Here is a 57,671-nt window from a genome sequence, read left to right on the forward strand (position 1 = left end):
CCCATATGACTTCGTTGAAGATTGACATTGTCGTTGAAAATAAATACAATATAAATAACTTCGCATGAAGATAAGTAAACTATGTTTTATCCCCAGAGATGTACTGGTTGGTGAAAAGTACAAAGAATATAGTTGAAAGCTACTTTGTGTCAGTAAGCATAGTAACTAATTAAGTGATAAGTGTATGTTAGTAAATTTGTTAAGACTGTTGAATTGCATAATTTTAACAATGAGGTCTATAAAGATTTACTGATGCTTATAACTAGGGTGGTACCGCGAAACGTTCGTCCCTTTTATGAGGATGGGCGTTTTTTATTTTCATTTTTTATGAATTACTGTTATAACTTGAGTTGAGATGGAGGAAATTTAAGGTATGAAAAACTTAAAAGCAAGTGAAATTAGACAAAATTTTATCGATTATTTTGTAGAACAAGGTCATATGGTTGAACCATCAGCACCATTAGTTCCAATTGATGATGATTCTTTACTATGGATTAATTCTGGCGTAGCAACGTTAAAAAAATATTTTGATGGTAGGGAAACGCCAAGAAAACCACGTATTGTAAATTCACAAAAAGCAATTAGAACAAATGACATTGAAAATGTAGGGTTTACTGCACGTCATCATACATTTTTTGAAATGTTAGGTAATTTCTCAATTGGTAATTATTTTAAAAAAGAAGCAATTGAATTTGCATGGGAATTTTTAACTAGTGAGAAATGGATGGCAATGGACCCTAAAATGTTATATGTGACTGTACATCCTGAAGATATTGAAGCGTATCGTATATGGAATGAGGACATTGGTTTAGAGGAAAGTAGAATTATTAGAATTGAAGGAAATTTCTGGGATATTGGTGAAGGTCCTTCAGGTCCTAATACAGAAATTTTCTATGATCGTGGAAATAGTTATGGTAAAGATGATCCAGCTGAAGAAATGTATCCAGGTGGAGAGAATGAGCGTTTCCTTGAAGTGTGGAATTTAGTGTTTAGTGAATTTAACCATAATAAAGACCACACATATACACCACTCCCGAATAAAAACATTGATACGGGTATGGGATTAGAAAGAATGGCATCATTAGCTCAAAATGTACGTACAAATTATGAAACAGATTTATTCATGCCAATAATCCGTGAAGTAGAAACACTATCAGGGAAAAAATATCTAGAAAAAGATGCATATGACGTTGCATTTAAAGTTATATCAGATCATATTCGCACGATTGCATTTGCAATTGCTGACGGTGCATTACCAGCTAACGAGGGTCGTGGTTATGTATTACGTCGCTTGTTACGTCGTGCGGTGAGATTTAGCCAATCTTTAGATATCAATGAACCATTTATGTATCAATTAGTTGATATAGTTGCTGATATTATGGAACCGTATTATCCAAATGTAAAAGAAAAGTCTGATTTTATTAAACGTGTAATTAAATCTGAAGAAGAACGTTTCCACGAAACATTAGAAGAAGGGCTTGCTATTTTAAATAATCTTGTTGCTCAAGCTAAAGAACAATCTAATGAAATTAGTGGTAAAGATGCTTTTAAACTGTATGATACTTACGGGTTCCCTGTAGAACTAACTGAAGAGATTGCAACACAAGAAAATTTAACAGTAGATATGGCCACATTTGAATCTGAAATGCAGCAACAAAGAGATAGAGCTAGACAAGCAAGACAAAATTCACAATCAATGCAAGTGCAAAGTGAAGTATTGAAGAAAATTACGACTGAAAGTAAGTTTGTTGGTTATGATGTAATGGACAGAGCTACTACAATAACTGATATCATTCATAATGGCGAATTAGTTGATACTGCAGAAGCTGGTGAGATTGTTTATTTCATCCTTAAAGAGACGCCATTTTATGCAGTAAGTGGTGGTCAAGTTGCCGATCAAGGTAAAGTAAGTAATGAAAACTTTGAAATTACAGTAACTGAAGTTACGAAAGCACCTAATGGTCAAAACTTACACAAAGGTGAAATTCAATTTGGTACAGTAAAAACAAATGCAGAAGTGTCTGCAAGTGTTAACCATAAAGACCGTAGTGCAATTAAGAAAAACCACAGTGCAACACATTTATTACATGCAGCATTAAAAGAAGTGTTGGGCGAACACGTTAATCAAGCTGGTTCATTGGTTGAAGCAGAGCGTTTAAGATTTGATTTTTCACATTTCGGCCCTATGACTCAAGAAGAAATTGATCAAGTGGAACGCAGAGTTAATGAAGAAATATGGAACAGCATTGAAGTTAACATCCAAGAAATGCCTATAGAAGAAGCTAAACAAATAGGTGCTATGGCTTTATTTGGTGAGAAATACGGTGATGTGGTCAGAGTAGTAAATATGGCACCATTCTCAATTGAGTTGTGTGGCGGTATTCATGTTAATAACACTTCTGAAATCGGTCTATTTAAAATCGTAAGTGAATCTGGTACTGGTGCTGGAGTTAGACGAATAGAAGCTTTAACTGGTAAATCAGCTTTTCTATATTTAGAAACGATACAATCACAATTTAATGCTGTTAAAACTCAAGTAAAAGTTAAAACAGATGACCAAGTTTTAGATAAAGTAATACAAATGCAAACAGAAGAAAAAGAATTAGTGAAACAACTAGAACAAAAAAATAAAGAAGTTACTTCACTGAAAATGGGAGACCTTACAAACCAAGTTGAAGAAATTAACGGTTTGAAATTCCTTGCTACCGAAGTTGAAGTGCCTAACGCTAAAGCTATACGTGAAACGATGGACGACTTCAAATCAAAATTACAAGATACAGTGATAGTACTCATTAGTAATGTAGATGGCAAAGTATCATTAATAGCAACTGTACCAAAAGCGTTTACTGATAAAGTAAAAGCTGGCGATATTATTAAAAATATGGCACCAATTGTAGGTGGTAAAGGTGGAGGTCGCCCAGACATGGCTCAAGGTGGCGGAACTCAACCGGAAAACATAACAGAAGCATTACGATTTATTAAAGATTACATTAAATCGCTATAACTTCAAGGCGTTCTCATGTAGAATGAGAATAAGAGCTTTTTTATCTCGATACAAAAGGAGTGGTGTACATGGAAAATTTTGATAAAACAATGAAATTTAATTATGATGAAATTCCAAAAGAAGATGTCAAAACAGTGTTACAAAATGTCTATAATACGTTGAAAGAAAAAGGGTATAATCCAGTAAATCAAATCGTTGGTTATTTACTCTCAGGTGATCCTGCCTATATTCCACGTCATAATGAAGCTAGAAATCAAATACGTCGCATTGATCGTGATGATATTATGGAAGAATTAGTTTCTAGTTATTTACAAGAGAAAACTAACTAATTTATGTTAAAACATAAAATTATTGGTTTAGATGTAGGTAGTAAAACTGTTGGCATTGCGATAAGTGATCTTATGGGTTGGACAGCCCAAGGATTAGATACACTCCGTATAGACGAAGAAAAAAATGAATTAGGTATAAATCAACTTGTAGATATTATACAAAAAGAGAAAGTTGGTACCGTAATTATCGGATTACCAAAAAACATGAACAATTCTATTGGATTTCGAGGCGAGGCTTCGTTACAATACAAGGAGCAACTTCAAGAAGCACTGCCATCATTAGAGATAATTATGTGGGATGAACGCTTAAGCACTATGGCTGCAGAACGTTCACTGCTTGAAGCAGATGTTTCTAGACAGAAACGAAAAAAAGTAATCGACAAAATGGCTGCGGTCTTTATATTGCAAGGCTATTTAGACTCATTACAATAAAAAGGAGCGTTTAATTATGACTGAACACAATCACGATTCTCAATTAGAAATTAACAACGAAGAGGAATTACTTACTCTATACGATGAGGAAGGTAATGAAGTCTTATATCGTAAAGTATTAGAATTCTTCCACCCAGAATTTAAAAAAGAATATGTGATTCTTGCTGAAGAAGGCGCAGAATCTGATGATGATGATTTAATAGAATTGGTACCAATGATTAATGAACCAGATGAAAATGGTGAAGGTGGTAAATTCTTACCTGTAGAAACAGATGAAGAGTGGGACATGATTGAAGAAGTAGTTAATACTGAAATGGACGATCATGACCACGATCACGAGTAATAGATAATAATTAATTAATATGCGAAAAAGCATAAGAATTTGGAATTGAAATATCAATTCATAAAATAAGAGGGCTAATCCATTAGGGATTAGCTCTCTTTTATATTTATAACTTTAAAAATTTGATCAAGTATTGGTTCCTTTGGATATGATTTTGAGCTTATGATCGATACTATAAATATTCCTCAATTAATTCTCTCAGTTATTAGTAAATCAGTAGAGTATGTAATATTTATTCAAAGAAATATGTTGGTCTATGATGTGAAATAATTATAGTTTAACTTTAAAACGAGGCGTTTTTTGTAATTGTGTTATGACATGATTCTAATTTTATTACCAATGGAAAATACAATATTAAATACTATGAATAATCGATAAAACAATGACCGGTATGATAATTCAATTTTTTAATTTAGTATTCACTATGACTTTACACTTATATTCTCTATTTGTTTGTGATAAAATATATAAAGTTAAATTTGTGCGTACATACATAAAAGAAAAAGTTTTATACTGAATCATAATTAAAATAATTACGCACATTGAATTTAGGATTTAATATTTTGTTTAAATTATTTAATCAGTCACTAAATGACTGATTTATTTTATTGCTTGAATCCAAAGTATGATTTTACAACAAAGGAAGTTATGAAGAAATGGATAATAATCAATCCTATTTATTAAATTTACACAAGCAAACCGATGAAAATATAGAAACTCTAAGAACGTTTGCAGAGGAAAATAATGTCCCAATTGTAGATAGGCTGACACTTGAGATGATAAAACAAGTAATCAGATTACATAAACCAACAAACATATTAGAAATTGGTACTGCTATAGGCTACAGCGCAATGCAATTTGCTTCGATATCTAAAGAAATTCAAGTGACGACAATAGAACGTGATGAAGAAATGATAAAGAAAGCAAAAGAGAATATAGAATTATTTGGTTTTAATAATCAAGTAAAACTAATTGAAGGCAATGCGTTAGAACAGTTCAATAAGGTGAACGATCGAACGTATGATATGATATTTATTGATGCTGCTAAAGCACAATCAAAGAAATTTTTTGAACTTTATACGCCAATCTTAAAAGATGGTGGTGTTGTTATTACGGATAATGTACTATACCACGGTTTTGTTTCGGATATATCAGTGGTACGCACACGTAATGTACGTCAAATGGTTAAAAAAGTAATAGAGTATAACGAATGGTTAATTAATCATGAAGGCTACACAACTAATTTTTTAAACATAGATGATGGTTTAGCAATTTCAATTAAAGGAGAATCACAATGACAGAATTATTAGTTACACCCAAATCTGTTAAACATATTGAAGTGTTAATTGAAAAAGGCGCTGATGCATTTGTGATAGGTGAGCAGAAATTTGGATTGAGGCTTGCTGGTGAATTTAATAGAGAGGCTATGCGAGAAGCTGTGAATTTGGCACACAGTAATGATAAAAAGGTTTATGCAGCTGTGAATGGACTTTTTCACAACTACCATTTAAATGCCGTTGAATCCTATATAGAATTTTTGCACGAAATTAAAGTTGACCGCATTATTTTTGGTGACCCAGCTGTAATTATGTTTGTGAAAAATCAAGATAACCCAATTCCACTTAATTGGGATGCTGAAACGTTAGTGACAAATTATTTTCAGTGCAATTATTGGGGGAAAAAGGGCGCCAAACGTGCTCAGTTAGCAAGGGAATTGAACTTAGAAGAAATACTAAATATAAAAGCTAATGCAAATGTGGAAGTTGAAGTACAAGTCCATGGTATGACATGTATGTTTCAATCTAAGCGTATGTTGTTAGGCAACTATTACACCTTCCAAGAGCGACAATTAAAGATTGAGCGTAATCTAGTAGCTGATGAATTACTATTATATGACGAAGAACGTGATAACAAATATCCAGTCTACGAAGATTATAATGGCACTCATATTATGTCTCCGCATGATATATGTTTAATAGAAGAATTAGAACCTTTATTAGAGGCTGGTATAGATGCATTGAAAATAGATGGTGTGTTACAGTCAGAAGAATATATAAGCGTGTGTACTGAACAATATAGAGAAGCCATTGATTTATATAATGAAGACCCGGAAGCTTATGAAGATGAAAAATTTATGCTTGTTGACCCAATTGAAGCAATACAACCAGAACATCGCCCATTTGATGAAGGTTTCTTATATAAACAAACAGTATATTAATGGAGGTTGAACAGTGGAAATTTTAGAAGAAATTAATATTCAACATAAACCTAAAATGAAAAAGCCTGAACTTCTTGCACCAGCTGGAAATTTAGAAAAACTGAAAATAGCCGTACATTATGGTGCAGATGCTGTTTTCTTGGGCGGACAAGCATATGGTTTAAGATCAAATGCCGATAATTTTACATTAGCAGAAATAAAAGAAGGCGTTGAATTTGCCAAACGTTATCATGCTAAAATTTATGTTACTACGAATATAATCGCTCATGATGAAAACATGGAAGGTCTAGATGACTATTTACGTGACTTAGCATTGGCCGGTGTTACAGGAATCATTGTTGCAGACCCGTTAATTATTGAGACTTGTAAAAGTGTTGCGCCAGAACTAGAAATTCATCTATCTACACAACAATCACTTTCAAATTATAAAGCGGTTGAATTTTGGAAAGAAGAAGGTCTAGACAGAGTTGTTTTAGCGCGTGAAACTGGTGCAATGGAAATGAAAGAAATGAAAGAGCAAGTAGACATCGAGATTGAATCATTTATACATGGAGCTATGTGTATTGCTTATTCAGGTAGATGTACTTTAAGTAATCATATGACCGCAAGAGATTCAAACAGAGGTGGTTGTTGTCAAAGTTGCCGTTGGGATTATGACTTACTGCAAGTGGAATCTGACGGAGAATTAGACTTATATTATAGAGATGAGGAAGTCACACCATTTGCAATGAGTCCGAAAGATCTAAAATTAATAGAATCTATTCCAAATATGATGGATATTGGTGTTGATTCATTGAAAATAGAAGGGCGTATGAAATCAATTCACTATATTGCTACAGTTGTTTCTGTTTATAGAAAAGTGATTGATGCTTATGCCAATGACCCTCAAAATTTCAAAATCAAACCAGAATGGTTAATAGAATTAGATAAATGTGCCAACAGAGATACTGCTTCAGCTTTTATAGAAGGTACACCTGGTTATGAAGAGCAGATGTTTGGACATCAGAATAAGAAAAATTCAGCTTATGATTTCTGTGGATTAGTATTAGATTATGATGAGAAAACTAAGATTGCAACGATTCAACAACGAAATAAATTTGAGCCTGGACAAGAAATAGAATTTTTCGGCCCAGAAATTGAGACTTTTCGACAAGTTGTAGAAACAATTTATGACGAAGAGGGTAATGAACTTGATGCTGCCCGTCACCCATTACAAATTGTGCAAATTAAAGTTAATCATCCAATTTATGCAAATAACATGATGAGAAAGGAAATTGGATAATGAAAAGTACAACAATAATTGGTATAGCTGGTGGGTCTGGATCAGGTAAAACATCAGTCACAAATGAAATTATGAAAAATTTAGAAGGTCATAGTGTTGCACTATTGGCTCAAGACTATTATTATAAAGACCAATCGCATTTAACTTTTGATGAACGTTTGGAAACCAATTATGACCATCCTTTCGCTTTTGATAATGACTTGTTAATTGAAAATTTAACCGACTTAAGAAATGGTAAACAGGTTGAAGTGCCAACATACGATTATACAAATCATACAAGAAGTGAGGAAACGATTGCATTTGAGCCAAAAGATGTTATTATCGTAGAAGGTATATTTGCGCTTGAAAACAAAACATTAAGAGATTTAATGGATGTAAAAATTTATGTCGATACAGATGCTGATTTACGCATATTAAGACGTCTTCTTAGAGACACTGAAGAAAGAGGCCGTACAATGGATTCTGTAATCAATCAATATCTAAATGTAGTTCGACCAATGCACAATCAATTTATAGAACCTACAAAAAGGTACGCAGATATTATTATTCCAGAGGGTGGAAGTAATAAAGTAGCGATCGATATAATGACAACTAAGATTCAAACTTTAGTAAGTAAACAATAGTATTTATATGTAAAGGAAGATGACATAATGGAAAATCAAAAACAATATCCAATGACTCAAGAAGGATTTGAAAAGTTAGAAAATGAACTTGAAGAATTAAAAACAGTTAAGCGACCTGAAGTCGTTGAAAAAATTAAAGTTGCACGTTCTTTTGGAGATTTATCAGAGAACTCAGAGTACGATGCAGCTAAAGATGAGCAAGGTTTTATTGAACAAGATATCCAACGTGTAGAACATATGTTACGTAATGCACTTATTATTGAAGATAATGGTGATAATAATCAAGTGCAGTTAGGTAAAACTGTAACTTTTGTAGAATTACCTGGCGATGAAGAAGAAGAATATCAAATTGTCGGTTCTGCAGAATCTGATGCATTTAAAGGAAAAATCTCTAACGAATCACCAATGGCAAAAAGTTTGATTGGGAAAAAATTAGATGATGAAGTACGTGTACCATTACCAAATGGTGGAGAAATCAACGTGAAAATTGTTAATATTAGATAATATAATTAAGTACCCCCTAGCAGCGTCTTTACTGTTGGGGGGTACTTAAAATATATTGTAGTGTCTCTATACTAATAGATTGCATTTTATAGATTAACATTAAAAATATTTAATAGTATATTAATAAAAAATGACTCTACTTAATAATTAAACATTAAGATTTTATGTATTTGCATTTATTATTATTGTTGATAATTATTTACTATTAAACAGGAAAATAAAATGAATGATATAATGATAATGTTAATCTCGTAATTAAGTTTTTATTTAAAATTAATTGCAGAAAGCATAAAGGGGGATACGTTTCTGGAGTATAAATTAATAAACGAACAAACTATTATGATTTATTTTGAAGCTCAAATAAATCAAGATATTTTTAATAAAGTTCAACAAGTCAAACAGTATATTATAAATCAAAAACATCCTGCAATTATAGATATTGTACCGAGCTATAGAGCAATTATGCTTAATATTGATATCGCACAATGCGATGTTAAACAAGTAGTTGAAGAACTTAAATTGGATCAATCAGACAATGAATTGGAAGCGTATACAAATAGGGAAGCTAAGCAAATCAATATCCCTGTACTTTACGGTGGAGCGTATGGTCAAGATCTAAGTGAAGTTGCTTCATATAATAATTTATCAGAAGAAGAAGTTGTGCAATTACATACAGATAATACATACTTAATATATATGCTTGGCTTTATGCCTGGTTTTCCATTTTTAGGAGGTTTGAATCCACAATTACATACTCCAAGAAGGCAGGAACCAAGAACAAGTATACCTGCTGGTTCAGTTGGTATTGCTAATAATCAAACTGGTTTATATCCAAAGGAATCACCGGGGGGATGGCAGATAATTGGTCGTACACCAATTCGAGTATTCGATATTAATCGCACGCCAATGAGCTTATATAATTCAGGAGATACAATTAAGTTTTATTCAATTGATGAAGAAACATTTGAGCATATACAACAGTCACAACTACAAGATGATTTTGAAATTGCAAAGTGGGTGAATATATAGTATGGGTATTAAAATATTAAACCCTGGCTTATTTAGTACAGTTCAAGATTTAGGTAGAGTTGGTTATCAAGACCAAGGTTTTTCAACAGCTGGTGCACTAGATACTTATGCTTTAAGAATAGGGTATACATTAATAGGTAATGAAGGACCGGCCATTGAATTCACGATAATTGGGCCGACAATACAATTTCTAAACGATAATACATTTGTGTTAACAGGTGGACGTTTTGAAGCGACATTAAACGATCAAACTATCTCTCATCAAACAGTTATTTTTGTTGAGAAGGGTGATGAATTAAAAATAGGTTCAGTTGTTGATGGGGCAAGAGGATATATATTGTTCGGGAAACCAATCGAAATACCAAAAGTAGCCAATAGTTATTCAACACATACCAGAAGTAAGATAGGTGGCTATCATGGCAGAGCATTAAAGTCTTCTGATGTAATCACATGTCAACTAAATCATATGTACACAGAGCGGATAGGTTTGAGTTGTCCAGTTGAGACGTTAAATCAAGAATTAATTCATGTAATAGAAGGTCCTCAAATAGAGCATTTTAGTGATGAAGCTAAACAAAAGTTAGTAAACGAAGTCTTTGAAATTTCAGAAAAATCAGACCGAATGGGTTTTCGTTTACAAGGTGAAAATATCGCACCAATGGAATCTGCAGATATCATTTCTGAACCTGTAGCTTTGGGTAGTATTCAAGTTCCAAATGATGGTAATCCTATTATTTTATTAAATGATAAACAAACGGTTGGTGGCTATACTAAAATTGCAACAGTGTGTGCTGCCGATTTACCGATACTTGCGCAGAAAAAACCTAATGAAACGATTAAATTTGAATGGGTAACGGTAGCAACAGCTACAGAAAAGTTAAAGGAAAAAGAGCAAGCCTTTAATGAAAAGCAAAATCAAATATTAAAAGCACCTATTTTCGATATATCTCAACTGAGAAAGACTTCTAATCGAATTAATAAATTACTTAAAGGAGAATAATAATGAATTTAGAAAAAGTAGAACAATTAATTAAATTGGTTAAATCAAATGAAGTTAAGAAATTCAGCTATAAAGATTTTGAACATGAAATATCAATAGATTTCACAGAAGGCGTAGCTAATAATGTTGTTTCAAACCAACCATCTAATCAGTCGAGTGCAGCATATTCAAACGATACGTCTAATGATGAAACAAACGAATCAAATTATCAATCAGTTAAATCACCTATGGTCGGAACATTTTTCTTGCAAGATGAGAAAGAATTAACCAACCCAATCGTAAATGTTGGTGACGAAATTAAAAAAGGAGATACGATTGGTTACATAGAAGCGATGAAAGTTTTAAATGAAGTAGTAAGTGACATTTCTGGCGTGGTAGATGAAATTCTTGTCGAGCACGGGTCTAATGTTGAATATAATCAACAGATTATAAAAGTGAAATAAGTCTGAAAAAAGGGGTGTTTGTATGTATCGTTGTTTAATCGCAAACAGAGGTGAAATTGCAGTAAGAATTATTCGAGCTTGTAGAGAACTTGATATTGAAACGGTTGCAATATACGCTCTAGGTGACGAGAAAAGTTTACATGTCAGTTTAGCAGATCAAGCAGTTTGTATTGGTGATGCTAACCCATTAGAGAGTTATTTAAATCAGGACAGAATTATAAGTGCAGCTAAAATTACAGGCGCGAATGCTATTCACCCAGGTTATGGATTTCTATCAGAAAGTTCATCTTTTGCAAAAAAAGTAGAAGAAAATGATATCTACTTTATAGGTCCTACGCAAAATACGATGGAAATGATGGGAGATAAAATTACAGCAAGGCAAACTGTAGATAATGCAGGCGTACCAATTATTCCAGGATCGACAAAAGCTGTAGAATCAATTGAAGAGGTGCAAAACATTGCACAAGAAATTGGCTATCCGCTTGTGTTGAAAGCTGCTAGTGGTGGCGGTGGTAAAGGGATTAGAATTGTTAAAACTGAAGATATGCTTGCTAAATCTTTTACAGAAGCAAAAAGCGAAGGAAAAAAATATTTTGATGATGATCGTATATATGTAGAAGCCTTTATACCAGTTGCAAAACATGTTGAAGTTCAAGTAATAGGTGATGGGAACGAAAATTACATACATTTAGGCGAAAGAGATTGTTCAGTACAAAGAAAAAATCAGAAGTTGATCGAAGAATCACCGTGTGCAGCTATAACTGATGAAATGAGAGAATCTATGTGTTTAGATGCAGTTAAGGTTGCGAAAGCTTCAAATTATAGGAGCGCAGGCACAATAGAATATTTAGTTACTAAAGATGCATACTATTTCATTGAGATGAATGCGCGTATTCAAGTAGAGCATACTGTAACTGAAATGAGAGCTAATCGAGATTTATTACAGGCGCAACTTTATTTGATGCAGCATGGTACCTTACCATTTGAGCAAGAAGATATTATTTTTAATGGTCACGTAATAGAAGCAAGAATTAATGCTGAAAATCCAGAAAGACAATTTCAACCTTCACCAGGGACAGTCCAATCTTTACATTTACCACAAGGTTTTAATATTCGTGTGGATAGTTTGTTATATCATGGGTACACAGTTTCCCCTAATTATGATTCGTTGGTTGCTAAGGTTATTGTTAAATCATCGACTCGCCAATTAGCAATTAAGAAATTGAAAGTAGTACTTGATGAAATGGTGATAGATGGATTTACAACCACCGCAGATTTCCTATATGCTGTATTATCATATCCTTTGTATGCAGAAGGAAATGCTGAAGAAGTGGATATTAAGTTTTTAGATAGGCATCAAATCATTAAGGAGGAAACAAAATGAAAGTGGATTTAAATTGCGATTTAGGAGAAGCATTTGGTAATTATTCTTTTGGTGGCGACAAAGATATTATTCCACTCGTTACATCAGCAAATATAGCTTGTGGTTTTCATGCTGGTGATCAACATGTTATGAATCAAACGATTGCACTCGCAAAACAACATAATATTGGAATTGGTGCACATCCAGGTTTACCAGACTTGCAAGGGTTTGGTCGTAGAAATATGGATATTACACCGAATGAGATTTACGATATTGTAGTTTATCAACTAGGTGCACTTTATGGATTTTGTAAAATCCATGATGTTTCAATGAATCATGTGAAACCTCATGGAGCGCTATATCAAATGGGGGCAAGAGATAAAGCAATTGCACAGGCAATTGCACAAGCAGTTTATGACTTTGATGAATCACTGATATTTGTTGGACTATCAAATACATTGCTTATATCAGAAGCTAAATCAGTAGGATTAGCAACTGCTTCAGAAGTGTTTGCTGATAGACGCTATGAAGATGATGGACAGCTTGTAAGTAGAAAAGATGCCAATGCACTTATTACAGATACAAATGAAGCTATCGAACAAGTTATAAATATGGTAAAATCACAAAAAGTTATTACCAAAAATAACAATACAATAGATATAGAAGCTGATACTATTTGCGTACACGGAGATGGTGCGCATGCGCTTGAATTTGTATCGCAAATAAGAGAAAGATTGTCGAAAGAAGGTATTTCTATTTCAAGGCTGGAGGGCTAAATTATGGGGGAAAGATTAAAGTCAGATGAGCAAGAATTTAAGTTTACTAAGAATCACAAAAGACTACTATTAGGGTCAGTATTTTTAATGGCGACTTCCGCAATAGGACCAGCATTTTTAACACAAACTGCTGTCTTTACTGCGCAATTTGCTTCAAGTTTTGCATTTGCCATTTTGCTATCAATAATTATTGATATAGGTGCACAAATTAATATTTGGCGTGTGCTAGTTGTAACCGGAAAACGAGGACAAGAAATAGCTAATGAAATAGTCAATGGACTAGGAACATTTATTTCTATTCTTATTGCAATAGGTGGTCTCGCATTTAACATCGGTAATATTGCTGGTGCTGGACTAGGACTAAATGCCATATTTGGCTTAGATGTTAAAATTGGCGCAGCCATTACCGCCGTCTTATCAATTGGTATATTTATTAGTAAAAGCGGACAGAAAATAATGGATGTAGTTACAATGTTCTTAGGTGTATTGATGATTATTGTAGTAGCATTTGTTATGTTCAAAGCGAATCCACCTTATGCTGAAGCGGCTAAACATTTAGTTATGCCTGAACAACCACTTGCACTCGTCTTGCCTATTATTACTTTAGTCGGTGGTACGGTTGGTGGCTATATTACTTTTGCAGGAGCACATAGAATATTAGACTCAGGCATTCAAGGGAAGGCATACTTACCATTTGTAAATAAAGCAGCCATCTCAGGTATTTTAACAACAGGTGTTTTAAGAACATTGCTATTCTTAGCAGTACTAGGTGTAGTAGTTACCGGTGTAACATTAAACTCAGAAAATCCACCAGCTTCTGTGTTTGAACATGTTCTAGGACCGATAGGACGTAATATCTTTGGTGTTGTATTATTTGCTGCAGCCATGTCATCAGTCATTGGTTCTGCATATACGAGTGCTACATTCTTAAAAACACTTCATAAATCAGTCTATAATAAAACAAATATCATTGTAATTAGTTTTATTGTGTTTTCAACTTTAGTGTTCTTATCACTAGGTAAGCCTGTAACACTTTTAATAGTTGCAGGGGCATTAAATGGTTTGATTTTACCAATTACGTTAGGTACAATATTGATTGCTAGTAAACGTAAATCTATAGTTGGAGATTATAAACATCCCACTTGGATGCTCGTGTTCGGAATAGTTGCGGTGATTGTAACCATTGTAACGGGCGTGTTCTCATTACAAGGACTCACTGAATTATTTGGTAGTTAATAAATAATTTTATAAACCCTGTAAGTATTGTCATTGACGCATACTTACAGGGTTTTAACTATGGAACGTGTCATAATTAAATAGGATAGAAATGGTTTTGATTAAGAATCGAAATAGATAAAGAATTGAATATTTGGAAATTGAATAAAAACATAGAACTAATATCGAGCTATTCTTTTAAATATGGTAGAATAACTAAGGCTAGGATTTTAAGATGAGGTGAATGAATGTGATTGGTATTATAGGTGCTATGGAAGAAGAAGTAGCAATCTTAAAAGATAAAATAAAAAATTTAGAAGAAATTAAAATCGCGCATGTAATCTTTTATAAAGGGAATTTAGAAGGTAAAGACATAATTCTTACACAAAGTGGTATTGGTAAAGTGAATGTAGCGATTTCAACTACATTATTAATTAATCAATTTGAGCCTGACTTAATTATTAATACAGGTTCTGCCGGTGCACTAGACAAATCATTAAATGTAGGAGACGTTGTCGTAAGTGATATGGTTGCCTATCATGATGCAGACGCAAGAGCTTTTGGCTATCAACTAGGACAAATCCCACAAATGCCGGCGCAATTTGTTGCAGATAAAACATTAATAAACAAAGCAATTGAAGCTATTGAGCAACAACAAATCAATGCCAAGACAGGCTTGATCGTTAGTGGCGATAGTTTTATTGGTACAAGTGAACAACGCATGGCAATTAAAACAAACTTTCCTCAAGCTATGGCAGTGGAAATGGAAGCCACTGCGATTGCACAAACTTGTCATCAATTCAATATGCCATTTATAATTACTCGTGCAATTTCAGATTTAGCAGATGGCGATGCGGGTATTACATTTGAAGCATTTTTAGAAAAAGCAGCAATATCTTCAAGTGAGATCGTAGTACACTTAATTAAAACTATATAAAAAGGTGAAAATAAAATGGGTATGATAAAGCATTATTTTATGCCAAATGAATATGTTCAGTCTATTTTTCAAATAGATATTGAAAAACTTGCAGCATCTGGTGTTAAAGGTATAATTACAGATTTAGATAATACGCTTGTAGGATGGGATGTAGCAAATCCAACAGAAGCTGTTAAACAATGGTTTAAACAAGCAAAAGAATCAGGTATTACAATAACAATTGTTTCTAATAATAATAAACAACGTGTTGGAAGTTTTTCAGAATCATTAAAAGTTGATTATATATTTAGGGCGAAAAAACCAAGAGGTAGAGCTTTTAACCAAGCATCAAAATTAATGAATTTGAAACCTTCTGAGATTGTAGTAATAGGAGATCAAATGCTAACAGACGTATTTGGTGGTAATAGAAGAGGCATATTTACAATTATGGTTGTTCCTGTAAAACAAACAGATGGTTTTATAACAAAATTTAACCGTTTAATCGAGCGAAGATTGTTACAACATTTTAGAAAAAAAGGTTATATTACATGGGAGGAAAACTGATTGGCTGAAACTGAAATATTGAAATGTATTGGTTGTGGTGCGCCATTACAAGCTGAAGATCCAAATGCGCCCGGTTATGTACCAGAACATAATTTATATCGCGAGGATGTCATTTGTAAGAGATGTTTTAGATTGAAGAATTACAACGAAGTACAAGATGTAGGGTTAGATAGTGAAGACTTCTTAAAATTACTCAATGGCTTAGCCGATAGAAGCGGAATTGTTGTGAATGTAGTTGATGTATTTGATTTTGAAGGTTCATTTATTAATGCAATTAAACGTATTGTAGGTAACAAAAAGATTATTTTAGTAGCCAATAAAGTAGACTTATTACCTAAACAAATTAATAAGCGTCGTGTGAAAGAGTGGCTGAAAAAGACAGCTAGAAAATATGGCCTAGAAGCTGATGATGTTGTACTTATTTCTGCTGAAAAAAATGAAGGTATTGAAGATTTATTAAATTCAATCAATACATTAAGAAACAGTGAAGACGTATATATTGTAGGTACGACAAATGTAGGGAAATCAACGCTTATTAATAAATTAATTGAACGAAGTGTTGGCGAAAAAGACGTAGTTACAACATCAAGATTTCCTGGTACGACTTTAGATATGATTGATATTCCTTTAGACGATACTTCTTTCATGTACGATACACCTGGTGTAATTCAAGAACATCAGATGACACATTATGTCACTGAAAATGAACTTAAGACAATCATGCCGAAAAAGGAAGTTAAACAACGTATATACCAATTGAATGAAGGTCAAACCCTATTCTTTGGTGGACTAGCAAGAATCGATTACGTAAGTGGTGGGAAACGGCCACTAGTCTGTTATTTTTCTAATGAATTAAATATACACCGTACCAAAACTGAAAACGCCAATGAATTATGGCGTAATCAGTTAGGCGCTGTGCTTGCACCACCTAATGACCCAGAGCATTTTGACTTACAAAATGTTAAAGCGGTAAGGTTAGAAACTGGAAAAGAAAAACGCGACGTGATGATTTCTGGTTTAGGATTTATTACAATTGATGAAGGTGCTAAAGTTATCATTCGCGTACCTAAAAATGTTGATGTAGTATTAAGAAATTCAATAATGTAAGGTGGCATAAACATGAAATATGCGGTAATAGGTAACCCAATAGTACATTCATTATCCCCAATCATGCATAATGCGAATTTTAAAGCGTTAAACAATCCATCATCTTATGAAGCAATTAATATACCAGAAGATCAATTTCACCTAATCAAAGAAATTATTGATGAAAAAGCACTTTCTGGATTTAATGTGACGATTCCTCATAAAGAAAATATATTGCCATATCTAGATGAAATAGATGATCAATCCAAGACAGTTGGCGCTGTAAATACAGTGAAAATTGAAGATGGTAAATGGATTGGCTACAATACAGATGGTATTGGGTATGTTACGGGATTAAAACAGGTATATCCAGATTTGGAAAATGCTTATATATTAATTTTAGGTGCTGGCGGCGCAAGTAAAGGTATTGCAAATGAATTAGTTAAGCATGTACACTCTAAATTAACCATTGCTAATAGAACTTTGAAACGTTTTGAAAATTGGGATTTAGATGTGAACCAAATTACTTTGGAAGAAGCAGAACAAGCGCTAGATGAATTTGATATTGTGATTAATACAACACCGGCCGGTATGCATGAAAACAAGGAGGTAGTTATTAATCTAGATCACTTAGATTCGCGAACTTTAGTTAGTGATATTGTGTATGTACCTTTTAAAACGCCAATTTTAGAAATAGCAGAAGCGAAAGGAAACCCAATTCACAATGGCCTTGATATGTTTGTATATCAAGGAGCAGAGAGTTTTAAAATATGGACAAATGAACTACCTCAAATCCAAATTATGAAAGAGGCAGTTTTAAAGCATTTATAAAGGAGTTAATTATGTTAACAGGTAAGCAAAAAAGATTTTTACGCAGTAAAGCCCATAATGTCGACCCAACTTTTCAAATAGGTAAAGCGGGTATAAATGATAATATGGTAGATCAACTACAAGATATTTTAGAAAATAGAGAACTCATTAAAATACATGTGTTACAAAATAATTCTGAAGATAAAAATGATTTAGCACAGACTTTAAGCGATGCAACGCGTAGTGACATTGTGCAAGTAATCGGGTCTATGATTGTGTTGTATAAAGAATCTCAAGACAATAAGCAAATTCAATTACCATAATGACAAAGTCAATCGTAATATATGGTGGGCAGTTTAACCCGATTCATGTTGCTCACATGGTAGTAGCTAGTGAAGTTAATGATGTCATTAAACCGGATGTATTTTATTTTTTACCAAGTTATATGTCACCTTTAAAGGTTCATGAAGATTTCTTAGACGCAAATCATAGGGTTACAATGATACACAATGTTATTAAGGAACTTGGATTCGGCGAAGTTTATTTAGACGAAATAGAGCGAAAGGGACAGAGCTATACATTTGATACCGTTCATTCGATGTTAGAAGAAAATCCTGAAGCTAAAATATATTTGGTGATTGGCACTGATCAGTATGATCAGCTAGATAAGTGGTATAAAATAGATGAATTAAAAGAGCTCATCACATTTGTAATTGTTAATAGAGACAAGGCACAACAAAGTGTTGATGCAGATATGATAGCAATTACAATCCCGCGCATTGATATTAGTTCAACGTTAATTAGAGATAGAATAAAATCTAATAGGAATATTCAGGTTTTGGTTCCTCCAAGTGTTGAACAATATATCCGAGAGGAAGGATTATATGAAAATTGATCAAGCAGTTGAAATTGTTAAGGAGAAATTACCTGAAAAAAGGTTTAACCATTCATTAAGAGTAGCAGAAACAGCCGTGAAATTAGCAGAAATTTATGATGGTGACAAAGATAAAGCTGAACTTGCAGGTATTTTACATGATTATTCAAAGTATGATGACCTAGGTTCAATGTATCAAATTGTTACACAACAAGATTTAGATCGCAATTTACTAAGTTATGGCTCTGAAATATTACACGGGCCAGTTTGTGCAGTAATTATGAAAGAACACTATGGTATTAAAGATGAAGAAGTATTACTCGCAATTAAAAATCATACTACTGGCCGTGCTCAAATGACGAAAACCGAAAAACTTGTATTTATTGCAGATTATATAGAACCAGGCCGTCAGACCCCAGGCGTTGAAGAAATTAGAGATTTAGCATACAATCAAGGTAGCTTAGATAAAACTATATACGAAATATCTAAGCGAACAGTGTTATATTTAATTAATAAAGATATTAATGTTTATGACGCAACGATTGCATGTTTAAATTATTATAATTACAGTGACGAAAGAGTAAAGGATGATTAGATGAAATCAGATCAACTATTAAAGCTAGCTGTCGAAGCAACAGAGAATAAAAAAGCAGAAGATATTATTTCATTAAATATGAAAGGTATTAGCGATATGACAGATTATTTCGTAGTTTGTCACGGAAATAATGAAAAACAAGTTCAATCAATCGCACGTGCAGTTAAAGACGCAGCTAACGAAGCAGAAATTGAAGTTAAGCGTATGGAAGGCTTTAATGAAGCGAGATGGATTCTTATTGATTTAGCAAATGTAGTCGTACACGTTTTCCACAAAGACGAAAGAGATTATTATAATATTGAAAAATTATATAGAGACGCACCATTAGAATCATATAGACAGGTAGTATATTAATTATGTCTCAATATGAAGAAATGAGCCTGTTTTACGATCAGTTAACGCTTGATCAGCCTTATGAGTCTTGGTTAGAGATTGTAAATTATTTTGCAGAAGATAAAGGCTCTATCTTAGATATAGGATGCGGTACAGGTAGCTTAACGTCATTATTTAATGAATTTAAACAAGTGACTGGTATGGACCTCAGTATCGATATGCTTGCGATAGCAGCACATAAATCAGAACATGTTAATTGGCTAGAAGGTGATATGACTGATTTTCAACTCAACACATCATTTGATGTTATCACCATTTTTTGCGATTCATTAAATTATTTACCTGAGACAGAGCATGTTGTTGCAACTTTCAAACGTGTTTTCGAGCATTTAGATAATAATGGTGTATTTATGTTTGATGTGCACACAAGTTTTAAAATGGATACTTTATTTAATAATCAAAGTTATATTGATGAATCGGAAGATGTATTTCTTGGATGGGAAGCTGTTAAAGGTGAAGAACCATTAAGTGTATGGCATGATATGTCATTTTTTATTAGACAATCTGATGGTAAGTATAATCGATTTGATGAATCTCACTATCAGCGTACCTATCTAGAATCAGAATACAAGGATATGCTTACCCAAGTAGGTTTTAAGGATATTCAGACATTTGTAGATTTTGAAATTAATAATCATGATGGTGAAGGACACCGCTTGTTTTTCATTGTTAAAAAATAAAAGTAAAATCACTCCTTTGTACGTGTATTGTATAAAGGAGTGATTTTTATGTTGTTTCAATGGGAAAGATGGAAAGAAATTATTATCAAATATAAAATTATATTTAGCATTATTTCAATTGTTTTATTACTAACACTTATTTTTTTAGCTAATAAATTTATTCATATGGATGACAAAAAGATGAACGAAATTTCAACAGTATCTATAAATAAAGTGGCAAGTGAATCTCAATCTAAAGAAACTGAATCTAATATTAAACGAAAAGAAAAACCTAGAAAATCCGAAAATGAAGTGATTATTGTAGATGTAAAAGGTGCGGTTAAACATCCTAATATCTACGAAATGAAGTCTACAGACAGAGTCAAACAGTTATTAGATAAAGCACAGATTTTGGATAATGCAGATCTTTCAACAATTAACCTTGCTGAAAAGTTGTTGGATCAAAAAGTTATATATATTCCCAAAAAGGGAGAAACACCAGTTGCAAATACTAATGATTCAAGTAAATCAAATAACCACCAACAAGAGCAAACCCTAGCTTTGAAAACTGAATTGAACGATAGTCAACAAGGAAAAATAAACTTAAATAGTGCTAGCGAAACTCAATTATTAAGTGTAAATGGTATTGGTCCTACAAAAGCTAAATCTATTATTGAATATAGAGAGCAACATGGCAATTTTGAATCAGTGGATCAATTAAAAGAAGTTAAAGGAATAGGATCAAAAACACTGGAAAAGATCAGTGATTATTTTGTAGTTTAAGTTTTTGTTGCATTTTTAAATGATACAAATTAACCTATAATTAAATCAAAATCATATTTTAATCAAAAGACCGGAGGCTATCATCATGGATCGCATTAAATGGGAAGAATATTTTATGGCACAAAGTCATTTATTGGCATTACGCTCTACGTGTCAACGCTTGTCAGTAGGCGCTACTGTTGTAAAAGATAATAGAATTATAGCTGGAGGATACAATGGGTCTGTATCAGGTGAGGTTCATTGCATTGATGAAGGTTGTTTATTAGAAGATGGCCACTGTATACGTACTATACATGCTGAAATGAATGCATTATTACAGTGTGCTAAACAGGGAGTATCTACTGATGGTGCAACAATTTATGTTACGCATTTTCCTTGTTTGAATTGTACGAAGTCAATTATACAAGCAGGAATTAAAACAATTTATTACGCTGAAGATTATCACAATCATGATTATGCGTTGAAATTATTAGATCAATCAGGTATCGAACACACGAAAATCCCTTTCAACCAAGAACATGTAGCACAATACTTAATGAATCAATAACTTCTTGATTTTTTATGCATTAGCATATTTAGTTGGTATTTTATGGCTACATGTCAAATCATTGTCGATGCTGATCTTTGTAATCATAATGGTAATAGGTATTAGAAAAAGGTTAAGATGGTTTCAAATACTATTTATTCTATTAATACCAATATTATCAAATGTGTATTTTCAATATCATTTAAAAGTGACAGTTGAACAACATAACTTTTTAACGAAACAAACTGTGTATACTCAAGCTTATTTTATAAATAAGCCAAATTTGAACGATAAAAAATTAACAGGAAATGTCAAAATAGGAAAGCGTACATTTAAATATTATTATCAAATAAAAAGTGAAAATGCTAGGGGAGTACAATCAAAAATTGTTCGCCAAAATTGCAAAATTGAGGCTATATTTAAGTCGTACAGTAATCACCCATACAGCCAATTATCACTTTTTATAAATAATATTGATTTTAGTAGTTGTTATAAACCCAAAAGTGATTATTCATATATTTTAGATTATCACAAGCAGTACGTATTAGAACGACTTAAGCATTTACACATTGAATCTACGGGTAAGGTTTTTGCGCTTATAAGTGGTGATGTATCAGAAATTAGTAAAGACGACATTGCTAAATATAAAGATATTGGGATATATCATTTATTAGCCATTAGTGGCATGCATATAGGTACATTAACAAGCATATTATATTTTTTGTTAAACCATATGAAATGTCCAATTGTTATCATTAAAATAGTCATTTGCGTTATTTTACCATTATATGTTTTTTATATAGATTTAGCTCCAAGTGCTATAAGAGCAACTATGACTTGTCTCTTATTAATTATATTATCTAAATCAATTGCAAAGAATGCGCTTAATATACTATCATTATCATTTATTTTTATGACTTTGCTTCATCCACCTTTTGTTTATCATTTAGGCTTTCAATTCTCTTTTCTTATTACATTTTTTATTTTGTTCGCTCTTCCACTATTAGAAAAAGCTCATTTGATAAAAAATATTTTCTATCTATCTTTAATTGCGCAACTGGGTTCATTTATTATAAGTGCTCTTTACTTTAATCACATTCAATGGATTGGTATTATAACTAACCTCTTTTTTGTACCTTTCTATACATTTATCCTATTTCCATTTGTTATTATCATCGTTATCCTCTTACATTTCCCTCTAGAACTAAGTTTCCTTATCACACCACTAAATTTATTGATGATGTTCCACGATGTAGCTATCAATCTATTCATACACATGAACATTTATAAATGGCATGTACCTGAACTTAATGAAATATTTATTACTTTAACTTTCGTTACAGTTTTTATAGCATTAGTTTTTTTAGTTCATAAATATTATGTATGTTTTATCATAACTGTAATTATTTTGTATATCATTTCTACAATCATGCCACATGATGATTGTTATAAATTAACAATGTTAAATGTGAATCAAGGTGATGCATTTCTATTCGAGACAAATGAACGAGAAAGCATACTTATTGATACTGGTGGCACATCGATAGGATCAGCTATGGATTCAGCAATGAAAGAAGATCATAATATAGCTAAATATCATATAATACCTACACTTAAAAAGCACGGTCTAACATCTTTAGATTATATTATTATTTCACATCCCCATGTAGATCATATGGGTGAATTAAGTTACTTAATAACTAAGTTCAAGATAAAGAATATAATCATTAATACAACAAGTTTTAACATAAATAAATTAAAGACTTTAAGCCGCCAAAGTGAGAGAAATCATATAAAACTGATTGATTTTAAAAATATACAGCAATTTAACCTAGGTAAAGCGAATATTACTTTACTAGATTCAACTATTAAGCATTCAGAGGATTTAAATGAACATTCTATTGTAACTTTTATAGAATATAATAAGATTAAAATGTTGTTTATGGGAGATGCTACCACTAAAAATGAACAAATACTTTTGCGTAATTTTAAATTGCCAAAGATAGATATACTAAAAGTGGGTCACCATGGAAGTAAAACAAGTACTAGCAATGAATTTATAAAAAAAATACAACCAACCATTTGTCTTGTTTCTGTAGGTAAGACCAATCGATACCGTCTACCCAACCAAGAAGTTATAACTAAATTAAAAAGGTTAGGTTCTCATGTTTTCCAATCAAATGAGTGTGGAGAGGTGACTATAAAATTAAATTCCCAATTAACTATAAATACCGAAATGAACCAATGATTTTATGTAGAGAGATCAACCTCTCCGTGCTATAATAATTAAATGCGTAATAGTGATGAAAGGGTGCTAAAGATGAGCGATAAGATTATTACAATTTACGGTGAAGTACCTGAACTTATTGAAAAAAAGTCAGCTGAAGTCATTAACCGTTACTTGAATGCCCCTAAAGATGATTTTAACTTTGTTAAATATAATTTATATGAAAGTGATTTATCTCCTATAATTGAAGAAACACTAACCTTACCATTTTTTTCTGACAAAAAAGCAGTATTAGTTCAAAATGCATATGTGTTTACAGGCGAAAAAGCGCCAAAAGAACTAAATCATAATACTGATCAACTTATTGAATTTATTGAAAAATACGATGGGGAAACTTTAATAATATTTGAAGTCTATCAATCAAAATTAGATGAAAGAAAAAAGTTAGTTAAAACTTTAAAGAAACACGCTAATTTAATCAAAATTGAACAAATGACCGAAGAAGAGATAAAAAAATGGATAAAAAATGAACTTCACGAAAATTACAAAGATATAAAACAAGATGCGTTAGACTTATTTTTAGAACTTACGGGTATTAATTTTAATATTGTAAAGCAAGAACTTGAAAAAGTAATACTATTTTTAGGTGATAGAGCAACGATTAATAAGCAAGATGTACATCAAATTGTTAATAGAAGTTTAGAACAAAATGTTTTTTTATTAACTGATTATATTCAGAAAAATAAAAAATCCCAAGCTATACAATTGGTGAAAGACTTGATAGCAATGAAAGAAGAGCCAATTAAATTATTAGCATTAATTACAAGTAATTATCGCTTGTTTTATCAATGTAAAATATTAGGACAAAAAGGCTACAGTGGCCAACAAATAGCTAAAACAATCAATGCACATCCATACCGTGTTAAATTGGCTTTAAACCAATCAAGAAATTATCAATTAGAGAAGTTATTAAACATAATTGATACATGTGCAGAAACAGATTATAAATTGAAGTCATCATATATGGATAAACAATTGATTTTAGAACTGTTTATATTGTCACTTTAATTATATACAAATAGTTATGATTAACTTGATAAAATGACATTTAACCATATTGAAATACTATTGGTGCATTTTTAACTCATTGGTTTTCTACTTTTAAATATATTATATCGTTTTATGTTTAATTTAAATGAAATATTGAATTTGTACGTAGAATTTGGCTGTTGATGATATTTTTATTTCATCGACAGTCTTTTTGTTTAATAATTTAGTAATTTAAAAGTACTTTATAATAAATCACAAAAGTTAAATGTTTGATGCGTTATTGAAGGATAAGTTTGTACGACAGTTCGCACTAAAAAGATGATAATATATATAAATTAAACCGTGGCGGTGTTTATTATGTTGAATAAATCAATTGATAAAGGATCACTGCTTTTTTTGAAAAATAATTATATAAATATAAATAAACAAACCTTAGGCGAACTATCACCTAAGGTTTGTTTGATTAGTAGATTCGAGCAGTTGCTTGAATCTGTTTATTATTTAGCAGCTGTCATTAATGAAGACTTGATACGAGCAGCTTTGTTAGTGTGGATTAAGTTGCGTTGTGCAGCTTTATCTACTTTTTTCAAAGCAAAGCTCACTAAGTCAGCTTTGTTATCAGCACCAGCTTCTATAGCTGAATGAGCTCTCTTAACTGCTGTACGCATTTCATTTTTTTGAGAAATATTACGAGCTTCAGCAGTGTGTGTTGTGTTAACACGTTTAATTGCAGATTTAATGTTTGGCATGTGTGTCACCTCCTAAAAGTGATCTTCGCTATCAAAGTTAATTTGATTACAACAAGAAATATTTTATCAAAACAAGCAACTTTCTGCAATCATTTATTTATCTAAGGCGCGTAAAATAGACATAAATGATACAATATATGATAGAAAGATAAAAAAGTAACATAAAAGTTCAATTCAAAATCTCTTTAAAAATGTTATGACTTAATAAGTATTACTATTAAAATACTTTGCAAGTTTGCAATTAACTACTAAAAACGTTATTATATCAAAGAATGTCATACATATTACGGGCTAGAATTATGAAAGTGAGAAGGATAATACATGGATAAACAAGAACGCTATAATCGACGTAAAAATATTAGAAACTTTTCCATTATCGCACATATAGACCATGGTAAATCTACGTTAGCTGATAGGATTTTAGAAAATACAAAATCAGTCGAGACTAGAGACATGCAGTCTCAACTATTGGATTCTATGGATTTAGAAAGAGAACGCGGTATAACAATTAAATTAAATGCAGTACGTTTAAAATATGATGCTAAAGATGGGGAAACATATACGTTCCACTTAATCGATACACCAGGGCATGTCGATTTTACTTATGAGGTGTCTAGATCACTTGCAGCATGTGAAGGTGCTATATTAGTTGTGGATGCGGCACAAGGTATAGAGGCACAAACTTTAGCGAATGTGTATTTAGCACTTGATAATGATTTAGAATTACTGCCAGTTATCAATAAAATAGATTTGCCAGCGGCAGAACCTGAACGAGTGAAACAAGAATTAGAAGACGTTATCGGTATCGATAAAGATGATGTGGTACTTGCAAGTGCAAAATCAAATATTGGTATTGAAGATATCTTAGAGAAAATCGTTGAAGTAGTACCACCACCTGAAGGTGATCCAGAAGAACCTCTAAAAGCACTTATATTCGATTCGGAATATGATCCGTATAGAGGGGTTATATCTTCTATCAGGGTAATGGAAGGTATTGTAAAAGCAGGCGACCGCATTAAAATGATGGCAACTGGTAAAGCGTTTGAAGTGACTGAAGTTGGTATCAATACACCAAAGCAATTACAAGTTGATGAATTGACTGTCGGTGATGTTGGTTACATCATTGCTAGCATTAAAAATGTAGATGATTCACGTGTAGGGGACACAATTACACATGCCGATAGACCAGCGGCCGAACCATTACAAGGTTATAAGAAAATGAATCCAATGGTCTTCTGTGGTCTATTCCCAATTGATAACAAAGATTATAATGATTTAAGAGAAGCTCTAGAGAAATTACAATTAAATGACGCTTCGTTAGAGTTTGAACCTGAATCATCACAAGCTTTAGGTTTTGGTTATCGTACAGGTTTCTTAGGTATGTTGCATATGGAAATTATCCAGGAACGTATTGAGCGTGAATTTGGAATAGAACTTATTGCCACAGCGCCTTCAGTTATTTATGAATGCATCTTAAAAACAGGTGATGAAGTCACGGTGGACAACCCTGCGAACATGCCTGATAGAGATAAGATAGAAACAATATATGAGCCATTTGTGCGCGCGACTATGATGGTTCCTAACGACTATGTAGGTGCAGTAATGGAGTTATGTCAACGCAAACGTGGTCAATTTATAAATATGGAATATATGGATGATATCCGTGTGAATATCATTTATGAGATTCCATTATCAGAAGTAGTGTTTGATTTCTTTGATCAGTTAAAATCTAATACTAAAGGGTATGCTTCATTCGATTATGAATTTATCGATAATAAAGAAAGTGATCTAGTGAAGATGGATATCTTGTTAAATGGTGAGAAAGTAGATGCTTTAAGCTTTATCGTGCATAAAGAGTTTGCATACGATCGAGGAAAAGCTTTAGTTGAGAAACTTAAAACGCTGATACCTAGACAACAGTTCGAAGTTCCTGTACAAGCAGCTGTAGGGCAAAAAATCGTAGCAAGAACGAATATTAAATCAATGGGTAAAAATGTTTTGTCTAAATGTTATGGTGGCGACATTACTCGTAAGAGAAAGCTTCTAGAAAAACAAAAAGCTGGTAAAGCTAAAATGAAAGCAGTAGGTAATGTAGAAATTCCTCAAGACGCTTTCTTAGCAGTACTTAAGATGGACGAAGATTAATATAAATTAAAAATAGGGGCCTTAAATCCAAAAGATTTATGGCCCAGTTTTTGTGATTATTTTAAGTATTCAATAAATGAAAGAAGGTGCACGCAATATGGAAGTGAAAAGTGCATATATCCATATTCCATTTTGTGTAAGAATATGTACATATTGCGATTTCAATAAATATTTTATATACAATCAACCGGTGGATGAATATTTAGATTGCTTAATTAAAGAGATGTGCGATAGCGAGGTTAGAGTTTTAGAAACTGTATTTGTAGGTGGCGGAACACCGACAGCCTTAAGTTATAAACAACTCAAGCGATTACTAATTGCAATTACTGATACGTTCGAAATTAAAGGCGAATTTAGTTTTGAAGCTAATCCAGATGAATTGACACTTGAAAAAGTTCAATTATTGAAAGATTTTGGTGTTAACAGACTATCTATGGGTGTACAAACGTTCAAACCTGAACTTTTAGAAATATTAGGTAGAACGCATCATACTACTGATATCTACCGAGCTGTTTCTAATGCGCGTGCTGTAGGTATTCCTTCTATAAGTTTAGATTTGATGTACCATTTACCACAACAAACGTTAGAGGATTTTAAGGATAGTTTAGAAAAAGCATTGGCCATGGATATTGATCACATTTCAAGTTATGGGCTTATATTGGAACCTAAAACACAATTTTATAATATGTATAAAAAAGGTAAGTTGAAAATTCCTAATGAAGATATTGGTGAAGAAATGTATGAATATCTAATTGAGAGAATGAATAAGTCTGATTTACATCAATATGAAATTTCAAATTTTGGGAAAGTAGGCCATGAATCGGAACATAATAAAGTTTATTGGAAAAATGAAGGGTATTATGGTTTTGGTGCAGGTGCAAGTGGCTATGTGAATGGCGAACGTTACAGTAATGTTAATCCTGTAAATCACTATATAAAAAAAATAAAGAACAATGAAAGACCTATTTTACAATCAACTTACCCAACAAAAACAGAACAAATGGAAGAAGAAATGTTCTTAGGTTTGAGAATGAATAAAGGTGTAAGTAAAAATAGGTTTTTTGAAAAATTTGATCAAACAGTTGAGCAAGTTTATGAGAAGTCGCTTAAAGATTTAACTCAAAAAGGACTTATCGTTGAAAAAGATGACTACATTTCTATGACTGATCGTGGAAAAGTCGTCGGAAACTTAGTGTTTGAATCATTTTTGCTTAATGTATAAAAATTTATAAAAATCCAGTGCTTTAACATTGACTTACTTTGACCAATTTGATAAATTATAATTAGCACTTGAAACAAAAGAGTGCTAATGAGGTGAAAACATGATTAGCGATAGACAATTGAGCATACTAAATGCAATTGTTGAAGATTATGTTGATTTAGGTCAGCCAATTGGTTCAAAAACACTGATTGAACGGCATAAATTGAATGTTAGTCCTGCTACTATTAGGAATGAGATGAAGCAATTAGAGCTTCTCGAACTAATAGAGAAGACGCACACGTCGTCAGGACGATATCCTTCAGAATCAGGTATCAGATATTATGTGAATCAATTATTACAAGAAACATCTCATCAACAACAAACTAAAATTCAACGTTTGAGAGATTTATTAGTTGAAAATCACTATGATATTGCGACTTCACTCAGTGATTTTGCAAATGAACTTTCAAATCAATCTCAGTATACAACGTTGGTAATGCGTCCAAATCATAAAAAAGATATTGTTAATAACATTCATTTGTTTAGAGCAAATGCTTATTTGGTTATAATGGTTGTTGTATTCTCATCAGGTCATGTTGAAAACTTACATTTAGCATCTCAAGTTCCATTATCAAATAATGAACTTACAAACATTTCTAATTTTGTTACTGCTAAATATAACGAATGGAATAATCACCATTTCGAAAATGACTTGAATGCTTTTGTGAAATCAGATATTGAAAAAGATTTTATAAAAGACATGTTGAATACAATAGATATTCATTTTGATAATCAAAGTAATGGCATTTTTATGGGCGGAAAGGTTAAACTTATAGATGCGTTGAATGAAACGAACGTATCATCAATTCAACCGATTCTACAATATATAGAATCAAATAAAATCATACAATTACTTGATGAAATGTCTAATTCAGCTATTAATGTCAAAATTGGTCATGAAATTGAATCAAGTTTAAGTGATATTTCAATTGTTACAAGTGAATATCACATTGATGATAGACTTAAAGGTCAAATTGCGGTTATCGGACCAACGGCAATGAATTATCAGAACGTAATCAGATTACTAAATACGATTTGGTAATTAACAATTGTATTGGAGGGCAGACAATGACAGAAAAAAATGAATCAGTTTTCGACCAAAACGAAGACGTAAATGAACAAACTTCAGAAGATAATACGGTTGAAAACACTGACGAAACTACAGAAACATCACAAGATAATCTGCAGGAGGACGATTCACAAAATATCTCAGAAGACGTAGATCCTAAAGATGAAGAAATTCAACAATTGAAAAAAGATGTTCAAGAAAATGAAGAAAAATATTTAAGATTATACGCTGAATTTGAAAACTATAAGCGTAGAATACAAAAAGAAAACCAAACAATGAAAGAGTATAAAGCACAAGATGTTTTAAATGATATCTTACCAACAATAGATAACATTGAACGTGCTTTACAAATTGATGGCGAAGATGAACAGTTTAAATCACTTAAAAAAGGTGTCGAAATGGTTCATGAAAGCTTATTAAATGCATTGAAAAATAATGGTTTAGAAAAAATAGAAACTGAAGGTCAACAATTTGATCCTAACTTCCACCAAGCTGTAGTTCAAGATGATAATCCTGATTTCGAATCTGGACAAATTACTGAAGAGCTACAAAGTGGTTATAAATTGAAAGAAAGAATTTTAAGACCTTCAATGGTTAAAGTAAACCAATAAATTATTTTATTGTTGAAAACACCAAATTTTCAAACATAACAGGAGGAATTTATTTATGAGTAAAGTAATAGGTATTGACTTAGGTACAACAAATTCATGTATTGCAGTATTAGAAGGCGATGAGCCAAAAGTAATTCAAAATCCTGAAGGTGCTAGAACAACTCCATCTGTAGTTGCATTTAAAAATGATGAAACTCAAGTAGGTGAAGTTGCTAAGCGTCAAGCAATCACTAACCCTAATACAATTCAATCTATCAAACGTCATATGGGTACAGATTACAAAGTAGACGTTGAAGGTAAATCATATACACCACAAGAAATTTCAGCAATGGTATTACAAAACCTAAAAAGTACAGCAGAAGACTACTTAGGCGAAAGTGTAGATAAAGCTGTTATTACAGTTCCTGCATACTTCAACGACAGCGAACGTCAAGCTACTAAAGATGCTGGTAAAATTGCTGGTTTAGAAGTTGAACGTATTATTAACGAACCAACTGCAGCTGCATTAGCTTACGGTTTAGACAAAACAGAACAAGATCAAAAAGTGCTTGTATTTGACTTAGGTGGCGGTACTTTCGACGTATCAATCCTTGAATTAGGTGACGGCGTATTTGAAGTACTTTCAACAGCAGGTGACAATAAACTTGGTGGGGATGACTTTGACCAAGTAATTATTGATCACTTAGTAGCAGAGTTCAAAAAAGAAAACAGCGTAGACTTATCAAAAGATAAAATGGCTTTACAACGTCTTAAAGATGCTGCTGAAAAAGCTAAAAAAGACTTATCTGGTGTTTCTCAAACACAAATTTCATTACCATTTATCTCTGCTGGAGAAAGCGGTCCATTACACTTAGAACTTACACTAACTCGTTCTAAATTTGAAGAATTAGCAGATTCATTAATAAGAAGAACTATGGAACCAACTCGTCAAGCAATGAAAGACGCTGGTTTATCTAGCTCTGATATCGATGAAGTTATCTTAGTTGGTGGTTCTACAAGAATCCCTGCAGTACAAGATGCAGTGAAAAAAGAAGTAGGTAAAGACCCTCATAAAGGTGTTAACCCTGACGAAGTTGTAGCAATGGGTGCAGCAATTCAAGGCGGCGTTATCACAGGTGATGTTAAAGACGTAGTATTATTAGACGTTACACCATTATCATTAGGTATTGAGATTATGGGTGGACGTATGAATACACTAATTGAAAGAAATACTACAATTCCAACATCAAAATCACAAGTTTACTCTACAGCTGCAGATAACCAACCAGCAGTTGATATTCATGTATTACAAGGTGAACGCCCAATGGCAGCAGATAACAAGACACTTGGTAGATTCCAATTAACTGATATCCCAGCTGCACCTCGTGGTGTACCTCAAATCGAAGTTACATTCGATATTGATAAAAATGGTATTGTAAACGTTACTGCAAAAGACTTAGGTACTAACAAAGAACAAAACATTACAATACAATCAAGCTCAGCACTTTCAGACGATGAAATTGATCGCATGGTTAAAGATGCAGAAGAAAATGCGGAAGCAGATAAAAAACGTCGCGAAGAAAGTGATTTGAGAAATGAAGCAGATAGTTTAGTATTCCAAGTTGAAAAAACAATCACTGATTTAGGTGAAAACATCAGCGAAGAAGATAAAACAAATGCTGAAGATAAAAAAGAAGCATTAAAATCTGCGCTTGAAGGCGAAGATATAGAAGATATCAAAGCTAAAAAAGAAGAATTAGAACAAGTTGTCCAAGACTTATCAACTAAAGTTTACGAACAAGCTGCACAAGCTCAACAACAAGCTCAAGGTGAAGATGCAAACGCTTCTCAAGACAGCAATGTTGAAGATGCAGATTTCACAGAAGTTAAAGATGACGACAACGAAGATAAGCAAAAATAAGTGTAGTCATGGACTAATTAATTGTTATTAATAGAAATATATGACACAATTGCTTAGCCAAATTAAGTCAAAGTCAATTGAACATTGGCTTTGACTTTTTCCTTTTTTATAAAAGATTTAATAAAACCGTAAAAGGAGAGATAACAGTGGCCAAAAGAGATTATTATGAAGTCTTAGGTGTTAGTAAAAGCGCTTCTAAAGATGAAATTAAAAAGGCTTATCGTAAATTATCAAAGAAATACCATCCTGACATAAATAAAGAAGAAGGTGCTGACGAGAAGTTTAAAGAAATCTCAGAAGCATACGAAATTTTAAGTGATGACAATAAACGTGCTAATTATGACCAATTTGGTCATGACGGCCCACAAGGTGGTTTTGGTGGCCAAGGCTTTGGTGGTCAAGACTTTAGCGGATTCGGAGGCGGCGGTTTCGAAGATATTTTCAGTTCGTTCTTCGGAGGCGGCAGACAACAACGTGATCCAAATGCACCAAGAAAAGGTGACGATCTACAATATACAATGACTGTTACTTTTGATGAAGCAGTTTTTGGTAGCGAGAAAGAAATTTCAATACGTAAAGATGTTACTTGTCATACATGTGATGGTGAAGGTGCTAAACCTGGTACTAAGAAAAAAACATGTCATTATTGTAGTGGTGCTGGTCATGTTTCTGTTGAACAAAATACAATACTTGGTAGAGTTAGAACTGAAAAAGTTTGTCCAGTATGTAGTGGTTCAGGTCAAGAATTTGAAGAACCATGTCCAACATGTCACGGAAAAGGTACTGAAAACAAAAATGTTAAAATCAGTGTAACAATACCTGAAGGTGTTGATAATGAACAACAAATTAGGCTAGCTGGTGAAGGTGCTCCAGGTGAAAATGGTGGGCCACAAGGTGACTTATATATCGTCTTTAGAGTTAAACCTTCAGAAAAATTTGAAAGAGATGGCGACGATATTTATTATTCTCTTGATGTTAGCATCGCCCAAGCAACGTTAGGCGACGAAGTTAAGGTCCCAACGCTAAATGGTAGCGTAATGTTGACTATTCCTGCAGGCACTCAAACAGACAAACAATTCCGACTTAAAGAAAAAGGTATCAAAAATGTACATGGCTATGGCTATGGTGACTTATTTATAAATATTAAAGTAGTTACACCAACTAAAGTAAGTGAGCGTCAAAAAGAATTGCTTAGAGAATTTGCAGAAATTGATGGCGAAGAAATTTCAGAACAACCGTCAAATTTTAGAGATAAAGCTAAAAGATTCTTTAAAGGAGAATAATATATGAACTGGACTGAAGTATCAATCAGCGTTAATCACGAGGCATCATCAATTATTTCTGATATATTAGAAGATTTTGGTTCAAATGGTGTAGTTATAGAGGATTCTAAAGATTTGGAACAAGCGTTTGAGGTTAAATTTGGTGAAATTTATGCATTAAATGCTAATGATTATCCTCAAAAAGGTGTAAGAATAAAAGCGTACTTCAATGAAATTAAATATACAGAAAAGTTAAAATCAGAAATCATTAATGCAATTGAACAAGTTCCTTCTCTGGATCTTTCACTTTTTGAGTACGAAGAACAAACATTACGTGAGCAAGATTGGGAAAATGAATGGAAAAATTATTTCCATCCATTTAGAGCTTCAGAACAGTTCACCATTGTTCCTAGTTGGGAAACATATCAAAAAGAAGACGAAAATGAATTATGTATTGAATTAGATCCAGGAATGGCGTTTGGTACTGGGGATCATCCTACAACTAGTATGTGTTTAAAGGCAATAGAATCATATGTGAAGCCAAGTGACGCTGTTATTGATGTTGGCACTGGTTCAGGTATATTAAGTATTGCTACTCATTTATTAGGTGTAAAACGTATTAAGGCATTAGACGTAGATGAAATGGCAGTAAGAGTTGCTAAAGAGAACTTTGAGAAAAATAATTGTGACCATGCAATTGAAGCCACGACTGGAAATTTATTAAAAGAAGAAACTGAAAAATTTGATGTTGTGATTGCTAATATTCTAGCTCATATTATTGAAGAAATGATCGATGATGCTTATAATACCTTGAATAAAGATGGTTATTTTATTACGTCTGGTATTATAGAAGAAAAACACAAAGCAATCGTAGAGCACATGGAAAACACGGGTTTTAAAGTGTTGTCTATTAACCATGAAAATAGCTGGGTCTGTATTGTAGGGCAGAAAGTGAGCGATTGACATGCAAAGATACTTTATTAATCAAAACGCTGATTCACTTCAGCGTTTTTCCATTATCGACAAAGGTGATATCCATCATATTTTAAACGTAATGAGGTATCAAATTGACGATGAAATTATTATCACTTTTTCGGATCAATCTGTTTATAAATGTAAAATTAACAATATAGCTACTAATGAAATTGAAATCGATCTAGTTGAACAAATTGATATAGATTCAGAATTACCTCAAACCATTACTATATGTAGTGGTTTGATTAAAGCGGATAAATATGAATGGTTGTTACAAAAAGCAACTGAACTAGGTGCTAGTGAATTTTTAGCTGTAGGAATGAAACGCTCCGTTGTAAAATTAAATGAAAGTAAGGTAACTAAGAAATTAGAACGTTGGCAGAAAATTATTAAAGAAGCTGCTGAACAAAGCTATAGATTAGCAATACCTTCTATCGCTTATAAAGCCTCACTAAAAGAAGTTTTTCAACAAAGTGATTTATATGATTATATTTTGATAGCATACGAAGATGCTGCCAAACAAGGTGAAGTTAGTAACCTTAAAAGGATGATAAAACAATTTCAGCCCAATGATCGTGTTCTAGTGATTTTTGGACCTGAAGGTGGATTAGCGGAAGAAGAGTTAGCATTATTTAGTGAGAATTCACATCAAGTTGGGTTAGGTCCTAGGATTTTAAGAGCTGAAACAGCGCCTCTATATGTGCTAAGTACCATTAGTTATGAAGTAGAACTGTTAGATTAATCCTATGTGGGATTTTTGAATTCAAGCAATATATTAAACTTAATAACAAATTTACTAATATTAATATAATTTATAAAAGATTTTAGGATGCTGCTAAAAAGGTGTCTAAGAAAAACGTTAAATTAAAAAAATGTAAATTTTACTAATTGACCACATTAATCAGATATATTATACTAAGTTATACATGGTTAGTGCCATGTGATGATAATAAAGTTTCGTTGATATTTGGAGGGAGGGAAATACACATGTCTAAAACAGTAGTCAAAAAGAACGAATCACTTGAAGATGCGTTACGTCGTTTCAAACGTACAGTTTCTAAAAGCGGTACAATTCAAGAAGTACGTAAACGTGAGTTTTACGAAAAACCTAGCGTTAAACGTAAAAAGAAATCAGAAGCTGCACGTAAACGTAAATTCAAATAATTAATTGTTTCGTTGACTCCCTCAACACCAACATTAATTATAAACCAAAATAGCCTTTAGTTGATAATCAACTAAAGGCTATTATTTTTACCTGAATTTGTATATAACGCTAATGATTGATAGTAGTTACCACTACAAGTTATTAGCGTTTCTTAATATGTCCTTACAATCAAGAAACGCTTGAAAATTAATTTATTGATTATGAAATTTTATGCTGTAAACGCTATAATCAAGTATTAATTTCATGTATAATTAGATTGAGAGCGAGGTGATAGAGTGATTCCTTCAAGTAGTTTACATACAATATTTTCAGCTAATTTTGTTGAAAGTGGAAACTGGATTGACGATATGGCTAATTTTATTGTAAATCCAGTAGTTGCGTTAATTTTAACATGTATTATCTTTTTAGGTTTCTTATATCAATTGTATTCAAATAAAATTAACATAATAGGAATTGTTGCCACATTAACTTTATTGATATTCTTTTTAGGATTTTATATAAAAGGAGATGTCAATTTATATTCTGTGATTTTATTTGGCATAGGCGTTATATTTGTAATAATTGAACTTTTTGTAGTCGGCGCAGTTATCGGTATTATCGGTATGGCACTAATAGTTTTTAGTATTATTACTTTAGGAGATAATTTAGTTTATATGATTGCCAATGTCGTCGTTGCATTAATACTATCAATTATTGAATGGGTGATACTTGTGAAGATATTTAAACGGAAAATTCCATTTTTAGACAAGGTTGTATTGAAAGATTCTACAAATGCAGAAGCAGGCTACACTTCACACGAAGATCGCTCTCATTTAGTTGGGCAAACTGCAACAACTTCAACTGATTTAAGACCTGCAGGAATTATTACTTATAACAATGAACGTATTGATGCAGTTTCTGATGGTTCTTTTATTTTAAGAAATAAACAAGTTACCATTTTAGAAGTAGAAGGTACGAGAGTTGTTGTAAGAGAAAACGAATCATAAAGGAGAGAAAGTATGATCGGATTAATTATTATTGTCGCTATAGTAGTAATAGCATTATTGTTATTATTTTCATTTGTACCAGTCGGATTATGGATTTCAGCAATTGCGGCTGGTGTTAAAGTAGGAATAGGTACATTGGTTGGTATGAGGTTACGTAGAGTATCACCAAGAAAAGTTATTTCACCGCTTATTAAAGCACATAAAGCAGGGCTTAACTTAACTACGAATCAACTAGAATCTCATTATTTAGCTGGTGGTAACGTTGACCGTGTAGTTGATGCGAACATCGCAGCACAAAGAGCGGATATTAACTTACCATTTGAACGTGGCGCTGCTATCGATTTAGCTGGTCGTGACGTTTTAGAAGCTGTACAAATGTCAGTAAATCCTAAAGTTATAGAAACACCGTTTATCGCTGGTGTTGCTATGAATGGTATCGAAGTAAAAGCCAAAGCGCGTATTACAGTACGTGCTAATATTGCTCGTTTAGTTGGCGGTGCTGGTGAAGAAACAATCATCGCTCGTGTAGGTGAAGGTATTGTTTCTACTATTGGTTCAAGTGAACATCACACAGAAGTATTAGAAAATCCAGACAATATTTCGAAAACTGTTTTAAGTAAAGGTTTAGATTCTGGTACAGCGTTTGAAATCTTATCGATTGATATCGCTGATGTTGATATTAGTAAAAATATCGGTGCAGACCTACAAACTGAACAAGCACTTGCAGACAAGAATATTGCACAAGCTAAGGCTGAAGAACGTCGTGCTATGGCCGTAGCGCAAGAACAAGAAATGAAAGCGAAAGTACAAGAAATGCGTTCTAAAGTTGTTGAAGCCGAAGCTGAAGTACCATTAGCAATGGCAGAAGCTTTACGCTCTGGAAATTTAGGCGTAAAAGATTATTACAACTTGAAAAATGTTGAGGCAGATACAGGTATGAGAAATTCTATTAATCAACGTACAAATCAACAAGATGACGAATCACCGGATAAATAATTTTAGGGGTGATTAAATGAATATAGGTATTATTATTTTTGTAATATCTGTGATTGTAACAATAATCGGAGCTATTAATGATAATAGTCATAAAGATAGACAAAATCAAAAGCCACCAGTAAATAAAGGGCCAAATAGTAAGGGTGAGCAACCGAAAAAAGGTGGATTCTTGGACGAAATAGGTAAAACTTTCAAAGAGATTGAAAAACATATTAACGAAGATCCTACGTCACAAAGAAGAGAACCTGAACAAATGCCTCAACCCGAACGTTCGCAATCTTCACCAACGGAAACACGTGCAGAAAAAATGGAATCACCAAGTTCTGAGCGTAAGACAAGAAAAGATAATGAAACTGAAGCAGATAAAGCAAAACGAGCTCAACAACAACAAGATGATAAATTACAAAAAGAGCTTGAAGCTGATTTAATGGGACAAATACAAGATGTTCGAACTGAAATTGACCGTGAAAACGAGAAAAGACTTCAGAGAACTGAGAAAAAAGCGCGTGCAATCATTGCGGATAAATACTTATCTGAAAGAACAAAAAGGTTTCGCTTGAAACAATTAATGAATGCACATGCTATTCAAAGTCCTGCTAATAATGATCAGTTTAGGTTTGCCGATGATGAAGTGGTTAATGGTATTATTTGGTCTGAAGTACTGGAAAGACCTAAAAGGTTATAATTGCATATTTTAACGTCTTATAAAAATCAACGTATATAGGTTTTTATAGGGCGTTATTTTTTGTTGCAAAACACTGTACAAATAAAACATTTTTAACTATTATTGAATAATTACTCAATTTGCGTACTGCTTAATTTATTCAATTAGATAGAATGTAAATCTTCTGTTAAAATTGTGGAAATCACTTACGATTCAATACGCTTTAAAATAATATCAGCCATTTTCGTGATATAATGAAGGTGTAACTTGAATGGTAAGTTTGAATTATGAAAATTCAACTGAATAAATATCTGAAATGATTTATTGTTTATTAAAAACTTTTTGTAACTTAAAATCTAATAGGATAAAATAAGAAGTAACGAATATATTTGTAAAGGAGTACTTATATGCCTGGAATTATTCAAATAGATGACAATAACGAAGCGCAAGCACTCATTGGTAATAATGATGAACATCTTAAATCAATTGAGGAAGGCTTTGATGTCATTGTGCATGCTCGAGGACAAGAAATCTCTGTAAAAGGTGAGAAAGTTGAGCATGTTGAAAAAGCAGAATCTGTGCTAATAAACTTACTGAAAGTCATTCAACAAGGTGTTTCTATATCTATTAAAGATGTAGAGGCTGCTGTGAAAATGGCACAAAATGGTAAGATTCAATACTTATTAGATTTATATGAAGACGAAATTACTAAAGATGCATATGGTAAAACCATCCGTGCTAAAACGATGGGACAACGTATGTATGTCAATGCAATGTACCATAATGATTTAGTTTTTGGTGTAGGACCAGCTGGTACTGGTAAGACTTTCTTGGCAGTTGTATATGCAGCGAAGCAACTACGTAAGGGTAATGTGAAACGTATTGTACTTACTAGACCTGCCGTTGAAGCTGGAGAATCATTAGGATTTTTACCTGGTGATTTAAAAGAAAAAGTAGACCCATATTTAAGACCGTTATATGATGGTTTGAATACAGTTTTAGGAAGAGAACAAACAGCCAGATTTATAGAAAGAGGCATAATTGAAATTGCTCCGTTAGCCTATATGAGAGGTAGAACTTTAGATGATGCTTTTGTCATATTGGATGAAGCACAAAATACTACGCATGCTCAAATGAAAATGTTTTTAACAAGACTAGGTTTCGGTTCAAAAATGGTAGTAACTGGAGATAAAACACAAATAGACTTACCAAAAGGCGTTAAAAGTGGATTAAAAGAAGCGATTAAAAAGCTAGAAAATGTAAAAGGATTAAGTATTCATAACCTTGACCAAAGTGATGTTGTACGTCACCCATTAGTAAGTAAAATTATTGATCGTTATGAGGGAGAAGAATAAATGTTTACAATAGATTTTAGTGATCATACAGAGTTAGTACAAAATGAATGGTTAACACAAATAGATGAATTGCTTACTTTTGCCAAAAAACAAGAAAATATTGAAGAAGAAGCTGAATTGTCTGTGACGTTTGTTGATAAACAAGAAATTCAAGAAATTAACAAAATGTATCGCGATAAAGATAAAGTAACAGATGTTATCTCTTTCGCTTTAGAAGAAGATGAACCAGAAATAACTGGGCTTGATATGCCAAGGGTATTAGGAGATATAATAATTTGTACTGATGTTGCGAAAGAACAGGCAGATAATTATGGTCATAGTTTTGAAAGAGAACTTGGTTTTCTTGCATTACATGGTTTTTTACATTTATTAGGCTACGATCATATGAATGAACAAGATGAAAAAGAGATGTTCGGACGACAAGAACAAATACTTAATGCCTATGGATTAACAAGAGATTAGAGGCGCATATGAAACGATTTAGTTATGCTTTTCATGGTATGCTAGTACTGATAAGAAAAGATCATAAATTTTCATTACATCTTTTATTAGCTTTAATAGTGATTATCGCAGGTTTTACTTTTAAAATTAACGAAACAGAATGGCTTTTTATTATTATTTCAATTGGTCTAGTACTCGCGTTTGAAGCAATTAATACTGCCGTAGAATATGTCGTAGATTTAGTTACTAGTGATTATCATGTTTTGGCAAAAAAAGCTAAAGATGTTGCTGCTTTTAGTGTTGTTCTTGCTTCTCTCATTGCTTTAGTTATAGGACTCATTATTTTTTCACCATATGTATTTAAATAGTAGTGCAATTTTAGAAAATTTGTTTATACTAAAAAGACATAGCAATTAACAAAATTAAAATATTTGAGGATAACTTATTATTAAATAGGGGAGATAAACTATGACTTACCAATCACATTATTTTACAGAAGTAAGAAACGCTCAAGCAAATGCATATGCACCATACAGTAATTTTAAGGTTGGTGCGTATTTAAAGACTAAGGATGGAAAAACATATTATGGTGCTAATGTAGAAAACGCTGCTTATCCCATGTCTATATGTGCAGAAAGATCTAGTTTAGTGTCAGCAATTGCGGACGGTTATCGACCAGGAGATTTTGAATCAATTACTGTTACTGTAGATGCAGAAGAACCTTCTTCACCATGTGGTGCTTGTCGACAGGTAATGAAAGAACTATGTGATGATGATATGCCAGTGTATATGACAAACCATCAAGGCAATATGATAGAATCGACAGTAAATGAACTACTACCATTAGGATTTTCAGGAAAGGATTTAAATTAATGACAGAACATAAATCAGGTTTTATCTCGATTATAGGTAGACCGAATGTTGGTAAATCAACATTTGTAAACCGAGTAATTGGGCATAAAATCGCAATAATGTCTGATAAGGCACAAACTACGAGAAATAAAATACAAGGCGTTATGACACAAGAAGATGCTCAAATTATCTTTTTGGATACACCAGGTATTCATAAACCTAAACATAAATTGGGCGATTACATGATGCGTGTTGCTACAAATACACTATCTGAAATTGATGCTATTATGTTTATGGTAAATGTTAATGAAGATATCGGTCGTGGTGACGAGTACATTATGGACATGCTCAAAACCATTAAGACACCAGTATTCTTAGTATTGAATAAAATTGACTTAGTACATCCAGACGAACTGATGCCACGAATTGAAAAATACAAGCAATATTTGGATTTCACTGAAATTGTTCCAATTTCAGCATTAGAAGGCCACAACGTTGATCATTTTATCAATGTTTTAAAATCTTACTTACCAGAAGGCCCTAAATATTATCCGGATGATCAAATTTCCGACCATCCAGAACAATTTGTAGTTGGTGAACTTATTCGCGAAAAAATACTACATTTGACTAGCGAGGAAATACCTCATGCTATTGGGGTTAACGTAGATCGCATGGTTAAAGAAGATGAAGATAGAGTGAGAATTGAAGCTACCATTTTCGTAGAAAGAGATTCTCAAAAAGGTATTGTGATTGGAAAAGGCGGTAAAAAGTTAAAAGAAGTAGGTAAACGTGCTCGTCTTGATATAGAACGTCTATTAGGCTCCAAAGTTTATTTGGAACTGTGGGTAAAAGTTCAAAAAGATTGGCGTAACAAAATAAACTTCATACGGCAAATGGGCTATTTAGAAGATCAAGATTAGGGCAAAGAATTTTTGAAAGTCGGTGAGCTATTGTGTTGATTAAACAAAAAGGTATAATCATTAAAACAGTTGATTATGGCGAATCCGATAAAATTATAACAATTTTGAATGAACATGGCGCAAAGGTACCTTTAATGGTAAGGCGAGCTAAAAAAAGTAAAAGTGGTTTACAAGCCAACACCCAATTATTTGTGTATGGCTTGTTTATTTATTCTAAGTGGAAAGGCATGGGGACATTGAGCTCCGTCGATGTGATTGAACAAAATTATAATCTTCGTTTAGATATTTACGAAAGTAGTTATGCTAGTCTATGTGCCGAAACAATTGATCGTTCACTTGAAGCAGATGAAGTTTCTAAATATAGCTATGACCTTTTACATTTTGTTTTGGACAAAATTAAAAATGGTGTTTCAACGCAACTGATGTCTGTAGTTGTTTTATTAAAATGTATGGACCGTTTTGGATTTAATGCTACATTTGATAAGTGTGCTATTACTGGCAATGATGATCAGTCCAAATTAATAGCATATAGTTTTAAGTATGATGGTGCTATTTCTGAAGGTGTTAAATATCAAGATCCACATGCACTCGTTTTATCTAATAAAACACTTTATTTACTAGATATTCTTCAAAAATTACCAATTAATCAAATGAGTTCTCTTAGTATTCATGATGATATTGTTAATGAGATGTCTGAATTAATGATCCTGTTATATAAAGAATATGTAGGGATGTATTTTAAAAGTCAAAAACTAATCAATCAATTACATAGATTAGATAATTTATCTTGACTACGTCATACAAGCATTGACTCCTATCAATTTCCATAAAAAAATCAACTGAATAAACATAAATTAGACTAAGTATGAAAGCACTTCTAATATAAGATATAATAATCTTGTATTAGGGTGTTTTTTTATTTTTAAGTATAGTTCATATAAACAACCAAAAGTAAAGACGCTATAGCTTTTTACTTAATGATATATATCCAAATATAAGAAAAGTCTGACTTTAACAAACTATAAATATATTGGATCAAAAGTCTATGATAAGGATTGATGATATAGAGAGATAGAAGCTTCAACCTTATGTTTACTATAAAACTTTCGGTGCTTAAGGGAAGTGAAGCCATTAAATTAGATAAAAATTAAATTATAGTTGTCAAATCTAGCTTCTGTTATCTGTGAAAACAATTAAAACGACAGTAGTGATATGGACTAATATATTAAATGTTCAACAAAAACTGATTCAAAACTCTTTGTTCATTCTTACCATTTTAGTAAAATCATTACACAAAAATACCTTAGTACGAATACTCAGGTGTTAAATATATTAAAATAAACCAAACGTTATATTTAACGTTTGGTTTATTTATAAGTAATATTATAACTGAATTAGAATTTAACTTTTTCAGCTAAGAAAGCATTTAGTTCCGTAATTGGCATACGAACTTGTTCCATAGTGTCACGATCACGTACAGTTACTTTTTCATCTTCTAAAGAATCAAAGTCGAAAGTGATACAATATGGTGTACCGATTTCATCTTGACGACGATAACGTTTACCTATTGATTGTGACTCATCAAAGTCTATAGAGAAGTTAGTACTCAATTCTTCAAATACTTTAATCGCATCACCAGAAAGCTTTTTGCTCAATGGTAATACGGCTGCTTTATACGGAGCAAGCGCAGGGTGGAAGTGTAATACAGTTCTAGAATCTTTACTACCTTCAACGCCTTCTTCATCATAAGCATCACATAAGAATGCTAATGTGACACGGTCAGCACCTAATGATGGTTCGATACAATAAGGGATATATTTTTCTCCTGTTTCTTGATCATGGTATTGGAAATCTTCACCTGAGTGTTCGCTGTGTTTTTTCAAGTCGAAATCTGTACGACTAGCGATGCCCCATAATTCACCCCAACCAAATGGGAAGCGGTACTCAATATCAGTAGTTGCATTTGAATAGTGAGAAAGCTCGTCGGCATCATGATCACGTAAACGCGTAGCTTCTTCGCTTAAGTTTAAATCTTTTAGCCATTGGCTTGCGAACGTTTTCCAATAATTTTGCCATTCTATTTCTTCACCTGGTTTACAGAAGAATTCTAGTTCCATTTGTTCGAATTCACGTGTTCTGAAAATGAAGTTACCTGGTGTGATTTCGTTACGGAAAGACTTACCTACTTGACCAATACCAAATGGTAATTTTTTACGCATTGTACGTTGTACATTTTTATAGTTTACGAAAATACCTTGTGCAGTTTCAGGGCGTAAGAAAATTTCATTTGTAGAATCTTCAGTTACGCCTTGGAACGTTTTGAACATTAAATTGAATTGACGGATATCAGTCCAGTTTGCTGTTCCACTTACAGGACAAACAATACCTTCTTCATCAATAATGCGCTTCATTTCATCAAAGCTTAAACCATCGGCAACGAAATTTTCATCACCTTTTTCATTTGCCATGTAATCTTCAATAATTTTATCAGCACGATAGCGGATTTTACTATCTTTGTTATCAATCATAGGGTCATTAAAGTTGCCAAGGTGACCAGATGCTTCCCATGTTTTTGGATTCATTAAAATTGCAGCATCAATACCCACATTATATGGAGATTGTGTAATGAATTTTTGCCACCATGCTTTTTTAATGTTATTTTTTAATTCTACTCCTAGTGGACCATAATCCCATGTGTTTGATAAACCACCATAAATATCACTACCAGGGAATACAAATCCTCTATGTTTCGCTAATGAAACAATTGTTTCCATATCTTTTGCCATAAAAAATACACTCCTCTTTAACATAAAAACGTCCCAAGACACAGAAAAAATAAAACTTTATCCGTGTCTTGGGACGAGTTAATCATTTTTAATCACATATTCAAAATATGTGTTTGTTTACTGAATTTTTGTTAACCCGCGGTTCCACCCAAGTTAGTGTGAACACTCGCTTTTACAATTCATTTAGTTGTAGCCATTAATCTTTGTTAAGCTTTCACTATCCTTAACTCGCTTTAAATCTAATTTTAATGTATTGATGGTTTATAAGCAAGTAAATATATGTATTTGTAGCAATTTAAAATTCAATGTATAATTGAGTAAATTGATTAAAGGGGTGAGCGTTATAGAACTGAGTAAAAGGCAACAACAAATTGTTGAAATTGTGAAGAATAATGGCCCAATTACTGGTGAACGTATAGCTGAACGGCTGAATTTAACACGCGCGACTTTAAGACCCGATTTAGCTATTTTAACAATGTCTGGTATTTTAGAAGCTAGACCACGTGTTGGCTATTATTATTCTGGGAAACCAAAAAATAAATTAATAGCCGATGAACTAAAACAATATGTCGTTAAAGATTACGCATCTCACCCAGTAGTAGTAAAAAGTGAGATGACTGTTTATGATGCGATATGTACTATATTTTTAGAAGATGTTAGTACACTGTTTGTAATTAACAATAACGGGGATTTTATGGGAGTTTGTTCACGTAAAGATTTATTGAGAGCGTCAATGATTGGGGAAGATATACATACGATGCCCGTGAATATTATCATGACACGCATGCCAAATTTAAGTTTCGTTTTAGAAGACGAAAGAGTAATATTTGCAGCGAATCTCATGATTGAAAAGGAAATCGATTCTTTGCCTATTGTGGTTAAAAAAGAAAATGGGAAATATGAAGTTAAAGGTCGCATTTCTAAAACAACGATAACTAAAATCTTCGTGTCATTATTAAATGAATAGGTGGTATTAAATTAATGGAAAATATTAGAATAATAGTCGCATCCGACTCAGTAGGTGAAACTGCAGAATTAGTAGCAAGAGCCTGTATTTCACAATTTAATCCAAATCAATGTGACAGTGAAATAAGCAGATACCCTTACATTGAAGCATTAGAAAACGTGGACGAAGTGATTTCTGTCGCAAGAGATACTGAAGCGATTGTAGTTTATACACTAGTGAAACCAGAAATAAGAAAATATATGGAAGCAAAAATCAGTGAATTTAATATTAAATCTGTAGATATCATGGGACCATTGATGAATATTTTATTGGATAAAATTGATGAACAACCCTATTTTGAACCGGGACTTGTTCATCAATTAGATGAAGCCTATTTCAAAAAAATCGATGCTATTGAATTTGCAGTTAAATATGATGATGGTAAAGATCCAAAAGGTTTATCAAAAGCAGACATTGTGTTATTAGGAATTTCAAGAACTTCAAAAACGCCTTTATCCCAATACCTTGCACATAAAAGTTATAAGGTTATGAACATTCCAATTGTACCAGAGGTTACACCACCAGATGATCTATTTAATATTGATTCATCTAAATGTATTGCTTTAAAAATCAGTGAAGAAAAATTAAATAAAATTCGTAAAGAACGTCTGAAGCAGCTTGGATTAGGGGACAGTGCGAGATATGCTACAGAACAGCGCATTGAAGAAGAACTTAATTATTTCCATGACTTAGTTGAAAGGATAGGTTGTCCAGTAATTGACGTATCGGATAAAGCGATTGAAGAAACAGCAAATGATATTATTAGTATTATCGAGCAAAATAGTTTCAAAAAATAAATAAAACATTTATAATAGTGTAACTAATGTCTAATAGGTGATTATTTTGCGAATCGAACAATCTACAATCAACGAAATAAAAGAAAAAACTGATATACTCGACTTAGTTAGTGAGTATGTGAAGTTAGAGAAAAGGGGACGCAATTATATAGGTTTGTGTCCTTTTCATGATGAAAAGACCCCATCTTTTACCGTGTCAGAAGATAAACAAATTTGTCATTGTTTCGGTTGTAAAAAAGGAGGCAATGTTTTCCAATTTACACAAGAAATTAAAGACATTTCCTTTACTGATGCTGTTAAAGAATTAGGGGAGCGCGTGAATATTACAGTTGAAACAGAATCTTCTGGCTCAAACCAAGCGGTTTCACATCAAGTTGCATCAGACGATTTAAAAATGATTGAAATGCATGAATTAATGCAAGAATATTATCATTATGCGCTGAAAAAAACAGTAGAAGGTGAAGCCGCCTTAAATTATTTGAAAGAACGAGGCTTTACTGATGCATTGATCGATGCGAGGAAAATTGGTTATGCACCAAACAACTCACATTTCTGCCATGATTTTTTAAAGAAAAAAGGGTATGATATTCAACTTGCATATGAGGCTGGGTTGCTATCTCGAAACGAGGAAAATTTTAGTTACTATGACCGTTTTAGAGATCGTATTATGTTTCCGTTAACAAATGCACAAGGCCGAACTGTTGGCTACTCTGGTAGAACGTATAAAAATCAAGAACCAAAGTATTTAAATAGTCCAGAAACCCCAATATTTCAAAAGCGTAGATTACTATATAATGTTGATCACGCTAGAAAATCCATCAGAAAAACTGATGAATTAATTTTATTAGAAGGTTTTATGGATGTTATTAAAGCTGACCAAGCTGGTCTCAAACAAGTTGTTGCTAGTATGGGAACACAAATATCACAAGAACATATAGCATTTATTAAAAAGTTAACAACTAATGTTACTTTGATGTTCGATGGGGATTACGCAGGTACAGAAGCTACATTAAAAACTGGACAAATACTGTTACAACAAGGGTTTAATGTGTTTGTAGTGCAATTACCTAAAGATATGGACCCTGACGAGTATATTGGGAAACATGGGGCTGAAGCCTTCAATTACTTTGTAGAACATGAGAAAAAGTCATTCATTATTTATAAAGTTCATACGCATCAAGATGAAATTGAAAATAATGATTTAGCATATGAACGATATTTAAAGGAAATCACTAACGATATTTCTTATATGAGTTCAACTATTTTGCAGAAAAAGATATTGCAAGAAGTTTCGGAATTGTTTAAAGTTAGCTCGGATAGTCTAAATAATATAGTAGGACAGCAACAAGATTATTATCAACCTCAAGACTATCATGTACCGTCTGCGCCACAATTTAATAATTTAAACAAAAATGAGAAGGCAGAACGTGCTTTACTTAAGCATTTTATGAATGATAAAGACACTTTTTTAAATTATCATAAATTACTTCAATTAGAAGACTTTACAAATGAATATTTTAAGCGTATATTTAATATTTTACACGAGTTTTACTCTGAAAATGATACGTTCAATATTAGTGATGTATTACAGTACATTGATTCCAATGAAATTAAAGAAGCATTTATATCATTAGATAACTATTTGATAAATGAAGAACCTTTTGAACATGAAATTGATGACTATATAAATACACTGACAACTAATAGAAATGAAGAAACTATTGAATCGCTTAATCAAAAGCTCCGAGAAGCATCAAGATTAGGTGATTTAGAACTGCAAAAATATTATTTAGAAAAAATTGTAAATCATAATAAAAGTAGAATGAATTGAAAAATATGTATTTGTCTGTATGTTTATATCACTTAATGTGTATACGATACAATGTTTTGAGTAGAATTTACTAATTTTATCTATAAAATATTTTAATATCAAGTTGATATTATATTCGGGAGGCCTTTTCATGTCTGGAAATAAAGTTAAAGTTAAAAAACAAACCATTGACCCATCTCTAACTTTAGAAGATGTAAAAAAACAATTAATTGAAAAAGGTAAAAAAGAAGGGCACCTAAGCCATGAAGAAGTTGCTGAAAAATTACAAAACTTCGAAATGGATTCTGACCAAATGGACGAACTATTTGACCAATTAACAGATAACGATATTAGTTTAGTTAATGAAAAAGATAGTTCTGATAAAGATTCTAAACTGAATCTAAATGATTTAAGTGCACCTCCAGGCGTAAAAATAAATGATCCAGTTCGTATGTATCTAAAAGAAATTGGACGAGTAGATTTATTAAACGCTCAAGAAGAAATTGAATTGGCTAAAAAAATTGAGCAAGGTGACGAAGTTGCAAAATCTCGTTTAGCCGAAGCTAACTTACGTCTTGTTGTTAGTATTGCAAAGAGATACGTAGGTCGTGGCATGCTATTCTTAGACCTTATTCAAGAAGGTAATATGGGATTAATAAAAGCTGTTGAAAAATTTGATTTTAATAAAGGGTTTAAATTTTCAACTTATGCAACGTGGTGGATTCGTCAAGCGATTACACGTGCTATTGCTGACCAAGCCCGCACAATTCGTATTCCTGTTCACATGGTTGAAACAATCAACAAGTTAATCCGTGTACAGAGACAATTATTACAAGACTTAGGCCGTGATCCTGCTCCTGAAGAAATCGGAGAAGAAATGGACTTACCTCCTGAGAAGGTAAGAGAAATACTGAAAATTGCTCAGGAACCTGTCTCATTAGAAACGCCAATCGGTGAGGAAGATGACAGTCATTTAGGTGATTTCATTGAAGACCAAGAAGCGCAAAGCCCTTCTGATCATGCAGCTTATGAACTATTAAAAGAACAATTAGAAGATGTATTAGACACATTAACTGATCGAGAAGAAAATGTATTGCGTTTACGTTTTGGATTAGATGATGGTAGAACACGTACACTTGAAGAAGTTGGTAAAGTATTTGGTGTTACAAGAGAACGTATTCGTCAGATAGAAGCAAAAGCACTTAGAAAATTAAGACATCCAAGTAGAAGCAAACGTCTAAAAGATTTTATGGACTAATTTTTAGTGCTTGAAGCATCAACTACGTATTGAACGAGTGTTGAAGTGTCTCTATGTACACATGTACAATAGCTGACGAAGTGTACAATACGCTATTTAATAGCTTTAAAAACAAGTCAGTGATACAGGGAGCGGGAATACGAGATCAAATTGAAAATTTTGATTTCTCTTCCGCTCCTTTTTTACATATTAAAAGAGGAGCATTTTTATGATTCCATTAAATCAAAGATTAAAACGAGTAAGTAACTATATTAAAGGTGAATATTTAGCTGATATTGGTTCGGATCATGCTTATCTACCTATTTATGCTATAGAAAATAAATTAACAAAAAAAGCAATTGCAGGCGAAGTCATTAAAGGGCCATTTGATGCTTCTAAACGAAACGTAAGCGAGCATCAACTCAGTCATCATATCGATGTACGATTAGGTGATGGTTTAACAGTTATACAAGATGGAGATGCTGTAACTTCAATTACTATATGTGGCATGGGTGGCCCGCTCATAGCTAAAATTATAGGTGATGGCGCCAATAAATTATGCAGTAAACCGAGATTGGTGTTACAAAGTAATATACAGTCAAGTGCCATTAGAAATAAGCTTGTAGAATTAAATTATGGCATAATAGCTGAAGAAATTATGGAAGAAAAGGGACATATCTATGAAATTATTGTTGCTGAGTATTTCGAAAAAACACCATCTATGACTCAAATAGAATTAAAATTCGGACCTGAATTAGTTAAAGATAAAAATGATTTATTTAACAAAAAATGGGAACGTGAAAAAGAAGCATTATTAAAGATAAAAAATAATTTAAACCCTAAAACACATGCCAAACGTTTAGATGAAATTAATGATGAGTTAAATCTAATTAATGAGGTGTTATAAATGACTATAGATGATTTATTAAAAACTATTAATACACACGTACCATTTGATACAGCAGAATCATGGGATAACGTAGGTTTATTAATTGGTGATAAAGCTAACAAAATAACAGGAATATTAACAGCACTTGATTGTACTAAAGAGATTGTTGATGAAGCGTTAAATAAAGGCTGTAATACAATAATTTGTCATCATCCTCTTATTTTTAAAGGGATAAAAAATATTACTCAACAAGAAGGATATGGGTTAATTATACGTAAACTAATCAAAAACGATGTTAATCTTATTGCATTACATACTAATTTAGATGTTTATCCAAAAGGTGTGAATGCGATGCTTGCTAATAAATTAGGTTTAGAAAAACAACAGATTTTAAATCCTGAAAATATACCTTATTACAAAGTTCAAGTATTTATTCCTGAAGAAAACTTAAGCGATTTTAAAGAAGCATTAAGTGAAGCAGGTGTAGCTCAAGAGGGGGATTATCAATACTGCTTTTTCGAAAGCTCTGGCACTGGTCAATTTAAGCCGGTAGATAATGCAAACCCACATATCGGTGAAAAAGAACAAATTTCTCATGTACAAGAATATAAATTAGAATTTATGATTGAATATACTCAAAGAACTTTAACACAAGACTTAATTACACAACACCATCCATATGAAACACCGGTTTATGATTTTATAGAACTTACAAAACAAGCGAATTATGGTTTAGGCATGATAGGCAAACTTAAAGAAGTGACGACAGTGAAAAAATTTGTGAGTCATGTTAAAGACCAATTGAAAATGCCAAGTGTACGTTTCTCAGGCGATCTCAACGCAAACATAGAAACAGTTGCTATAATAGGTGGATCAGGTATTGGATTTGAGTACGCTGCCAGTCAGAAAGGTGCTGACATCTTTGTGACTGGTGATATTAAACACCATGATGCTTTAGACGCTAAAATCGCAGGTGTTAATTTATTAGATATCAACCATTACAGTGAATATGTAATGAGAGAAGGGCTATGCCATCTTTTAGAAGATTGGCTGAATATTGAAGATAAAATATTTAATATTGAATCTTCTGAGATAAACACAGACCCCTTTGAATATTTATAACAACAATTTGTGGCTGAAGCATAATCAATGCTTCAGCCGTTAATATGAAATATTGCATGACAATTAAAATATAATTGATTTTTGATAATCATAATTTATTAAAGTTAGCATTTTTAGTGGGAAATATTGGGATTTTGTTATAAATTTATATTGATACTACTACTGACAAATATTTTGTAGCAATTATTACCTATTTAATCTGAGATAATAATTTAGTTCAAAATTATACGGTAATGCTTTATAATAGATAAGATGAAGATTTAAGGAGGCCAAGACATGGCAAATCACCCATTTGAGAAATTTAATTTAGAACCAAGTCTGATTGATGCTGTGAAAGATTTGAATTTTGATCAACCGACTGAAATTCAAAGCCGAGTAATACCAAAAATAATAAAACAAGTAAACTTAATCGGCCAATCACAAACAGGGACAGGTAAATCCCATGCATTTTTATTACCGTTAATCAATTCAATAGATACAGAATACAAAGAACCCCAAGCAATTGTTGTAGCTCCTACAAGAGAATTAGCGCAACAACTTTTTGATGTTGCTAGCCATATAACAAAATTTAAAGAAGATGTGTCAGTAAAGCTATTCATAGGTGGCACAGATATTGAAAAAGATCGTAGTCGTGCAAAGAATCAACCACAACTTGTTATCGGTACACCTACACGTATAAATGATTTAGCTAAACACGGGGATTTACATGTACACTTAGCATCCTACTTAGTTATTGATGAAGCAGACTTAATGATAGATTTAGGGCTAATAGATGAAGTTGATCATATTGCTACAAGATTAGATGAGAAAGCACATATTGCAGTGTTCAGTGCGACAATACCTAAATCGTTACATCCATTTTTAAATAAATATCTTGAAAATCCCGATTTTGTAGAGATAGAAAATACAGAAAAGAACAAAAAGAATATAGAATTCTATTTAATTCCGACAAAAGGCGAAGCTAAAATAGAAAAGACTTTAAAGTTAATTGATATACTAAACCCATATTTATGTATCATTTTCTGTAATAGTAGAGATAGTGCTGATGAATTAGCTAACCAACTTAATGCTGCTGGTTTAAAATTAGGTATGATTCACGGTGGTCTTTCACCTAGAGAACGTAAACAACAAATGAAACGTATTAGAAATTTAGAATTCCAATACGTAATAGCTAGTGATTTAGCATCACGTGGTATTGATATTGATGGTGTAAGTCATGTAATTAACTTTGATGTACCAAATGATATTGATTTCTTCACACATCGTGTGGGTCGTACTGGTAGAGGGCAATATAAAGGCGTTGCAATTACTTTGTACAGCCCTGATGAAGAAAATAATGTTGCATTAATTGAACAACGTGGCTATCATTTTGAAAACGTTGATATTAAAGACGATGAGTTAAAACCTATTAAAGCTCATAATTTACGTCAATCACGTAAAAATAAAGACGATCATTTAACAAATCAATTAAAATATAAAGTTAAAAGTAATAAGAAAAAAGTCAAACCTGGTTACAAGAAAAAATTCAAGCGTGATTTGGATGATTTAAAACGTAAAGAACGCAAACAATTTAGTAAACAAAAGAGTAGGCAGGAAAGAAAAAATAGAAAAGGATAGGTGAATTTTATGTTATTAGGGTCTCATGTATCGATGAATGGTAAAAAAATGTTAGAAGGCTCAGCTGAGGAAGCACACAAATTTGGTGAGTCTACATTTATGATTTATACTGGTGCGCCACAAAACACTAGAAGAAAGCCTATCGAAGAATTGAATATTGAAAAAGGTCAAGAAGTAATGAAAGCTCATGGTCTATCAAATATTGTTGTGCATGCACCTTATATTATAAATATCGCTAATACAGTTAAACCGCATGTCTTTGAACTTGGTGTGGAGTTCTTACAAAGTGAAATAGAACGTACACAAGCACTAGGCGCAAAAGATATCGTATTACACCCAGGGTCTCATGTTGGAGAAGGTACAGATGCAGGTATTAAAAAGATAATAGAAGGTCTTAACGAAGTTCTAACGAACGATAATGATGTTAGAATAGCATTAGAAACAATGGCTGGTAAGGGATCTGAAATTGGCAGAAACTTTGAAGAGATAGCCAGAATTATTGATGGAGTAAATCATAATGAAAGACTATCTGTCTGTTTTGATACATGTCATACACACGATGCTGGTTATAACGTAAAAGAAGATTTCGATGGTGTTTTAAACGAATTTGATAAAATTATAGGTGTCGATAGAATTAAAGTTGTGCATGTAAACGATAGTAAAAATGATATTGGGGCACATAAAGATAGGCATGAAAATATCGGATTTGGTTATATTGGGTTCGATGCGCTTAACTATATTGTCCATCATGATACGTTTAAAGAAATTCCAAAAATATTAGAAACGCCTTATGTTGGTGAAGATAAAAAGAACAAAAAACCACCATATAAATTAGAAATCGAAATGTTAAAACAACAACAATTTGATCCAGATTTGAAGAATAAAATTTTAAATCAATAATAATGTTTCTTAAAAAAGACCGTATTTTAAAGGGTCTGATTAATTACTTTTAAACAATATAAATTAAGAAAAGTTTTGGGGATTTATTCCGCTAGAACGGTGAAGAGTAATATGTGAATTCTAATAATCCACTTAGAATTCACACGTTACTCTTTTTTATTAATTCGTAAACATTACTATTTACATAATTCATATCTCATTGTATAGTATAGAACGAGGTGAAAACATGTCTACGCCAGTATTCGAATTAAAAAATATAGATTATTATTTTGACAACAAACAAGTACTTGAAAACATAAACATTAAAATTAATCGAGGAGAGTTTGTTGCAATTGTAGGGCCAAATGGTGCTGGGAAATCAACTTTACTAAAAATCATATTAGGCTTATTACCAATTCAAAAAGGCCAAATTTATGTTGATGGGAAAGACTATAATGGTAATCAGTCTTTACTTAAAATTAGTTACGTTTCTCAAAAAGCACAGGCGTTTAAAGCCGGTTTCCCAGCTAGCGTAAAAGAAGTCGTTATCAGTGGGCTTACCAAGCGTAAGAGACTATTTCAATGGTTCAATAAAAAAGATGAGCAAAGTGTAAAAAGTGTTTTATCACGTCTTAACATTGAACATTTGATCGACAAAAACATAGCAGAATTATCCGGTGGACAACAACAAAGAGTGTTAATTGCACGTGCGTTAATCAGTGAACCATCTGTATTAATTCTTGATGAACCAACTAGCGGTATTGATGCAAAACATGTAAGTGAATTCTATGAGACTTTGAACACACTAAAACAAGAAGGTGTAACCATCATACTTGTTACACATGATATTGGGGTTGTTGCAGATACGGCAACAGAAGTTGCTTGCTTGAATAAGCATTTACATTTTCATGGCACAACTGAAGACTTTAAATCATTAGACGAAGTTGAAATATCAAAAATTTATGGTCACCCTATCCAATTTGTTGATCATCAACATAGTAGGGAGTGTTGTTCATCATGATTGAAGCCTTACTAAATTTTGATTTTATGAGATATTCACTTGTAAGTGGACTACTTATCGGTTTAATTGCGCCATTAATTGGTGCTTTCATTGTTGTTAGGAGACTATCATTGATTGCAGATGCATTAAGCCATGTCACGCTTGGTGGTATTTCATTTGGAATGTTTATCGCCACGGTAATTCCTACATTGGCATTTATTAATCCAATGTGGTTTGGTATTTTATATGCTGTAATCGGTGCATTACTTATTGAAAAGTTAAGAACTTCTTACAGTAATTATCAAGAAATTGCTATTCCAATTATTATGAGTGCTGGTATTGCATTAAGTGCAATATTTATTTCCTTGGCAGATGGCTTCAACCAAGAAATTGTTGGACTACTATTTGGTTCTATCAGTGCAGTCACATTAAGCGACCTATTTACAATTATTGTAATTGTCATCATTGTTCTTATATTTATACTTTCTTTTTACAAAGAATTATTCATATTATCTTTTGATGAAGAATATAGTAAAGTCATAGGAATACCTAAATGGATTCAATTTATATTTATTATTATTGTAGCAATGGTTATATCTGCATCTATGCGCGTAGTAGGTATCTTATTAGTGAGTGCACTAATCACGTTACCTGTAGCAATTTCAATGCGAATCACAAAAGGTTTTAAACAGTTAATCATTTTAAGTGTTATTATTGGAGAAATTTCAGTTATTGGAGGACTCGTATTAGCGTTTTATATGAATATATCACCAGGTGGTGTAATTGTAGTATTACTTGTACTCATACTCGCTATTGCGATGATGTATCAGAAATTTAAAACACGAACAATAAAAGGAGATGCTAACGATGAAAACTGAAGAGGCTATTAGTATCATTAAAAATCACGGACATAAATATACAAATAAGAGACGTGAAATGCTTGATATATTCGTCTCTGAAGACAAATATATTAATGCTAAAATGATTCAACAGGAAATGGATAAAAATTTCCCTGGCATATCGTTCGATACAATTTATCGTAATTTACATTTATTTAAAGATTTAGGCATAGTTGAAGGGACAGAATTAGATGGTGAAATGAAATTTAGAATTGCTTGCACAGATCATCATCACCATCATTTTATATGCGAATCATGTGGCGATACAAAAGTAATTGATTTTTGTCCTATTGAACAAATTAAAGCATTTCTTCCTAAAGTTGATATCCATACACATAAATTAGAAGTTTATGGCGTGTGTGAAACCTGTCAGCAAGCTTAATTGTAAATTGTACAAATAAGATTCAAAATACAAAAAATTTTCCATAAATCATAGGTCTTTCGTATGAATTAAATTGAATTTTTAAAATTGTTGCATAAACATGTTTAAATAAGTCCAATTTGAGATATACTAGTAGAGTAACTAAAGATGACAAATATTATTCAATAACTTTTCAATTAAACTTTAAGCAGATTAATTGTTGTTATCAAAATTAGTTGTTATGCTTTATTTAAAGATTAATTAGGAGGATGATTATTTATGGCTTTTGAATTACCAAATTTACCTTATGGTTTTGATGCATTGGAACCACACATTGATCAACAAACAATGGAAATTCATCATGGCAAACACCATAACACTTATGTAACTAAATTAAACGCAGCAGTAGAAGGAACTGATTTAGAATCTAAATCAATTGAAGAAATTGTTGCGAATCTAGACAGTGTTCCAGAAAACATTCAAACAGCTGTTCGCAATAATGGCGGTGGACATTTAAACCACTCATTATTCTGGGAATTATTAACTCCAAACTCAGAAGAAAAAGGTACTGTTGTTGATAAAATTAAAGAACAATGGGGTTCTTTAGACGCATTTAAAGAAGAATTTGCAGACAAAGCAGCAGCACGTTTCGGTTCAGGTTGGGCATGGTTAGTAGTTAATAACGGTAACTTAGAAATCGTTACTACACCTAACCAAGATAATCCAATTACTGAAGGCAAAACACCTATCTTAGGATTAGATGTTTGGGAACACGCTTATTATCTTAAATACCAAAACAAACGTCCAGACTATATTAGTGCATTCTGGAACGTTGTAAATTGGGAAAAAGTTGACGAATTATATAACGCAGCT

The 57,671-nt window shown here is 32.4% G+C and carries 61 protein-coding genes (2 of these 61 running past the window's edge); 59 read left to right on the plus strand and 2 right to left on the minus strand.

Annotated elements, in window-relative coordinates:
• From LG295_RS06615 to holA, 29 genes are all read left to right on the plus strand, one after another.
• Positions 1 to 25, plus strand: the end of a protein-coding gene (locus LG295_RS06615; RefSeq protein WP_107531867.1) for an ATP-dependent RecD-like DNA helicase. 2,363 nt of this gene lie to the left of the window's left edge; only the last 25 of its 2,388 coding nucleotides appear in the window; its start codon lies beyond the left edge, outside the window; it ends in the stop codon at positions 23 to 25.
• A 348-nt stretch (positions 26 to 373) separates the two neighbouring features.
• Complete coding sequence (gene alaS, locus LG295_RS06620) at positions 374 to 3,004, plus strand: alanine--tRNA ligase (RefSeq protein ID WP_107558288.1); 2,631 nt, start codon at positions 374 to 376, stop codon at positions 3,002 to 3,004.
• A gap of 68 nt (positions 3,005 to 3,072) precedes the next feature.
• Positions 3,073 to 3,333, plus strand: coding sequence for an IreB family regulatory phosphoprotein (locus LG295_RS06625; RefSeq protein ID WP_017724647.1), 261 nt, complete (start codon positions 3,073 to 3,075; stop codon positions 3,331 to 3,333).
• 3 nt (positions 3,334 to 3,336) lie between these two features.
• Positions 3,337 to 3,765, plus strand: coding sequence for a Holliday junction resolvase RuvX (gene ruvX / locus LG295_RS06630; RefSeq protein ID WP_017724646.1), 429 nt, complete (start codon positions 3,337 to 3,339; stop codon positions 3,763 to 3,765).
• A 16-nt stretch (positions 3,766 to 3,781) separates the two neighbouring features.
• On the plus strand, positions 3,782 to 4,108 hold the full coding sequence (locus LG295_RS06635; RefSeq protein ID WP_017724645.1) for a DUF1292 domain-containing protein: 327 nt from the start codon (positions 3,782 to 3,784) through the stop codon (positions 4,106 to 4,108).
• A 656-nt stretch (positions 4,109 to 4,764) separates the two neighbouring features.
• Positions 4,765 to 5,406, plus strand: coding sequence for an O-methyltransferase (locus LG295_RS06640; RefSeq protein WP_326017229.1), 642 nt, complete (start codon positions 4,765 to 4,767; stop codon positions 5,404 to 5,406).
• On the plus strand, positions 5,403 to 6,326 hold the full coding sequence (locus LG295_RS06645; RefSeq protein WP_318832814.1) for a peptidase U32 family protein: 924 nt from the start codon (positions 5,403 to 5,405) through the stop codon (positions 6,324 to 6,326). Before LG295_RS06640 ends, LG295_RS06645 begins: the two co-directional genes overlap by 4 nt.
• A 13-nt stretch (positions 6,327 to 6,339) precedes the next feature.
• On the plus strand, positions 6,340 to 7,608 hold the full coding sequence (locus LG295_RS06650; RefSeq protein WP_404476771.1) for a U32 family peptidase: 1,269 nt from the start codon (positions 6,340 to 6,342) through the stop codon (positions 7,606 to 7,608).
• Positions 7,608 to 8,231: a uridine kinase gene (udk, locus tag LG295_RS06655; RefSeq protein ID WP_017724641.1), complete on the plus strand. Its 624-nt coding sequence runs from the start codon at positions 7,608 to 7,610 to the stop codon at positions 8,229 to 8,231. The genes LG295_RS06650 and udk overlap by 1 nt, the downstream gene beginning before the upstream one ends.
• A 27-nt stretch (positions 8,232 to 8,258) precedes the next feature.
• Positions 8,259 to 8,735 (plus strand): transcription elongation factor GreA, encoded by a 477-nt coding sequence (gene greA / locus LG295_RS06660; protein WP_107531929.1) that lies wholly within the window; start codon positions 8,259 to 8,261, stop codon positions 8,733 to 8,735.
• Positions 8,736 to 9,041: 306 nt separating this feature from the next.
• On the plus strand, positions 9,042 to 9,764 hold the full coding sequence (pxpB, locus tag LG295_RS06665; RefSeq protein ID WP_107558784.1) for a 5-oxoprolinase subunit PxpB: 723 nt from the start codon (positions 9,042 to 9,044) through the stop codon (positions 9,762 to 9,764).
• A 1-nt stretch (position 9,765) separates the two neighbouring features.
• Positions 9,766 to 10,764, plus strand: coding sequence for a biotin-dependent carboxyltransferase family protein (locus tag LG295_RS06670; RefSeq protein WP_107558778.1), 999 nt, complete (start codon positions 9,766 to 9,768; stop codon positions 10,762 to 10,764).
• A gap of 2 nt (positions 10,765 to 10,766) precedes the next feature.
• Entirely contained in the window at positions 10,767 to 11,207 is a 441-nt protein-coding gene (locus LG295_RS06675; protein ID WP_107530723.1) for a biotin/lipoyl-containing protein, read from the plus strand.
• 22 nt (positions 11,208 to 11,229) lie between these two features.
• Positions 11,230 to 12,591, plus strand: coding sequence for an acetyl/propionyl/methylcrotonyl-CoA carboxylase subunit alpha (locus LG295_RS06680; protein ID WP_107558780.1), 1,362 nt, complete (start codon positions 11,230 to 11,232; stop codon positions 12,589 to 12,591).
• Entirely contained in the window at positions 12,588 to 13,346 is a 759-nt protein-coding gene (gene pxpA, locus LG295_RS06685; RefSeq protein ID WP_107530721.1) for a 5-oxoprolinase subunit PxpA, read from the plus strand. The genes LG295_RS06680 and pxpA overlap by 4 nt, the downstream gene beginning before the upstream one ends.
• Before the next feature lie 3 nt (positions 13,347 to 13,349).
• On the plus strand, positions 13,350 to 14,582 hold the full coding sequence (locus tag LG295_RS06690; protein WP_107530720.1) for an NRAMP family divalent metal transporter: 1,233 nt from the start codon (positions 13,350 to 13,352) through the stop codon (positions 14,580 to 14,582).
• 229 nt (positions 14,583 to 14,811) lie between these two features.
• Entirely contained in the window at positions 14,812 to 15,498 is a 687-nt protein-coding gene (gene mtnN, locus LG295_RS06695) for a 5'-methylthioadenosine/S-adenosylhomocysteine nucleosidase (RefSeq protein ID WP_404476778.1), read from the plus strand.
• A gap of 15 nt (positions 15,499 to 15,513) precedes the next feature.
• Positions 15,514 to 16,041 carry a YqeG family HAD IIIA-type phosphatase gene (locus tag LG295_RS06700; RefSeq protein WP_404476780.1) on the plus strand — a complete coding sequence of 176 codons (528 nt, stop codon included), beginning with the start codon at positions 15,514 to 15,516 and terminating at the stop codon, positions 16,039 to 16,041.
• Positions 16,042 to 17,148 carry a ribosome biogenesis GTPase YqeH gene (yqeH, locus tag LG295_RS06705; RefSeq protein WP_325999135.1) on the plus strand — a complete coding sequence of 369 codons (1,107 nt, stop codon included), beginning with the start codon at positions 16,042 to 16,044 and terminating at the stop codon, positions 17,146 to 17,148.
• A 12-nt stretch (positions 17,149 to 17,160) separates the two neighbouring features.
• On the plus strand, positions 17,161 to 17,958 hold the full coding sequence (gene aroE, locus LG295_RS06710; RefSeq protein ID WP_107530716.1) for a shikimate dehydrogenase: 798 nt from the start codon (positions 17,161 to 17,163) through the stop codon (positions 17,956 to 17,958).
• Positions 17,959 to 17,969: 11 nt separating this feature from the next.
• Positions 17,970 to 18,260, plus strand: a complete 291-nt coding sequence (yhbY, locus tag LG295_RS06715; RefSeq protein ID WP_017724629.1) for a ribosome assembly RNA-binding protein YhbY — start codon at positions 17,970 to 17,972, stop codon at positions 18,258 to 18,260.
• Positions 18,260 to 18,832 (plus strand): nicotinate (nicotinamide) nucleotide adenylyltransferase, encoded by a 573-nt coding sequence (gene nadD / locus LG295_RS06720; RefSeq protein ID WP_107558722.1) that lies wholly within the window; start codon positions 18,260 to 18,262, stop codon positions 18,830 to 18,832. The genes yhbY and nadD overlap by 1 nt, the downstream gene beginning before the upstream one ends.
• Positions 18,822 to 19,406 carry a bis(5'-nucleosyl)-tetraphosphatase (symmetrical) YqeK gene (gene yqeK, locus LG295_RS06725; protein ID WP_107558723.1) on the plus strand — a complete coding sequence of 195 codons (585 nt, stop codon included), beginning with the start codon at positions 18,822 to 18,824 and terminating at the stop codon, positions 19,404 to 19,406. The genes nadD and yqeK overlap by 11 nt, the downstream gene beginning before the upstream one ends.
• The gene (gene rsfS / locus LG295_RS06730) at positions 19,407 to 19,760 is read left to right on the plus strand and encodes a ribosome silencing factor (protein ID WP_017724626.1); all 354 of its coding nucleotides are present in this window, start codon (positions 19,407 to 19,409) and stop codon (positions 19,758 to 19,760) included. It begins immediately after the preceding gene.
• 2 nt (positions 19,761 to 19,762) lie between these two features.
• Complete coding sequence (locus LG295_RS06735; RefSeq protein ID WP_107530713.1) at positions 19,763 to 20,479, plus strand: class I SAM-dependent methyltransferase; 717 nt, start codon at positions 19,763 to 19,765, stop codon at positions 20,477 to 20,479.
• A gap of 48 nt (positions 20,480 to 20,527) precedes the next feature.
• On the plus strand, positions 20,528 to 21,241 hold the full coding sequence (locus LG295_RS06740) for a helix-hairpin-helix domain-containing protein (protein WP_326020289.1): 714 nt from the start codon (positions 20,528 to 20,530) through the stop codon (positions 21,239 to 21,241).
• Positions 21,242 to 21,326: 85 nt separating this feature from the next.
• The gene (locus tag LG295_RS06745; protein WP_017724623.1) at positions 21,327 to 21,788 is read left to right on the plus strand and encodes a ComE operon protein 2; all 462 of its coding nucleotides are present in this window, start codon (positions 21,327 to 21,329) and stop codon (positions 21,786 to 21,788) included.
• A gap of 4 nt (positions 21,789 to 21,792) precedes the next feature.
• Complete coding sequence (locus LG295_RS06750) at positions 21,793 to 24,015, plus strand: DNA internalization-related competence protein ComEC/Rec2 (protein WP_404476790.1); 2,223 nt, start codon at positions 21,793 to 21,795, stop codon at positions 24,013 to 24,015.
• 72 nt (positions 24,016 to 24,087) lie between these two features.
• Positions 24,088 to 25,062 (plus strand): DNA polymerase III subunit delta, encoded by a 975-nt coding sequence (holA, locus tag LG295_RS06755; RefSeq protein ID WP_318832822.1) that lies wholly within the window; start codon positions 24,088 to 24,090, stop codon positions 25,060 to 25,062.
• A gap of 479 nt (positions 25,063 to 25,541) precedes the next feature.
• Here the strand turns inward: holA and rpsT are convergent, their stop codons facing one another.
• Positions 25,542 to 25,793, minus strand: a complete 252-nt coding sequence (gene rpsT / locus LG295_RS06760; protein WP_017724620.1) for a 30S ribosomal protein S20 — start codon at positions 25,791 to 25,793, stop codon at positions 25,542 to 25,544.
• A 321-nt stretch (positions 25,794 to 26,114) separates the two neighbouring features.
• Between rpsT and lepA the strand changes: the two genes are divergently transcribed.
• The 18 genes from lepA to recO all read left to right on the plus strand — a co-directional run bounded on the left by lepA (position 26,115) and on the right by recO (position 43,186).
• Positions 26,115 to 27,938: a translation elongation factor 4 gene (lepA, locus tag LG295_RS06765; protein ID WP_107530708.1), complete on the plus strand. Its 1,824-nt coding sequence runs from the start codon at positions 26,115 to 26,117 to the stop codon at positions 27,936 to 27,938.
• 97 nt (positions 27,939 to 28,035) lie between these two features.
• Positions 28,036 to 29,160 (plus strand): radical SAM family heme chaperone HemW, encoded by a 1,125-nt coding sequence (gene hemW, locus LG295_RS06770; RefSeq protein ID WP_107530707.1) that lies wholly within the window; start codon positions 28,036 to 28,038, stop codon positions 29,158 to 29,160.
• A 100-nt stretch (positions 29,161 to 29,260) separates the two neighbouring features.
• Positions 29,261 to 30,241, plus strand: coding sequence for a heat-inducible transcriptional repressor HrcA (gene hrcA / locus LG295_RS06775; RefSeq protein WP_107530706.1), 981 nt, complete (start codon positions 29,261 to 29,263; stop codon positions 30,239 to 30,241).
• Between the two features lie 26 nt (positions 30,242 to 30,267).
• Positions 30,268 to 30,879, plus strand: a complete 612-nt coding sequence (gene grpE / locus LG295_RS06780) for a nucleotide exchange factor GrpE (RefSeq protein WP_107530705.1) — start codon at positions 30,268 to 30,270, stop codon at positions 30,877 to 30,879.
• Between the two features lie 55 nt (positions 30,880 to 30,934).
• On the plus strand, positions 30,935 to 32,779 hold the full coding sequence (dnaK, locus tag LG295_RS06785) for a molecular chaperone DnaK (RefSeq protein WP_017724615.1): 1,845 nt from the start codon (positions 30,935 to 30,937) through the stop codon (positions 32,777 to 32,779).
• A gap of 146 nt (positions 32,780 to 32,925) precedes the next feature.
• On the plus strand, positions 32,926 to 34,062 hold the full coding sequence (dnaJ, locus tag LG295_RS06790; RefSeq protein WP_107530704.1) for a molecular chaperone DnaJ: 1,137 nt from the start codon (positions 32,926 to 32,928) through the stop codon (positions 34,060 to 34,062).
• 3 nt (positions 34,063 to 34,065) lie between these two features.
• The gene (gene prmA, locus LG295_RS06795; RefSeq protein WP_326020286.1) at positions 34,066 to 35,004 is read left to right on the plus strand and encodes a 50S ribosomal protein L11 methyltransferase; all 939 of its coding nucleotides are present in this window, start codon (positions 34,066 to 34,068) and stop codon (positions 35,002 to 35,004) included.
• Between the two features lies 1 nt (position 35,005).
• Positions 35,006 to 35,758, plus strand: coding sequence for a 16S rRNA (uracil(1498)-N(3))-methyltransferase (locus LG295_RS06800; RefSeq protein WP_107530702.1), 753 nt, complete (start codon positions 35,006 to 35,008; stop codon positions 35,756 to 35,758).
• A gap of 245 nt (positions 35,759 to 36,003) precedes the next feature.
• Complete coding sequence (gene rpsU / locus LG295_RS06805; protein WP_002483157.1) at positions 36,004 to 36,180, plus strand: 30S ribosomal protein S21; 177 nt, start codon at positions 36,004 to 36,006, stop codon at positions 36,178 to 36,180.
• A 348-nt stretch (positions 36,181 to 36,528) separates the two neighbouring features.
• Positions 36,529 to 37,167, plus strand: a complete 639-nt coding sequence (locus LG295_RS06810) for an NfeD family protein (RefSeq protein WP_216652801.1) — start codon at positions 36,529 to 36,531, stop codon at positions 37,165 to 37,167.
• 12 nt (positions 37,168 to 37,179) lie between these two features.
• On the plus strand, positions 37,180 to 38,163 hold the full coding sequence (gene floA, locus LG295_RS06815) for a flotillin-like protein FloA (RefSeq protein ID WP_017724608.1): 984 nt from the start codon (positions 37,180 to 37,182) through the stop codon (positions 38,161 to 38,163).
• Positions 38,164 to 38,179: 16 nt separating this feature from the next.
• Positions 38,180 to 38,848: a hypothetical protein gene (locus LG295_RS06820; RefSeq protein WP_107530700.1), complete on the plus strand. Its 669-nt coding sequence runs from the start codon at positions 38,180 to 38,182 to the stop codon at positions 38,846 to 38,848.
• A 386-nt stretch (positions 38,849 to 39,234) separates the two neighbouring features.
• The gene (locus tag LG295_RS06825; RefSeq protein WP_107558333.1) at positions 39,235 to 40,182 is read left to right on the plus strand and encodes a PhoH family protein; all 948 of its coding nucleotides are present in this window, start codon (positions 39,235 to 39,237) and stop codon (positions 40,180 to 40,182) included.
• Positions 40,183 to 40,644, plus strand: coding sequence for an rRNA maturation RNase YbeY (ybeY, locus tag LG295_RS06830; RefSeq protein WP_107530698.1), 462 nt, complete (start codon positions 40,183 to 40,185; stop codon positions 40,642 to 40,644).
• 8 nt (positions 40,645 to 40,652) lie between these two features.
• Positions 40,653 to 40,991 carry a diacylglycerol kinase family protein gene (locus LG295_RS06835; protein WP_107530697.1) on the plus strand — a complete coding sequence of 113 codons (339 nt, stop codon included), beginning with the start codon at positions 40,653 to 40,655 and terminating at the stop codon, positions 40,989 to 40,991.
• Between the two features lie 100 nt (positions 40,992 to 41,091).
• A complete protein-coding gene (gene cdd, locus LG295_RS06840) occupies positions 41,092 to 41,496 on the plus strand; it encodes a cytidine deaminase (RefSeq protein ID WP_107558332.1) in 405 nt (134 codons plus the stop codon).
• Positions 41,496 to 42,395: a GTPase Era gene (gene era / locus LG295_RS06845; protein WP_326020282.1), complete on the plus strand. Its 900-nt coding sequence runs from the start codon at positions 41,496 to 41,498 to the stop codon at positions 42,393 to 42,395. Before cdd ends, era begins: the two co-directional genes overlap by 1 nt.
• A gap of 32 nt (positions 42,396 to 42,427) precedes the next feature.
• Complete coding sequence (recO, locus tag LG295_RS06850) at positions 42,428 to 43,186, plus strand: DNA repair protein RecO (protein ID WP_107558331.1); 759 nt, start codon at positions 42,428 to 42,430, stop codon at positions 43,184 to 43,186.
• Positions 43,187 to 43,789: 603 nt separating this feature from the next.
• On the opposite strand, the gene LG295_RS06855 is transcribed toward recO, so the two are convergent.
• Positions 43,790 to 45,181 (minus strand): glycine--tRNA ligase, encoded by a 1,392-nt coding sequence (locus LG295_RS06855; RefSeq protein WP_107530693.1) that lies wholly within the window; start codon positions 45,179 to 45,181, stop codon positions 43,790 to 43,792.
• 334 nt (positions 45,182 to 45,515) lie between these two features.
• Between LG295_RS06855 and LG295_RS06860 the strand changes: the two genes are divergently transcribed.
• The 12 genes from LG295_RS06860 to LG295_RS06915 form a co-directional block, all read left to right on the plus strand.
• The gene (locus LG295_RS06860) at positions 45,516 to 46,148 is read left to right on the plus strand and encodes a helix-turn-helix transcriptional regulator (protein ID WP_107555997.1); all 633 of its coding nucleotides are present in this window, start codon (positions 45,516 to 45,518) and stop codon (positions 46,146 to 46,148) included.
• A gap of 14 nt (positions 46,149 to 46,162) precedes the next feature.
• On the plus strand, positions 46,163 to 46,984 hold the full coding sequence (locus LG295_RS06865) for a pyruvate, water dikinase regulatory protein (protein ID WP_107530692.1): 822 nt from the start codon (positions 46,163 to 46,165) through the stop codon (positions 46,982 to 46,984).
• A gap of 46 nt (positions 46,985 to 47,030) precedes the next feature.
• Positions 47,031 to 48,815, plus strand: coding sequence for a DNA primase (dnaG, locus tag LG295_RS06870; protein ID WP_107558330.1), 1,785 nt, complete (start codon positions 47,031 to 47,033; stop codon positions 48,813 to 48,815).
• 130 nt (positions 48,816 to 48,945) lie between these two features.
• The gene (gene rpoD / locus LG295_RS06875) at positions 48,946 to 50,052 is read left to right on the plus strand and encodes an RNA polymerase sigma factor RpoD (protein ID WP_017724596.1); all 1,107 of its coding nucleotides are present in this window, start codon (positions 48,946 to 48,948) and stop codon (positions 50,050 to 50,052) included.
• A gap of 208 nt (positions 50,053 to 50,260) precedes the next feature.
• Complete coding sequence (locus LG295_RS06880) at positions 50,261 to 50,938, plus strand: tRNA (adenine(22)-N(1))-methyltransferase TrmK (RefSeq protein ID WP_107531636.1); 678 nt, start codon at positions 50,261 to 50,263, stop codon at positions 50,936 to 50,938.
• The gene (locus LG295_RS06885; protein WP_404476807.1) at positions 50,939 to 52,042 is read left to right on the plus strand and encodes a Nif3-like dinuclear metal center hexameric protein; all 1,104 of its coding nucleotides are present in this window, start codon (positions 50,939 to 50,941) and stop codon (positions 52,040 to 52,042) included.
• A 276-nt stretch (positions 52,043 to 52,318) separates the two neighbouring features.
• Positions 52,319 to 53,659, plus strand: a complete 1,341-nt coding sequence (locus LG295_RS06890) for a DEAD/DEAH box helicase (protein ID WP_107531634.1) — start codon at positions 52,319 to 52,321, stop codon at positions 53,657 to 53,659.
• A 9-nt stretch (positions 53,660 to 53,668) separates the two neighbouring features.
• Entirely contained in the window at positions 53,669 to 54,559 is an 891-nt protein-coding gene (locus tag LG295_RS06895; RefSeq protein ID WP_318832828.1) for a deoxyribonuclease IV, read from the plus strand.
• 226 nt (positions 54,560 to 54,785) lie between these two features.
• Positions 54,786 to 55,559: a metal ABC transporter ATP-binding protein gene (locus LG295_RS06900; protein ID WP_107558647.1), complete on the plus strand. Its 774-nt coding sequence runs from the start codon at positions 54,786 to 54,788 to the stop codon at positions 55,557 to 55,559.
• Positions 55,556 to 56,416: a metal ABC transporter permease gene (locus LG295_RS06905; protein ID WP_318832829.1), complete on the plus strand. Its 861-nt coding sequence runs from the start codon at positions 55,556 to 55,558 to the stop codon at positions 56,414 to 56,416. The genes LG295_RS06900 and LG295_RS06905 overlap by 4 nt, the downstream gene beginning before the upstream one ends.
• Positions 56,406 to 56,819, plus strand: a complete 414-nt coding sequence (locus LG295_RS06910; RefSeq protein ID WP_107531630.1) for a Fur family transcriptional regulator — start codon at positions 56,406 to 56,408, stop codon at positions 56,817 to 56,819. Before LG295_RS06905 ends, LG295_RS06910 begins: the two co-directional genes overlap by 11 nt.
• Positions 56,820 to 57,077: 258 nt before the next feature.
• Positions 57,078 to 57,671: the 5' portion of a superoxide dismutase gene (locus LG295_RS06915; RefSeq protein ID WP_017724588.1), read on the plus strand. Its footprint extends 6 nt past the window's final position; only the first 594 of its 600 coding nucleotides appear in the window; the start codon lies at positions 57,078 to 57,080; the stop codon falls past the right edge of the window.

Origin of the sequence: Staphylococcus pseudoxylosus, assembly GCF_044794325.1 — a bacterium.
Lineage (GTDB): Bacteria > Bacillota > Bacilli > Staphylococcales > Staphylococcaceae > Staphylococcus > Staphylococcus pseudoxylosus.

Excerpts from the sequence above, each read along its gene's own strand:
- LG295_RS06880 (WP_107531636.1), top strand. The coding sequence starts at position 50,261 with ATGATTCCATTAAATCAAAGATTAAAACGAGTAAGTAACTATATTAAA.
- LG295_RS06740 (WP_326020289.1), top strand. The coding sequence starts at position 20,528 with ATGTTGTTTCAATGGGAAAGATGGAAAGAAATTATTATCAAATATAAA.
- LG295_RS06910 (WP_107531630.1), top strand. The coding sequence starts at position 56,406 with ATGAAAACTGAAGAGGCTATTAGTATCATTAAAAATCACGGACATAAA.
- aroE (WP_107530716.1), top strand. The coding sequence starts at position 17,161 with ATGAAATATGCGGTAATAGGTAACCCAATAGTACATTCATTATCCCCA.
- pxpA (WP_107530721.1), top strand. The coding sequence starts at position 12,588 with ATGAAAGTGGATTTAAATTGCGATTTAGGAGAAGCATTTGGTAATTAT.
- nadD (WP_107558722.1), top strand. The coding sequence starts at position 18,260 with ATGACAAAGTCAATCGTAATATATGGTGGGCAGTTTAACCCGATTCAT.
- LG295_RS06690 (WP_107530720.1), top strand. The coding sequence starts at position 13,350 with ATGGGGGAAAGATTAAAGTCAGATGAGCAAGAATTTAAGTTTACTAAG.
- LG295_RS06670 (WP_107558778.1), top strand. The coding sequence starts at position 9,766 with ATGGGTATTAAAATATTAAACCCTGGCTTATTTAGTACAGTTCAAGAT.
- floA (WP_017724608.1), top strand. The coding sequence starts at position 37,180 with ATGATCGGATTAATTATTATTGTCGCTATAGTAGTAATAGCATTATTG.
- LG295_RS06820 (WP_107530700.1), top strand. The coding sequence starts at position 38,180 with ATGAATATAGGTATTATTATTTTTGTAATATCTGTGATTGTAACAATA.
- rpsU (WP_002483157.1), top strand. The coding sequence starts at position 36,004 with ATGTCTAAAACAGTAGTCAAAAAGAACGAATCACTTGAAGATGCGTTA.
- LG295_RS06800 (WP_107530702.1), top strand. The coding sequence starts at position 35,006 with ATGCAAAGATACTTTATTAATCAAAACGCTGATTCACTTCAGCGTTTT.
- LG295_RS06825 (WP_107558333.1), top strand. The coding sequence starts at position 39,235 with ATGCCTGGAATTATTCAAATAGATGACAATAACGAAGCGCAAGCACTC.
- LG295_RS06835 (WP_107530697.1), top strand. The coding sequence starts at position 40,653 with ATGAAACGATTTAGTTATGCTTTTCATGGTATGCTAGTACTGATAAGA.
- LG295_RS06810 (WP_216652801.1), top strand. The coding sequence starts at position 36,529 with ATGGCTAATTTTATTGTAAATCCAGTAGTTGCGTTAATTTTAACATGT.
- yqeK (WP_107558723.1), top strand. The coding sequence starts at position 18,822 with ATGAAAATTGATCAAGCAGTTGAAATTGTTAAGGAGAAATTACCTGAA.
- LG295_RS06900 (WP_107558647.1), top strand. The coding sequence starts at position 54,786 with ATGTCTACGCCAGTATTCGAATTAAAAAATATAGATTATTATTTTGAC.
- rpsT (WP_017724620.1), bottom strand. The coding sequence starts at position 25,793 with ATGCCAAACATTAAATCTGCAATTAAACGTGTTAACACAACACACACT.
- LG295_RS06905 (WP_318832829.1), top strand. The coding sequence starts at position 55,556 with ATGATTGAAGCCTTACTAAATTTTGATTTTATGAGATATTCACTTGTA.
- lepA (WP_107530708.1), top strand. The coding sequence starts at position 26,115 with ATGGATAAACAAGAACGCTATAATCGACGTAAAAATATTAGAAACTTT.
- LG295_RS06645 (WP_318832814.1), top strand. The coding sequence starts at position 5,403 with ATGACAGAATTATTAGTTACACCCAAATCTGTTAAACATATTGAAGTG.
- alaS (WP_107558288.1), top strand. The coding sequence starts at position 374 with ATGAAAAACTTAAAAGCAAGTGAAATTAGACAAAATTTTATCGATTAT.
- era (WP_326020282.1), top strand. The coding sequence starts at position 41,496 with ATGACAGAACATAAATCAGGTTTTATCTCGATTATAGGTAGACCGAAT.
- yhbY (WP_017724629.1), top strand. The coding sequence starts at position 17,970 with ATGTTAACAGGTAAGCAAAAAAGATTTTTACGCAGTAAAGCCCATAAT.
- LG295_RS06635 (WP_017724645.1), top strand. The coding sequence starts at position 3,782 with ATGACTGAACACAATCACGATTCTCAATTAGAAATTAACAACGAAGAG.
- grpE (WP_107530705.1), top strand. The coding sequence starts at position 30,268 with ATGACAGAAAAAAATGAATCAGTTTTCGACCAAAACGAAGACGTAAAT.
- holA (WP_318832822.1), top strand. The coding sequence starts at position 24,088 with ATGAGCGATAAGATTATTACAATTTACGGTGAAGTACCTGAACTTATT.
- cdd (WP_107558332.1), top strand. The coding sequence starts at position 41,092 with ATGACTTACCAATCACATTATTTTACAGAAGTAAGAAACGCTCAAGCA.
- LG295_RS06745 (WP_017724623.1), top strand. The coding sequence starts at position 21,327 with ATGGATCGCATTAAATGGGAAGAATATTTTATGGCACAAAGTCATTTA.
- hrcA (WP_107530706.1), top strand. The coding sequence starts at position 29,261 with ATGATTAGCGATAGACAATTGAGCATACTAAATGCAATTGTTGAAGAT.
- LG295_RS06735 (WP_107530713.1), top strand. The coding sequence starts at position 19,763 with ATGTCTCAATATGAAGAAATGAGCCTGTTTTACGATCAGTTAACGCTT.
- LG295_RS06625 (WP_017724647.1), top strand. The coding sequence starts at position 3,073 with ATGGAAAATTTTGATAAAACAATGAAATTTAATTATGATGAAATTCCA.
- greA (WP_107531929.1), top strand. The coding sequence starts at position 8,259 with ATGGAAAATCAAAAACAATATCCAATGACTCAAGAAGGATTTGAAAAG.
- LG295_RS06640 (WP_326017229.1), top strand. The coding sequence starts at position 4,765 with ATGGATAATAATCAATCCTATTTATTAAATTTACACAAGCAAACCGAT.
- udk (WP_017724641.1), top strand. The coding sequence starts at position 7,608 with ATGAAAAGTACAACAATAATTGGTATAGCTGGTGGGTCTGGATCAGGT.
- hemW (WP_107530707.1), top strand. The coding sequence starts at position 28,036 with ATGGAAGTGAAAAGTGCATATATCCATATTCCATTTTGTGTAAGAATA.
- ruvX (WP_017724646.1), top strand. The coding sequence starts at position 3,337 with ATGTTAAAACATAAAATTATTGGTTTAGATGTAGGTAGTAAAACTGTT.
- rpoD (WP_017724596.1), top strand. The coding sequence starts at position 48,946 with ATGTCTGGAAATAAAGTTAAAGTTAAAAAACAAACCATTGACCCATCT.
- LG295_RS06885 (WP_404476807.1), top strand. The coding sequence starts at position 50,939 with ATGACTATAGATGATTTATTAAAAACTATTAATACACACGTACCATTT.
- LG295_RS06700 (WP_404476780.1), top strand. The coding sequence starts at position 15,514 with ATGGGTATGATAAAGCATTATTTTATGCCAAATGAATATGTTCAGTCT.
- dnaK (WP_017724615.1), top strand. The coding sequence starts at position 30,935 with ATGAGTAAAGTAATAGGTATTGACTTAGGTACAACAAATTCATGTATT.
- LG295_RS06675 (WP_107530723.1), top strand. The coding sequence starts at position 10,767 with ATGAATTTAGAAAAAGTAGAACAATTAATTAAATTGGTTAAATCAAAT.
- prmA (WP_326020286.1), top strand. The coding sequence starts at position 34,066 with ATGAACTGGACTGAAGTATCAATCAGCGTTAATCACGAGGCATCATCA.
- LG295_RS06865 (WP_107530692.1), top strand. The coding sequence starts at position 46,163 with ATGGAAAATATTAGAATAATAGTCGCATCCGACTCAGTAGGTGAAACT.
- LG295_RS06855 (WP_107530693.1), bottom strand. The coding sequence starts at position 45,181 with ATGGCAAAAGATATGGAAACAATTGTTTCATTAGCGAAACATAGAGGA.
- LG295_RS06895 (WP_318832828.1), top strand. The coding sequence starts at position 53,669 with ATGTTATTAGGGTCTCATGTATCGATGAATGGTAAAAAAATGTTAGAA.
- LG295_RS06680 (WP_107558780.1), top strand. The coding sequence starts at position 11,230 with ATGTATCGTTGTTTAATCGCAAACAGAGGTGAAATTGCAGTAAGAATT.
- LG295_RS06890 (WP_107531634.1), top strand. The coding sequence starts at position 52,319 with ATGGCAAATCACCCATTTGAGAAATTTAATTTAGAACCAAGTCTGATT.
- ybeY (WP_107530698.1), top strand. The coding sequence starts at position 40,183 with ATGTTTACAATAGATTTTAGTGATCATACAGAGTTAGTACAAAATGAA.
- rsfS (WP_017724626.1), top strand. The coding sequence starts at position 19,407 with ATGAAATCAGATCAACTATTAAAGCTAGCTGTCGAAGCAACAGAGAAT.